This window comes from Aestuariivirga sp., assembly GCF_044239095.1.
Taxonomy (GTDB): Bacteria; Pseudomonadota; Alphaproteobacteria; order Rhizobiales; family Aestuariivirgaceae; genus Aestuariivirga.
The window spans coordinates 1-47204 of the sequence record NZ_JBIICB010000004.1; the positions used below are offsets into that span (position 1 = coordinate 1).

Below are 47204 nucleotides of genomic sequence, written 5' to 3' on the forward strand. Positions count from 1 at the left end.
ATGCATGGGGGTTCTCAATCGAGGTCTGACTGCTTTTCCTTCAGCACCTGGGCATAGACGTTGATGATGAGGGCCGCGAGCAGGATGAGGCCTCGGATCAGGATCTTGAGGAACGAGTCGATCTGGATGTGGTCGAGCCCGTTGTTGACGACACCCAGCACGAGGAGCCCAATGATGGTGTTGCCGATGCCGCCCCTGCCGCCGAACAGCGATGTGCCGCCGACCACCACTGCCGCGATGGCGTCGAGCAGGAATGCGTCAAACTGGTTCTGCTGGGCTGAACCGAAATAAGCCACACCCAGCATGCCGGCGATGCCGGAGCAAACCGCACAGATCACCATCACGGAGCCGATGATGAACTTGACGTTCACGCCGGAATACTCAGCCGCCTCGCGGTTGCCGCCCACCATGTAGATGTAGCGGCCATAGCGCGTGTATTTCAGCACCAGGTGGCCAACGAGTAGGAATACCATGCAGACGATGATGGTCCAGCCGATGGGGATGAACATGGCCTTGCCCGCCGCATCGATACCGAGCGGAATGGTGAAGGCCGTGCCGGAGCCTAGCGTGGTGATGAGATCGGGATACTGATAGGCGATCTGCCCGCGCACCAGCATGGCGGAGACGCCATTGGCGATCTGCATCATGGCGAGCGTCATGATGAAGGAGGGGATGCCGATGATGGTCATGCCGCCCGCGGTGACAAGCCCGAAGGCGAAGGCGGCCGCAAGCGCCAGGATGATGGCGATCCAGCCCTGCATGGGCAGGTTGGCGATATTCACATAATCGGGCTGGATGGTGAAATAGGCCACCGTGATGCCGACCGCATTGGCCACCGCCGCGACCGAGAGGTCGATCTCGGCGGTCAGGATCACATAGGTGAGGCCCACCGCGATGATGCCGGTGATGGAGAGCTGGCGGATGATGTTCAGCGCATTGTCGAGCGTGAAGAAAGTCTCGCTGGCGAAGCTGAAGAAGATGACGAGCGCCACCAGCGTGAAGACCGGCGCGATGTTCCTGAGCTGGTCGGCCAGGAAGCGCTTCAGGTTGAAGCTCTTCGGTGCGACTGTTTCTGCCGTCGACATTCCGTTCAATCTCCCACTTGGTCAGGCTGCCGACAGCAGGTCGGCCTTTTCGATGTGACCCGACGCGAATTCACGGGCCACGGTTCCTTTCTTGATCACCGTCACGCGGTCGGCGAGGGTCAGGATGGTCTCTGGCTCTGTCGAGAGCACCAGGATCGCAACACCCTTGTCACGCAGCGACTTGACGATGCGGATCACGTCTTCCTTCGCACCCACGTCCATGCCGCGGGTCGGCTCCGACAGGATCAGCACGCGCGGCAGGTGGGTGAGCCATTTCGCCAGCGCCACCTTCTGCTGATTGCCGCCGGAGAGCGAACCCAGCGGAATGGCGGTGCGCGGCGGCCTGATCTGCAGGTCCTTGATGTGGGCCTCGGTGATCCTCTTTTCCTGCTTGGGCTTCACCAGCAGGCGGTGGATGCGGCCGAGGATGGCGATCGAGACGTTCTTGTAAACCGGCTCCTGGCGGAACAGCATCATGCGCCGGTTTTCCGGCACGAAGGCGATGCCAGCGGCGCGCGCCGCGGCGGTGGACCGGAACTTCACGGTCTTGCCGTCCAGCTTCAGGCCGCCGCGCCGCAGCGGCACCTTGCCGAACAGCGCGCGGGCCAGTTCGATCTGGCCTGAGCCCATGAAGCCATAGACCCCGGTGATCTCGCCCGCGCGCAGCTCGATCGAGAAGTCACGCAGGTTGCGCCCGTCGCTGACGCCCTGGACCGACAGCACCACGGGCTTCTTGTCGTCGCCCTTCAGTTCTGCCTCCTCGCCCATGTGCATGCCCTTGGAGCCGCGGCCGATCATGTGGGAGATGACGAGATCCTTCGTCAGGTTCTTCGTGTCCTCGGTGATGACCTTCTGGCCGTTGCGGAACACGGTGACGCGGTCTGAGATATCAAGCACGTCGTCCAGGAAGTGCGAGATGAAGATGATGGAGCGGCCCTCTGCCCGCAGCCGGCGCAGCACCGCGAAGAGCTGCCTTACCTCGGGCGGCGACAGGGCGGAGGTCGGCTCGTCCAGAATGATGATCTGCGCGCCGGAAAAAAGCACGCGCGAGAGTTCGACCAGCTGCTGCAGTCCGACGGGGAGCGAGCCCATGTTGGTGGTAGGATCGATGTCGAGGCCCAGACTGGCGATCAGCTTCTTCGCCTCGCGGTTCATGTGGCCCCAGTTGACGGTGCCCAGCGCGGTCAGCGGCTGGTTGCCGAGGAACACGTTCTCGGCAACGCTCAGGTCCGGTACGACGGAGAGTTCCTGGTGCACCATGCCGATGGAGTTGGCGAGCGCGTCACCCGCCGAGCGCAGCCGCACCTCGCGGCCCTTGATCTTCATGGTGCCGTCGAATTCGGTGTGGACCCCGGCAATGATCTTCATGGTGGTGGACTTGCCAGCACCGTTCTCGCCCACCAGGCCATGGATCTCGCCCGCCCGGAGCGTGAAGTCAACGTTCTTCAGCGCCATGACGCCGCCGAAGTGCTTCGTCACATTATGCAGTTCGAGCAGGGGCTGTTCGCCCCCGCCCGCTTGATGTGTGTGATCCGGCATCACTGTTTGGATCAGATCAGGAAGTTCTTCTGCAGCCACAGGTGGCCGGCAGCGGTTTCCTTGGTGATGACCGGGCCGTCGGCCAGGATGAAGTCCGGAATGTCCTTGCCGGCCTGCTCGCCGCCCTGCACCGCGGCGACGCCAGCGGCAACCGACCAGCCGTGGATGCGGCAGGAGGGGTTGCGGACGGTGGCCACCATCACGCCTTCCAGCACCGCGTTCACGGCGGGCGGCATGGCGTCGACACCGGCGATCAGGATGTCGGTGCGGTTCTTGGCCTTCATGACGTTGTGCGCGGCAAGCGCCATGTCGTCATTGTGGAAGAAGGCACCCTTGATGTCCGGATACTGCGTCAGCAGCGAGTCCCAGATGCGGGCGACCTTGGTCACGTCCCAGTCGGCGGGCTGCTCGTCAAGGAGCTTGATGTTGCCGTTGCCGTCAACCACCTGATGGAAGCCCTTGGCGCGCCCTTGAGCGCCCGAGTGGCCGAGCGCACCCTGCGTCATCACCATATTGCCAGCGCCACCCATGGCGGCGACGAGGGCGGAGGTCACGACCGAGCCCATCATGATGTTGTCGGGCGCGATGAAGGTGTGGATCGGCACGGTGCCCGGAGGGGCAACCAGCGTGTCCATGGCGATGACGGGCGTGCCGCCATCGATCATCTTCTTGATGGGGTCCGTCAGCGTGCCGATGCCGAAGGTCTGGATCGCCACGAAGTCCCACTTCTGCGAGGCCATGTTGTCGATGGCCGAGCGCTGCTTGGTGGCCGAGAGTTCACCGTCGAACCAGGTGATCTCGACGTTCATGAGCTTGCCCCAGGCTTCAGCGGCCGTCTTGCCCTGGGCGCACCAGGTGGCCTGCAGGCCGGCGTTCGAGAAAGCCGCCTTCATGGGCTTGCCTGCGGGGGCGAGTGCCTGTGCCATGGCGGGGTCGAAGCCAGCATCTGCCAGCAGGGCCGCGCCGAGCGCCGTGGCGCCCAGCTTCTTGAAAACGTCACGGCGGTTCGCCGCTTCCTTGATGAGATCGTCAAGCATTGCTGTGGTCCTCCTCCAAGCTGTTGTTCGCGTCGAGCGTCCGGATGGCTCGTGCCGAACATGCGGCCGATGCTTCTGCGGGGACGCCGATCAGTAAAAACATCCATCAGAGCCGAAGCTTTGTCCAGAGCTATTGTCTGACAATTCGCGTTGCTGCGGGGCATCATTGCTGCTGCAGTTGCGAAGCCTTTCGATGATGCTGGATGCTGCTCTTGCATTTCACACGCGTTTCGGTGCTCATAGCGCCAACGGCCACAAACAAATTGTGTGACATGTCTGCACAGATCGAAACCCGCACCGGTTATTTGCCCCAGAAGCCTGAAACGCTTGCTGCCTATCTTTCAGGCGTCGAGCGTGTCCGCAACTTGCTGGGCGGCGCCCCCAGCCAATGGAACATCGCCGAAGTCGGCGATGGCAATCTCAACCTCGTCTTCATCGTGAAGGGCCCTCAGGGCGGCATTGCCGTAAAGCAGGCGCTGCCCTATGTGCGCCTTGTCGGCGAAAGCTGGCCCCTGCCATTGTCGCGCGCCCATTACGAACACATGGCGCTGTCCGAGCAGGCGCGGCTGACGGGGCGGCTGGTGCCGCAGATCCTGCATTACGACGAGACCCAGGCGCTGATCGTGATGGAGCTGCTCGAGCCGCACATCATCATGCGGCGCGGCATGATCGCCGGCACGCTCTATCCGAAGTTCGCGGGCGACATCTCGACATTCATGGCGCGCACGCTCTACTTCACCTCCGACCTGGCGCTGACGGCGGACAAGAAGAAGGCGATGATCGGCGCCTTCTCGGGCAACACCGCGCTGTGCAAGATCACCGAGGACCTGATCTTCACCGATCCCTACCGCGTGGCGGAACTGAACCGCTGGACCTCGCCGCAGCTTGATCCTTACGCGGCGCGCTGGCGCGAGGATGGGGATCTGAAGGTGGCCGTCTCGCGCCTCAAGCTCAAATTCCTGTCTTCCGCGGAAGCCATGCTGCATGGCGACCTGCACACCGGCTCCGTCATGCTGACGCCGGAAGATACACGCATCATTGACCCCGAATTCGCCTTCATGGGCCCCATGGGCTTCGACGTCGGTGCGGTCATCGCCAATTTCCTGCTGAATTATTTCTCGCAGGACGGGCATGAAAAGACGGCGGGTGAGCGCGAGGCCTATCGTGACTGGGTGCTCTTGACAGTCGAACAGATCTGGACCTCGTTCCGCGAGAAATTCCTGGCGCTGTGGCGCGAAAATCCCACGGGCGATGCCTATCCGCCCTCGCTCTTCCAGGGCGAGCAAGGCGAAGCGCTGCTCGAGGCCGAGCGGCAGGCCTACATGGACCGCTTGTGGACCGACACGGTGGGCTTCGCCGCCGCCAAGATGATCCGCCGCATCTTAGGCCTTGCCCACAACATCGACCTCGAATGGATCGAGGACAAGGACCGCCGCGCCTCTTGCGAGGCGCGCGCGCTCACGCTGGCAAGGGACATGATGGTGAATACCGGCAACTACGCATCGATCCGCGCCGTGACGGATGCCGCGCGCCGCGTGCGCGAGGAGATTGAACGCTATTAGGGTCCTCTCCCGCTGAAGGAGCGGGAGAAGACGTGAGTGGCTAGTTTGCCGCCCTTTCCGGGAAGGCCTTCGCAATCGCCTCACGGTTCGCCGCAATCACACCGCGCTCGGTGATGAGGCCCGTCACATAGCGCGCGGGCGTCACGTCGAAGCCGTAATTCGCCACTTTTGAACCGCGCGGCACGATCTCCACCGTCTCGATCCGCCCGTCTTCGGTGCGGCCCGTCATGTGGGAGACTTCGTGCCCGCCGCGCTGCTCGATGGGGATTTCCTTCACACCATCCACCACTGCGAAATCGATGGTGGGCGAGGGGAGCGCCACATAGAAGGGCACGCCATTGTCATGCGCGGCCAGCGCCTTCAGATAGGTGCCGATCTTGTTGCAGACGTCCCCTTGCGCCGTTGTGCGGTCGGTGCCGACAATCGCCATGTCCACCATGCCATGCTGCATCAGGTGCCCGCCCGTATTGTCGGGGATCACCGTGTGCGGCACGCCGTGGTGCAACAGTTCCCAGGCGGTGAGCGAGGCGCCCTGATTTCTGGGCCGCGTTTCGTCCACCCAGACATGGATGGGAAGTCCCGCATCATGCGCGGTATAGATCGGTGCTGTCGCCGTACCCCAGTCCACCGTGGCGAGCCACCCGGCATTGCAATGGGTGAGGATGTTGATGGTCTCGCCCGGCTTCTTTTTCGCCGCGATGGCCTTGATGATGTCGAAGCCGTTCCGCCCGATGGCCTGGTTGATGCCTACGTCCTCATCCGCGATTTCTGCGGCGCGGGCATAGGCCACCTCCTTGCGTCCGCTGGCCGGAAGCGGCTGCAGCACACGCATCATCTCGTCCAGCGCCCATTTGAGGTTGATCGCCGTGGGCCTGGTTCTGACGAGCAATTCATAGGCGCCAGCCAGCGCCGTGTCGGAAGAATCCTGCCGCATGGCGAGCGCCATGCCATAGGCGGCAGTGACGCCGATCAGAGGCGCGCCGCGCACCAGCATATCCTTGATGGCGATGGCCGCCTCTTCCGGAGTCCGCAGCGTCACCGTCTCGAACACATGGGGAAACTTCGTCTGGTCGATGATGTCCACCGCCCATCCGTCCGCATTGAGCCAGATGGTGCGGTAGTGCCGTCCATTCACATTCATGACAATCCTCCGGTCGGCCCGAATGTGGAGGAGAAGGCGGAGACAATCAATCGCGCGATATGTCCGGGCTGATCAGGCGCCCGATCAGCCGTCATGCCTCTCCCCGCGCGCCACGATCTTCAGCGCGCCGCCGGGCAGGGGGCGCTGCAACTGCAGCGCATCTTTCGTGGGCGCGGTCAGCCATGTCTCGATCTCGTCTGCCTGCGTGAGGATCACCGGCATGGCCTTGGGGTGAATGGCGCCCACCTCGGCATTGGCCTCGCAGGTGAGAAAGGCAAAGAGATCATTGGTGGTCTCGCCTTCCTTCACCTTGCGCACCGATGTCCAGCGCGTCCAGATGCCGGCGAAAAAGGCAAGCGGCCTGTCATCGTCAAGCGCGAACCACACAGGGCGCTTCTCGCCGCCGGGCAGCGTCTCGTATTCGGAGAAGCTGGTGAAGGGCACCACGCAGCGCGATTCGAGGCCCAGCCAGCGCCGCCAATGCGGCGAGGCGACATTGCGCACATTGGTGACGCCGGGGTCGGTCTTGCGGCCCTTCAGCGCGAAGACGGGAGACGGCATGCCCCAGCGCGCCAGGCTGAGTTCGCGCCCCTCCGCGCCATTGCGCACGATGGGTGCGGGATAATCCGGAAAGATGCCGGCAAGCGGCGGCAGGTTGCCCGTGTGGTCCACCATGGCCCGCGCCATCTCGCGGATGGCGGCCTGGCCCTTGGTGAGGCTGTAGAGATTGCACATCGGGCGTGTATCATTCTCAGCCCGGGGTCCAGACGCGTGTCGCCTCCGGGTCACCCGCTTCGAAGGGGAGTGCCATGAGTTCGTTCCAGGCCGCCTGCGGAATGGGGTACTCAGCCCACGCGATGGTCTGCGCAATGCGCTCCGGCTTGCTGATGCCGACGACGGTGGAGGCCACGCGCGGGTCGTGCATGGAGAACTGCAGGGCAGCCGCCCCCGGAGGAATGCCATGCCGTGCGCAGACCTCTTCCACACGGGTAACGGGTGCCAGCACTTCGGGCGTTGCCTCCTGGTAGACATAGCGGGCGTGGTTCGCCGTGCCCTTGGCCAGCACGCCTGCGGCATAGGGGGCGGCATTGAGCACCGCCATGCCGCGCGCCACGGCCAGGTCCATCATCTCTGCCGCATTGCGGTTCACCAGGGTGTAGCGGTTGTGGGTGATGATGGCATCGAAATCCCAGTCGCGCATCAGCGGCATCATCACGTCGACAACGCCCGCGGCAAGGCCCACGGCATCGACCAGGCCCTCTTCCTTCATCTTGAACAGTTCGGTCAACGCGCCGCCGGGCTTGGTGATGTCGGCTAAGTCGAGCGCATGTTCCGGGTCATGCAGATGAAGCAGCTGGATACGGTCGACGTTCAGCGCCTTGAGGCTTTCCTCCAATGACTGGCGCGCGCGGGCTCCGTCGAACTTCCGCGTTTCGAAATCACGGTCGATCTTGCTAGAGATGACGAAGCCCTTGGGGATGCCGCCGCGCTCCTTGATCACCTCGCCGATGCGGGCCTCGCTGCGGCCCAGCCCATAGTTGCGCGAGGTGTCGATGAAGTTCACCTCGCTGTCGAAGATGGCGCGCACCGTGGCGTGGGCCTGCTCCGTGCTCACACCATAGCCATAGGTGTCTGGCATGTCGCCCAAGGGCGCCAGGCCAAAGCACAGCCTGCTGATGCTCAATCCCGTATGTCCCAGTGCCACCTTGCCGATGTCTGAAGTGGTCATGCGCTTGTCTCCTTCTCCGCTCACCGGGGGTTAGAGCATGGAGAAACGACCGGCCGCAACCGCATATCGTCTTCTTCCGCTCATCATGCAGGCGAAGACATCGGCGGGCTGATCGATCAAAGTCTATGGCGTGAGAAGCTGTTCCAGCTCCTGCGGCAGTTGCAGGCCGGGGGCGATCTTGCGGGCACGCTCCGCGGCCTGCCGCGCCGCATCGGTCTGCCCCAGAACGGCATGCGCCATGGCGGTGACGACGATGGCCTGCGGGTCCTGCGGATTGAGCCCTTCTGCCTTGGCGGCATAGTCCAGGGCTAGCTCCGGCTTCTGGCCATAGAGGGCTGCGATGCTCATGCCCAGCCAGACATCCGCGCGGGCGTCATCGAGAGCCAATGCCCTCTTGTACCAGGCGAGCGCGTCGTCGGTGCGCTGGCGGCGCGCCTCGAAGTCGGCGCGCGCCAGCAGGAGGTCGATGTTGCCGGGTGATGCCGCGATGGCCTTGGTGAGGAGGGCCTCCGTGCCCGCCGCATCGCCGCGCGCCTGGCGGATGTCGGAGAGCACGAGCCACGCCTGGACAAGCTGCGGGTCCATCTCGGTGGCGGTGCGGAAGGCAGCCTCGGCCTCATCCCATTTGCGGCGGCTCAGCGCCATGCCGCCGATCGCCATGTGGCCTTCCGGCGTATCGGCATTGGCCATGCGCGAATCGAGATATTCCTGAAGTGCGGCGCGGTACGCCTGGTCATCGGCGGATGGAAGGGCGGCGACGCCCGCCCCCGCGATCTCGATGGCCGCCGTCTGCCGGACGCTGCGCACCGGGTCGGTGAGGAGCGGTGTCAGCAACGCGGCGCGCTCTGCCGCGGGAAGATGGCGTAAGGCGCCGGCCGCCGCCGCCCGCACCAGCGCATCATCGTCCTTCAGCAGCAGTGCTGCATCCTCAGGTAACGTCAGGCCGCCCGCCGCCACGGCGCGGAGCGCTGTGGCGCGCACAATCGCCGGCGTCTCCCGATTGCGGATGAAGGCTTCGAGCGCTGCGATCGTGCTCTGCTGGCGGTCCCCGGCGTTGAAGGCGATGAGCGCGCTGCGGTCCTGCCAGGAGCGGTCGGAGGCGGGGAACCATTGCGCGATGTGCTCAGCCGCCCAGGCTGGCGTCTCGTCCGTGTGGCACGCCGTGCAGACGTCGGGTGCGCCCGCTGCCTGCGACTGGAGCGGGTCCGGCTTGCGGAAGAAATGGTCGCGGCGCGGGTCGATCAGCATGTAGCTGCGCTCGGGCATGTGGCAGGTCACGCATTGCGCCGCCTCGCTGCCCGCCGGGTGATGGTGGTGCGCGGGCGTGTCATATTCCGCCTTGCGCAACGTGGGGAATTCACTGCGGCCTGCCTCATTGTGGCACTGGGTGCAGACGGCATTGCCCTCGGCCACCAGCGCGTTCGAATGCGGCTCATGGCAATTGGAGCAGGTCACACCCTTGGCCTTCATCTTCGACTGCAGGAAGGAGCCGAGGATGAACACCTCGGCATTCTGCTGGCCGTCACCGAAATAGAGGTCTGGTGTGAGCAGCGAGAGCGCGTAGTGCTCGTTGAACGGTGAACCGGCGGGCGGCTGCACCTGCGAGAAGGCGTCACGCCGCGCATGGCAGGGGCCGCAGGCGTTGATCTCGTTGTCCTGCTGGCCGGCGCCGAGCTTCGGCATCAGGCTCTGATGCGGATTGCCCTGCCGCGCGGCGTTCACATGGTCCTTGCCCGGTCCATGGCAGGTCTCGCAGCCGACGGTGAGTTCGGTCCAGTGGCTCTTGTAGGTGCGCGAGGGGAAATCATAGCCCTTGTCGAAGCCGGTCTGGTGGCATGTGGCGCAGCGGGCTTGCCAGTTCTTGTAGGCGCCCGTCCAGTGCATGCCGTCACCCGGCGGAAGCTTCTGGTCGGGATAGAGGTGGAACCACTTGCGGCCGTTCACATCCCAGGCGATGTCCAGAACCTGCAGGTGCCCCGCGGTGGTCTCGACCAGATACTGCTGCAGCGGCCTGTGGCCCACGGCGTAGCGGATCTGGAATGTCTCGGGCTTGCCGCTGGCCCCCTCGGTTTCAACGAAATAGCCGCCCTCCTTGCGGAAGAAGCGCGAGGTGACGCCATCATGGGTGAAGGCGGCATTCTCGAAGTCGCCGAGCATGCTGGCAGGGTCTGGCTCCTTCAGCGCCCAGGCGTGGTCCGATGTTTTCCAGGCTTCGGTTTCATCCGCGTGGCATTCCGCGCAGACGGCGGTTCCGGCATAGCCGTCGAGATGGGCCCTTTCAGCAAGGGCAGGCGCTGTCAGCAGCCCACATATCACTGCCGCCAGGAACAGTCGCAAACGCAGTGTGGGCATTGTTTCGTCCAGTTTGTTAAGCAGGCAACAAAAAGGGCACCGGAGGGCTCTGTCAAGCCACTCCGGTGCCCCCGCTTCGGTCAGTTTAATTCTGTGCTGGCTGCGATACGGCTTCCATCACGCGGTCGAGGTTGAAGCTGCCGGGCTTCTGGCGCGGCGGGAAGTCGCGGAAGCTCTGCAGCCACTGGGCGACATAGGCGCCCGCCGGGGCGATGAGGAACATGCGGTCCATGTACCAGCGCTGGAAGCCCATCGCGTTTTCGTGCTCGGCACGCTCGAAGGGGTCCATGAGCAGGTTGGTGACCAGCGGCGCGCGGAGTTCGGTGAAGGGTTCCTGCCACACGCGCAGGCCCTCAGCCTTCTGCTCGAGGAAGGTGATCTTCCAGGGGCCATAGCGAAGGGCGGCGACGCTGCCGTCGTCGGTCCAGTAGATGAACTCCTTGCGGGGCCACGCGGCCTCACCCTTGAGGGCGGGGCCAAGGTCATAGCCATCGAGGTGCACTTTGTAATCGCGGGCGCCGATCTTTTTGCCCTTGAGCAGCTCTTCCTTGGCATTGGGGTTGCCCGCAGCCGCGACCAGCGTCGTCAGCATGTCCTCATGCGCGCCGATATCGTTGATCACCGAACCGGGCTTGATCGTGCCCGGCCACTTGATGAAGGTCGGCACACGGTAGCCACCTTCCCAGTTGGTGTTCTTCTCGCCGCGGAACATGGTGGTGCCGCCGTCTGGCCAGGTGAAGGTCTCGGCCCCGTTGTCGGTTGAGTACATCACGATGGTGTTGTCCTCGACGCCCAGCTCCTTCACCTTGGCCAGCACCTGGCCAACATGGCCGTCATGCTCCACCATGCCGTCGGCATAGATGCCAAGGCCGGTCTTGCCGTCTGACTCGGGCTTCAGATGCGTGAAGACATGCATGCGGGTGGAGTTCCACCACAGGAAGAACGGCTTGCCGCCCTTCACCGCATTTTCCATGAAGACGAGCGCCTTGGCGGTCACTTCCTCGTCGATCGTTTCCATGCGCTTGCGCGTGAGGGGCCCTGTGTCTTCGATCTTCTGGGTGCCGTCGGCCTGCGCGAAGGAATGGATCACGCCGCGCGGTCCGAACTTCTTCTTGAATTCCGGGTCCTTCGGGTAATCGGGGTTCTCGGGCTCTTCCTCGGCATTGAGGTGGTAGAGGTTGCCGAAGAACTCGTCGAAGCCGTGGTTGGTCGGCAGCATCTCGTCGCGGTCGCCCAGGTGGTTCTTGCCGAACTGGCCCGTGACGTAGCCCTGCTCGCGGAGCAGCGTGGCAATCGTCGGGTCCTCGGTCTTCATGCCTTCGGGCGTACCCGGCAGGCCGACCTTGGTGAGGCCGGTGCGGATCGGGGACTGGCCGGTCACGAAGGCCGCTCTACCGGCTGTGCAGCTCTGCTGGCCATACCAGTCGGTGAACAGCGCGCCCTGTTCGGCGATCGAGTCGATGTTGGGCGTCCGGTAGCCCATCATGCCCCTGTTATAGGCGCTGATGTTGAAGCCGCCGATGTCGTCACCCCAGATCACCAGGATGTTGGGTTTCTTCTCCTGCGCGCCGGCATCCGCCGGCAGCGCCACGCCTAGCGCCAGCATGCATGCCGCCATCAGCGTCATGCGCCGCGCCATTCCGCGGGTCTTGTCCGTCATGGTGGTGTCCCCTTGTTCGATGGTGGAATTCACGGCCACACAAGCCATGCCGATGATACCGCTTCGCTGTTTTGAAGTCGACCCCGGCATTGTCTTCATGCAGCAAGCGCAGTCCGTCGTCTGGCACCACGCGGAGCCAGCGGGTTGACATAAGCGGATCACAGGCCGATCAATTGTATTGCAATGAGAAATCTGACGTTGAGGCCACAAAAAAATGCAAATGGATGAGGCGGTCGCCGTCGCGCGTGCCAGCCCCTGGCTGTCCCGGCAGGAGCCCCGCATCCAGGATGCGATCTGCGCGCGCATGCGGATCGTGAGCCTGCCAAAGGGGAGAACGCTGTTCGACATCGAGGACAAGGCCAGCGATCTCTACTGCATCGTCTCGGGGTGTGCGATGATCTCGCTGGCGCACCCGGTTCAGGGTGTCGTGAACGCGCAGGTCATGTTTCCGGGGCGGTGGTTCGGCGAGCCTGCCGCCCTCGGCCGCCGGCCCCGCATCATGTCCGTTGCAGCCCGCAGGCCAACGGAACTCCTCGCCATCTCGCAGGCCCAGATCGCTGACCTGCTGCAGGCCGAGCACTCGTTCTGCTGGACCTTCTTCAATCTGATGGCGTCCAATGTCGAGGAATACGCCCTGCACGCCGTCGACCTGCTGATCGTCGATCCGCGCCTCAGGCTGTGCTCGCGGCTCCTCACCTTCGCGGGGAGGCTGATGACTTACCTGCCACCCTCGCCCGTGAGCATTCCGATGACGCAGGAGGAATTGGCAGTTGCCAGCAACATGTCGCGCTCCACGGTCTACAACCTGCTGGGCGAACTGGTTGATCAGGGCATCTGCGGGCTGGGCTACCGCGAGGTGAAAATCCTCGACATGGAGCGGTTGAACCGCATCGTCGAGGATGCCCACGCGCGATAGAGTGCTGTCCGGCCGGATGGACTCACCTGGCCGGACATAACGCGCGCAATATCAAGAGCTTGAGCGTGATCTCGTCACAAATCGTGGTTACCACTCTTGCGGATCACGCTCTCAGCAACGCCGCGCCTGCGGCGCAGGCTTTAGCGCGCGTTCCGACCAGGTGGAATCACCTGGTCGAAAAGAACTCGCGCAAGTTCAATGGCTTGAGCATGATCTTTTCGCAAAAGTGGTTTCCACTTTTGCGGATCATGCTCTAGAAGTTGTTGGGATTGCCCGTCACGATCGTGCCCGTGCCGTCATCCTTGCCGTCCTTGACCCACGTCACCTGGCTGCCGTCGATCTTCACGGCCCAGCATGCCTCGGGGTCCGTGCCATACTGGAAGCACATGGTGTCGCCATTGACGCGCCACTTGCCGGAATAGTCCTTGCCCTTGATGACGCCGTCCGCGCCATAAAACTCCGTGTAGGCGCCAGCGGCAACCATGCTGCCCTGTACGGTGTTGCCGGAGATCGCCGCGGTGATCTGCTCGCCGGTCGCAACGCCGGAAGCCTGGGCCATCGAGCTGGCCGCCAGCGTGATGGCAATGGCTGCGAAAAGTCTCTTCATGTTCGTCCCCCTTTTTTTAAAGAAACGATTACGGAGCGGCCGCTCCGGCAGATCATGTGCACCAGCAGCGCTTGAGCGCTGCCCGCCACGTGAGACTGCTTGACGACGCCCCTGCATCTGGTGGATTGCCCGCAACCCGCCATCCGTGCACAACTGTACGCATGAACAAACTCGCCGCCGTTTTCAACCACCGCTTTACCGCTCCGTTGTCCGCCGCGGGCCTCGTCCTGGGGGCGCTGTTCTGGCTGGCAGCCTTGACCCCCAGCCTGATCCCGCGCGAGGGCCCGATCCAGGGCGCCATCGCCGGGCTGGCCTTCGCGGCGGGCTATGGGCTGGCTGCCGGTCTTGTCATGCTCTGGGGCTGGCTGGGGCTTCCTGTGGCGCAGAAGGGCCTGCTCCGCCGCGGGAGGTGGCTTTCGGCCATGTTCGCCGTCATCGTTGTGGTGGCTGGCGCCTTTCTGGCGCGCGGCTGGCAGAATGAGATTTACCAGGCGCTGGGGCTTCCACCGGTTGAAACCGTGAGGCCCATCACGCTTCTGGGCGCTGGGCTTGCCGTCGCCCTGGTGCTGATTGCCGCCGGGCGCCTCTTCAGGGCCCTGAAGGATCTTTTCGATGCGCCGCTGCGGCACGTGCTGCCGCCCCGGGCGGCCTTGCTGGCGGCCTCACTTCTCGCCGCCTGGACCTTCTGGGCGGTCGGCAACGGCTTCCTGCTCGACGCCATTCTGCGCGGCCTCGATTCCGCCTATCGAACTGTCGATTCTTTCATCCCCGCGGAGGAAGAGCGGCCGCTCGCGCCGCTGAAGACAGGAAGTGCGGCATCCCTCCTCGCCTGGGAGGGCCTCGGACACGAGGGGCGCCGCCACGTCTCGGAAACGCCTGCCGCCTCAGACATTTCAGCCATCACCGGGCGCGCCGCGCTTGAGCCGCTGCGGGTCTATGTCGGCGCCAATTCAGCCGAAACGGTGGAGGAACGCGCCGCCCTGGCCCTTGCGGAAATGCTGCGCACCGGCGCCTTCGAAAGGTCGCTGCTGGTTATTGCCACGCCCACCGGCACCGGCTGGGTCGACCCCGCGGCGATGCTGCCACTCGAGATCATGCATGGCGGCGATGTGGCCTCCGTCTCGGTGCAGTATTCCTACCTTCCGAGCTGGCTGTCCCTGCTGGTCCAGCCGGAATACGGGGAAGAGACGGCGGACGCGGTGTTCCGCGCCGTCTACGGACACTGGCGCTCACTGCCCAAGGCGTCGCGGCCGCGGCTCTTCCTGTTCGGGTTGAGCCTGGGCTCGATCAATTCCGATCTCGCCAGCAATGCCTTTGCCGTGCTGGGCGATCCCTTCGAGGGGGCCTTCTGGGTGGGCCCGCCCTTCGCCAGCCGCACCTGGACGGAGGTCACCACCACCCGCGAAGCAGGCACGCCCCAGTGGCTGCCCACGGCGCGCAACGCGCAGGTCTTCCGCTTCGTCACGGCCAATGACAAAACCCAGCTCGCCGCGGAAGGGTGGGGCCCCGTCCGCGTGCTCTATCTTCAGTATCCCTCCGATCCGATCGTCTTCTTCGAAGAGGATATGTGGCACCGCAAGCCCGACTGGATGGGGCCGCCCCGCGCCGCAGATGTCTCGCCGGGGCTGACCTGGATGCCTGCCATCAGCTTCATTCAGCTGATCTTCGACATGATGACGGCGACCACGGTGCCGAAGGGCCGTGGCCACGTCTATGCCGCCGCCGATTACGCCCGCGGCTGGCAGGCCCTGACGGGCCCACAGGGCATCGGCGATGACGAGATGAAGAAACTCGAAGCCTGGCTTGACGCGAAAGGGCTCTAGCACGCTAAAGCGCCGGTCAGTCAGCTGATCTCGATTGGCGGACCGCCGCTCTCACACGCGGGACGGCCGGGTGGAATGGCTTGCACCGCTTGCCTTGCTGTTCAGTGCCCGGCCTTGCGCTGCGGGGAAAGCACCTTTACGGCGACGACAGCGGGGGCGCTTTGCACGAGGTCTTGCATCGGATGCGATGTCTTCTGCGGCGCAATGCCGATGTCGTCGAGAAGCCGCGGGTCCATCTGCTCGAGCATGTCGGCTGTGGCCCGGGTCCGCTGGCGCGCACGGCGCTCCTCGGCCATGGCCGAGATCTTCCGCATGAATTGTTGCACCACATATTGGAGTGTTCCATGTGCAGCGGGAAGCGTGGGGGACTGGGTCTTCATGGTGCGTTCTCCTCTGTGGCCGGGCGCACCCGAAAGGTGAGCGGGGCCCGTGAGAGGCACACTAGGCCGCCGGTGGCGGACCCGGCTGTGAGGATTGCCACAGGCGGGCCGGAAAACTATCCCTCCCAGCCGTCTTCCATCAGGCTGCGGAACTTGCCGAGGCTGGGGATCAGAAGGCTGCGGCCCTGCTTCAGGATGAAGCCGCCGTCGCCGAGCCAGGCCAGCTCGCGTGACACCGCCTCCCGGTGGGTGCTGATGCGGCTTGCCAGTTCCGCATGTGTCGGCAGGCTGGCGATCGCCGCCGTATCGGCGCCTGCCGCGGGTTTTGCCAGCCGCAGCAGTTCCGCCCGCAGCCGCTGCCGCACCGCCATGGTGCTGAACTCGAACACCCTTGTTGTCAGCCGCCGCACATGCCCGGCCAGCTGCCGCGCCACGGCGATGGCGAATGCCGGGTTTTCCTCCATCAGGGCCAGGAACCGCCTTTGCGGCAGCCTGGCGATGATCGAGGCTTCGCTGGCCTCGACGCTCGCCGAACGCTGAACTCCGCTGCAATGGCCGCGAGAACGCCATCACCCAGCGTCTTGAACGGGGCGAATGTCTTCAGGAGTTCAGGCGTGAGTTTCAACGCGTCTTGTCCCGGGCGCCAGGCGTGGCTGCGCATTGACACTATGCCCGAAGTGTTGCTTCGGACACCATGTTTTATCATGCCGGGGAAGGCGCTGGTCCTCGTATGGCCTGCTGCGGGGCTTTCAGCCCCCGGTTTTCAGCGTCTAGTCGTTGTCGGTGATCGTCACCGTCGCGGTGGCATTTCTGCCGATGGTCCAGCCTGGCGAAGGCTGTGACAATGTCACAGTGAACGCCTCGTCACCTTCCTTGACCCGGTCGTTCACCAGCGTGATCGTGATCGCCGCCGTCGTTTGCCCATGCCGGAAACTCACGGTCCCTGTCCGTGCCCTGAAGTCGGACCTGGGCAGCGCCGTGCCGCCTGCCGTGGCGAAGCGTACGCTGGCTGTGTCGACAGGGGATTGGCGTGTAAGCGTCAGCGTCACCCGCCTTTCGCCTTCGCCCACGGTTTGCGTTGCCGATGCGAATTCGATGGCGGGCGGTGTTGACGAGAGAGCGTTCTCGATGAAGGGTTTGATGCCGCTGTCCGCCACGTTGGAATAGACGCCTGGATAACCTTCCCAGCCGCAACCCGTGCCGAAGCTCACGATGCCCACAAGCTCTGTATAGCCTGCACCGCGGTTGATCGTCAGGGGCCCGCCGGAATCGCCCCCGCAGGTGTCCTTGCCGGTCTCGCCAGCGCAGATCATGCGTGGCGTGATGTCAGAATAATTGCTGCATGAGCCTTCAACCGTCGGCACGAAAGGCAAGTCTACCTGCAAGAGCCGCACGGATTTAGGGCCTCCGTAAGCCGTACGTCCCCAGCCTGATGACCGCAGCAGCGTTCCCGCCGAAGTGGGCTCGGTGGCGGCGAGGCTTGCGAAGGGGGTGCCGGTCACCGGCGTTGTCAGCCTCAAGACAGCAACATCGTAGTCCGCCGTCCAGTAGTCATAAAGGGGATGCATCAGCGCCTCGGCGACCCCGATGCGCCGCCCGCCGCGGTTCAGCCTTTGTGTGCCAACGAGGACCTGTATGTCATCGAAAGCATTGACAACGTCCTCCACGCAATGCGCCGCGGTGACGACATAGCGGTCCGCCACCAGCGTGCCGCCGCAGAAATGCGCCCTTGTATTATTGCGGATCCATTTGGCGACGATACCCACCTGGAATGGATGGATGCCGGGCACCGCTTCGGTTCCGCCGACGACCTTCGGCGTTGCCACCATTGTGGAAGGTGATGCCGGGCGATCCCCAGCCATGCGCGCTGCCGCGGCGGCCGCGCGCATCTGCACGAGGTCGCGCATCCAGTTGAACTGATCCTCCGGGACGGCCCGTACGAGGCCGGGGAGGGTCACGAGGCGGGCAAGACCGGCGGAGTTGATATCCATGATGACATAGGGCTTGTCGTCGACGGCCTCGAAGGACCGTGCCATGGGCAGCGCAAGGCGAACGGCCTTTGCCGCGGCGGCGATTTCCCGGCGCTGCTGCAGCCGCTCCGGTTCGGTCAGCCTTGCTTCGGGGGCGTAGGCCACCGCGGTCTTGACGGCAACCCGCACGCTGCCACGGGCCGCTGCTTCTGCCGTGAGCGTATCCAGCACAGACCGGAGACCTGCGTCATCCTTGGCGATCTGCTGCAGTGACGCGCCAGACGGCGCGGACTCCGCGAGGCGGGGGGAGGCGGGCCTTGCGTCACCCTGTGCCAACGCCGGCACGTCCGAGACGGCCAGGCATATCAGGGCGGCGGCGAGGAAGCGGGCTGTCAGCTGCATGTTCAAACTCCGGACTGTTGTCGATGCGTCGGCCGCCTTGCCGCAGCGGACCGGCTTATCTTTCACAAAAAGAAATAAAAGCAATTTTAAGATGCATAAGAGAATGATTGCCGCTATACAAGTTTGATATGGATTGCAGTCATCCGGAGTCGGCACCGGGCATGCTGGTTTCCAGAACAAAGCACGCACAGTGCAACGTGCTCTGCAAAGCATTGCAATTGCCGAAATTACGACAGGATTTGTCGCAACCCCACAATGCCCAATGGCGCCAACGGCTTGCCACGTGGCGGCGCCTTGCCTGCTCTTCTGAATGGCAGACAGCGTGCCTGAAAACGTTTGCAAGAAATCCGGAACAGAAAATGAACCTGCTGCAAATTCTTCCATTAGGTAAACTCGCTTGCAGGTTTCCGCCATGAGAGTTGCATGCAATTCCATTCCCGGCATACTCGCACCGCGCCAGGCGGCGCGCTGGTGTGGAGCAGATCAGGCAGCATGGAAGGCATCGTCCCTGAAACCGGCGCGAAACAGTGCGGCAGGGTCAGTCCCTGGGCCAGACGCCCATGAACCAGGGTTATGACTATATCCTCGTCGGCGGCGGCTCTGCCGCCTGTGTTGCCGCATGGCGGCTGGTGAAGGACAAGGGTGCCCGGGTGTTGATGCTGGAGCGGGGGCCGGCCAGGGCCTCCGGCCTGTCGGCAGTCTATCTCCCCATGCCCGCGGCCTGGATGAAGGGCATCCGCGGCAGCCCCATCGTGGAAATGCACCAGCCGGTGCCGCAGACGCACCTCAACGGGCGCGCGCCCGCCGTCGGGCAGGCAGCGATCCTCGGTGGCGGCTCGGCGGTCAACGCCATGGTCTACACCCGCGGCCAGCATGAGGATTACGATCACTGGGACCGTTTCCTCGGTGGCAACAGCGGCTGGTCCTTCGCGGAGATGCTGCCGCATTTCAGGGGCCTCGAGCGCAATCACCAGTTCCATGACCGCTGGCACGGCGTCGACGGGCCGCTGCATGTTTCGCCCACGGGTGCTGTCTGCCAGCTCACCGAGGACTATATCCTCGCCGTGCAGGGGCTCGGCGTTCCCTACAATCCGGATTTCAACGGCGCCCGCCAGATGGGCGTCGGCACCATGCAATACACCACGCACCGCAACCGGCGCTGCAACGCGGTCGAGGCTTTCCTGTCGCAGGTGACGGGCGATCCGAAGCTGACGGTCGAGACGGAGGCCACCGTCTCCCGGCTGATCGTTGAGAACGGCCGCTGCACCGGCGTCGCCTATGTGAAGAATGGCGTCGAGAAGACCGCCCATTGCGAGGCGGAGGTGCTGATGGCGGCGGGAAGCTACAACACGCCCAAAATCCTGATGCTGTCCGGCATCGGGCCTGCCGCGCATCTCTCCGCGATGGGCGTGAAGGTCATCCATGACCTGCCCGGCGTGGGCGAGAACCTGCAGGACCACCACGAGGTACCGGTGGTGGCCGCCACCAATGGGCATTTCGGCTACTACGGCGAAGACAAGGGCTGGCGCGCGTTGTGGAACGGGCTGCAATACATGCTGTTCCGCTCCGGCCCCGTGGCCAGCGTCGGCGTCGAGGCCTGCGCCTATGTGGACCCCGAGGGCGGCGACCGTCCGGTATTGAAGATGTATTGCATCCCGACGGTCTATCTCGATCGCGACGTGAAGGGCATTGCCCCGCAGGACGGCGTGACGGTCAATGCCTGCCTGCTCCGCCCCAGGTCGCGCGGCAGCGTGCGCTTGCGCTCCGGCGATCTATTCGACAAGCCCGTCGTCGACAACAACTACCTCGCCGATCCTGACGACTTGAGGCTTGAGATCCTCGGCCTGCGCTTTGCCCGCGAGATCATGGCGCAGCGCCCCCTCTCGTCGCGCATCACGCATGAGATGCTGCCAGGCAGCAAGGTGACGGGCGATGCCGAACTGGCCGAGCACTGCCGCCGCACGGTGAAGACCAACTGGCATCCGGTCGGCACCTGCCGCATGGGCGTGGATGGCGACGCGATGGCGGTGCTCGACACGCGGCTCCGCCTGCGCGGCATTGAGGGCTTACGCGTCATCGATGCCTCGGCGATGCCTTTCGTGCCATCGGGCAACACCAACGCGCCGACCATGGCGCTGGCCGACCGCGCCATCACCTTCCTCTGAACTCAGGCCTCATTGGCATAGAAGAAGGCGATGGCCTGCGAGCGGTTCCGCAGGTTAAGCTTCTCGTAGAGATTCCGCAGGTGGAACTTCACGGTGTTGATGGAGATGCCGAGTTCGGCGGCGAGCTCATTGTTGGTGCGGCCCTTGGCAAGCGCCGTGAGCATGGCCTTCTCACGCTCCGTCAGCGTTTCGCGCGGGTCGCGCTTCAAGCTCCTCACATCCATGTAGGGAAACACCATGCGGCCCGTCGCAACCGACAGGGCGACATCGAGGAGCTGCTGTTCCGGCGCATCCCGCGTGCAGAAGGCGGCGGCACCTGCGGCCAGCGCGCGGCGCGGCACGTCCGGATCGCCGCCCGAGGCATAGACGATGATGCGCGGCGCGTTGGGCCTGTCGCGCAGGATGCCGAGCAGACGCTCCGCGCCAAGCTGCGGGATCGACCAGTCGACGATGCCGATGTCCACCGGCACGCGCAGGCAGCTTTCGAGGAAGCCTTCCGCCGTCTTGGTGGTGGCAACCAGGCTGAAGCGCTTGTCCCGCTCGAACAGGTCCGACAGGGCCTGGAGCATGATGGTGTTGGGATCGGCGATGATCAGGCTGCGGGAATCACTCATTCCCTATCCTAACGGGCAGGTCGCTGCGTGACAATCGAAATTTACAGTATAGAAGGATGGGCAGTTTCCCACCCATATAGATGCCAATAGGCTGGTTCTTGGAGTGTTTTCAAGTTCTCCCCACCCCTTCATAAAGTGGTCACACAACAAAACAGATGGGAGAAAGCAGATGCCAGGAGTTCGTGGACTTTTCATTCCGGGGCCGACCAATGTGCCGCAGGCCGTGCGCCTGGCCATGGACATTTCCATGGAAGACCAGCGCGCCCCTGACCTGCCGGCCTTCACGCTGCCCCTCTTCGAGGACGTGAAGAAGGTCTTCAAGACCCGCACCGGCCAGATCTTCCTGTTCCCCGCCTCCGGCACCGGCGGCTGGGAAGCCGCGATGCTCAACACGCTGTCCCCGGGTGACCGGGTTCTGATCTCCCGCTTCGGCCAGTTCTCGCTGCTCTGGGCTGACATGTGCACGCGCATGGGCCTTGAGGTGGACGTGGTGGACGTTCCCTGGGGCGAGGGCGTGCCCGTTGAAATCTTCGCCGAAAAGCTCAAGGCGGATACCACCCACAGCTACAAGGCCGTGCTGGTCACCCACAACGAAACCGCAACCGGCGTGACGAGCGACGTTGCCGGCGTGCGCAAGGCGATGGATGCCGCCAACCACCCCGCGCTGCTCTTCGTTGATGCCGTGTCGTCGCTTGCCTCCATCGACTTCCGCATGGATGAATGGGGCGTGGACATCTGCGTGTCGGGTTCGCAGAAAGGCTTCATGATGCCCGCGGGCCTCGCCATCCTCTGCGTGTCGGAGAAGGCGCTTGCTGCCCGCAAGGCCGCCACCATGCGCCGCTGCTACTTCGACTTTGACGACATGATGCGCACCAACAAGGACGGCTTCTTCCCCTATACCCCGCCGCTCCACATGCTCCGTGCGCTGCGCGCCGCGACCGACCTGCTGCTGGAAGAAGGCCTCGAGAATGTCTTCGCCCGCCACTACCGGCTGGCCGAGGGCGTGCGCCAGGCCGTGTCCGCCTGGGGCCTGTCACTCTGCGCCAAGGACCCGAAGTGGCATTCCGATACGGTGAGCGCCATCCTCATCCCAGAGGGCTTCGACAGCGCCGCCCTCGTGAAGCATGCCTACACCAAGTATAACATGTCCCTCGGCATGGGCCTCAACAAGGTGGCGGGCAAGGTGTTCCGCATCGGCCACTTGGGTGACCTCAACGAGATCATGTGCCTGCAGGCCATCGCGGGTTCCGAAATGGCCATGCGCGACCTCGGCATTCCCGTTCAGGCGGGCTCGGGCGTTGCGGCGGCCATTGAATATTACCGTGGCGCCACTGGCGCCGCCGCGCTCAAGAACGCGGCCTGAGGAGCAAGATCCATGGACATTCATGAATACCAGGCCAAGGAAATCCTGAGCCGCTTTGGCGTGCCTGTGCCCAAGGGCGCGCTTGCCTACAGCCCCGAGCAGGCTGCCTATCGCGCGCGTGAAATCGGCGGCAAGCTGTGGGTCGTGAAGGCCCAGGTCCACACCGGCGGACGCGGCAAGGTCGGCGGCGTCAAGCTGTGCCGCAGCGAGGACGAGGTTCTCGAAGCAGCCGACGACCTTCTCGGCAAGAAGCTCGTCACCCACCAGTCCGGCCCGGCCGGCAAGATCGTCTACCGCCTCTATGTCGAGGGTGGCGTTGCCATCACGAAGGAGCTCTACCTCGGTTTCGTTCTGGACCGGAAGTCGGAGCGCGTGATGGTCGTCGCGTCTTCCCAGGGTGGCATGGAGATCGAGGACATCGCGGCCGAGAAGCCCGAGTCCATCGTCAAGGTCAGCGTTGAGCCGGCGGTGGGCATGCAGGCCTTCCAGGCGCGCGAGGTGGCCTTCGCGCTTGGCCTCCAGCCCGCGCAGATCCAGTCGGCGGTCAACGCCATCATGGGCTGCTACCGGGCGTTTGAGGAGCTCGATGCCACGATGGTGGAGATCAATCCGCTGATCGTCACCGAGGATGATCATGTGATTGCGCTCGACGCCAAGATGACCTTCGACGACAACGCGCTGTTCCGCCACCCCGCCGTGGCCGAACTCCGTGACAAGAGCCAGGAAGACCCGCGTGAAACCCATGCGGCAGACCGTGGCCTGTCCTATGTCGGCCTCACCGGCAAGATCGGCTGCATCGTGAATGGCGCTGGCCTCGCGATGGCGACGATGGACATGATCAAGCTCGCAGGCGGTGAGCCCGCGAACTTCCTCGACATCGGCGGCGGCGCCACGCCGGAGCGCGTGGCCAAGGCCTTCAAGCTCGTCACCATGGACAAGAATGTCGAGGCGATCCTCGTCAACATCTTCGCCGGCATCAACCGCTGCGACTGGGTTGCCGAAGGCGTCGTCCAGGCGCTGGAGAAAAATCCGCTCGGCGTGCCCGTCATCGTGCGCCTTGCCGGAACCCATGTGGAAGAGGGACGCCGCATCCTGGCGCGCTCGGGGCTTCCCATCATCCGCGCCAACACACTGGCGGAGGCTGCCGAACGCGCAGTCGCCGCGTGGAAGAACAACGCCAACACGATCGGCCTCAAGGTGGTGAACGCATGAGCATCCTTCTCGACTCCACGACGCCGGTCCTGGTGCAGGGCATCACCGGCAAGATCGGCTCCTTCCATACCAAGGAGATGATGGAATACGGCACCAACATCGTGGGCGGCGTCACCCCCGGCAAGGGTGGCACCAGCCTTGATGGCGTGCCCGTCTTCGACACCATGAAGGAAGCGGTGGAAAAGACCGGCGCAACCTCGTCCATCGTCTTCGTGCCGCCGCCCTTCGCGGCTGACTCCATCATGGAGGCGGCAGATGCCGGCGTGCGGCTGTGCGTTGCCATCACCGATGGAATCCCTGCGCAGGACATGATCCGCGTGAAGCGCTACATGCGCCGCTACAGGGCGGAAAACCGCATGCGCCTCATCGGCCCCAACTGCGCCGGCGTGATCTCGCCGGGCAAGGCGCTGCTCGGCATCATGCCGGGCAACATCTATCTTCCCGGCAATGTCGGCATCGTCGGCCGCTCCGGCACGCTGGGCTATGAAGCGGCTGCCCAGATGATGGAACTCGGCATTGGTGTCTCGACCTCGGTCGGCATCGGCGGCGACCCGATCAACGGCTCGTCCTTCAAGGACATTCTCGAACTCTTCGAGAATGATCCCGAGACCCACGCGGTCGTCCTGATCGGCGAGATCGGCGGCCCGCAGGAGGCGGAAGCCGCGGAGTACATCCGCGACAACATGACGAAGCCCGTCATCGCCTATGTGGCAGGTCTCTCCGCGCCCAAGGGCCGCAAGATGGGCCATGCCGGGGCCATCATCTCCGCCTTTGGCGAAGGAGCGTCGGAGAAGGTGGAACTGCTGCGCGACGTCGGTGTTGCCATTGCGCCGACCCCTGCCGAAATCGGCAGCACGGCGCAGAAGGTGCTCAAGGCAGCGTGAGGTGAGACCATGATCCTTCCGCTCGAATCCCCCCTTCGGCCGGGGCGCAAGCAGGCGTCCGGCAACAAGATGACCATCGTGCCGGACCTCAGGAGCTTCCGCTATGAGCCCCGGCCCGCCCGCCTCTCGCCCATGCAGATGCTGGTCGTTCAGCTCGTCTGCTGCGGCCTGGCCGACAAGGAAATTGCCTTCATCCTCGGCGTGAGCAGCGCCACGGTGAAGGCGCACATGTCCCGCGCCATCAAGGACATGGGGCTGTTCCGCCGCCACCAGCTGGTGCGCTATGTCTTCGAGAACGGGTTGTTCGACCCCGAAACGGCGCAGGCCGACATCCTGCGCCGGCGCGCCGCCTGCTGATTTTCAAGGAAAACATACATGAGCTTCTTTACAATCGAACAGGCGCCCGCGCGCCTGAACCGCAGCGAACTGGCCGTGCCGGGAAGCCAGCCGCAGATGTTCGAGAAGGCGGCCAAATCCGCCGCCGACGTCGTGTTCCTCGACCTCGAGGACGCGGTCGCCCCTGATGACAAGGCACAGGCGCGCAAGAACATCATCCAGGCCATCGGCGACATTGACTGGGGCAAGAAGCAGCTCTCGGTCAGGATCAACGGCCTCGATACGCACTACATGTATCGTGACGTGGTGGACGTGCTGGAACAGGCCGGTGACAGGCTGGACCTGATCATGATCCCCAAGGTCGGAACAGCCTCAGACGTCTACGCTCTCGACATGCTGGTAACGCAGGTCGAGACGGCGAAGGGCCGGAAGAAGCGCATCGGCTTCGAGCTCATCATCGAGACCGCCCTGGGCATGCAGAATGTGAGCGAGATCGCCGCGGCCTCGAAGCGCAACGAATCGCTGCACTTCGGTGTTGCCGACTATGCAGCGTCCACGCGCGCGCGCACCACCTCCATCGGGGGCGCAAACGCGGACTACGCGGTGCTGACGGAGCCACTCGACGACGGCTCGCGCCAGACCCATTGGGGCGACATGTGGCACTATGCCATCGCCCGCATGGTGGTGGCCGCGCGCGCCAACGGCCTGCGGCCGGTGGATGGTCCCTTCGGCAATTTCTCGGATGCCGATGCCTTCCGGGCCGCTGCGCGCCGTGCCGCGGTGCTGGGCTGCGAGGGCAAATGGGCGATCCATCCGTCACAGATCGCGCTGGCGAATGAGGTGATGAGCCCGTCTGAGGCAGAAGTGACGCGCGCCCATCGCATTCTCGAAGCGATGAAGGAGGCAGAGGCACAGGGCAAGGGTGCCGTCTCGCTCGATGGCCGCCTCATCGACTACGCCTCGATCCGCCAGGCCCAGGTGCTGGTGGAGAAGGCCGCGCAGATCGCGGCGAACTGACATAAGTTACCGTCATCCCGGCGAAGGCCGGGATCCAGCTACTTCTCTCCGCGCATGTTGACACAAAGCTGGATCCCGGCCTTCGCCGGGATGACGTCACAAAAAAATGTGGCGCGCCTTATCGGTCGATCGACTTCATCGATGACGCCTGATAGCGCTCACCCGCCGCCACACCCTTCGGGAAGGCTGCGGACAGCCGCCGCAGGTCGCTGACCGTCAGCGCCACCGTCTCGGCGGCGGCATTCTCTTCCAGATACTGGCGGCGCTTGGTGCCGGGGATCGGCACGATGTCGTCGCCCTGCGCCATGACCCACGCGAGTGCGATCTGGCCGGGTGTCGCGTGCTTTTCGGCGGCCAACGCCTCCACTTCCTTCAGCAGCGCCAGGTTGCGCTCGAAATTCTCGCCCTGGAAGCGCGGGGTGTTGAGGCGATAGTCGGCGGTATCGAGTGACTGCTGTGACTTGAAGCGGCCGGTGAGGAAGCCACGGCCAAGCGGGCTGTAGGGCACAAAGCCTATCCCCAAACGCCGCACGGTGGGCAGGATCTCGTCTTCGACGTCACGCGTCCACAGCGAATACTCTGTCTGCAGGGCCGCGATGGGGTGCACCGTGTGGGCGCGCTCGATGGTGCGCGGCGATGCTTCCGACAGGCCGAGGTATCGCACCTTGCCCTGCTTCACGAGGTCGGCCATGGCCCCCACCGTATCCTCGATCGGCGTGTTGGGATCGACGCGGTGCTGATAGTAAAGATCGATCACCTCGATGCCGAGACGCTTCAGGCTCTCCTCGCAGCATTTGCGCACATAGTCCGGCCGGCCGTTCACGCCCAGGAAGGCGCCATCGGGTGCGCGCATGTTGCCGAACTTGGTGGCGATGACGAATTTTTCCCGCTTGCCCTTGATGGCGCGGCCCACGAGCTCCTCGTTCGAGCCCATGCCATACATGTCAGCGGTGTCGAGGAAGGTGATGCCGAGGTCCAGCGCGCCGTGGATGGTCGCGAGTGATTCCGCATCGTCACGCCCGGCATAGAAGTCCGACATGCCCATGCAGCCCAGCCCCATGGCGGAAACACTGAGCGGTCCGAGATTCCGGTGATGCATGTTTGCCTCCTTGGATGAAGACAGAAGATAGGCCGCTCACGCCACCAATGCACGCAGAGACTGGACAGCCCTTTCGAGATCACGGCGCATGGCCTCTGGTTGCGGCGGAACCGGTGCCTCTCCGAACCACGCCAGCCGCTTCTCAGCGATGAGCCTGTGGAACAGGCGGCGCCTGTCCGCCGTGGCCTCGATGATGCCTGTGTCGAACAGCACCTTCACCGGTGCGAAGAGTGCCGAGGGCTGCTCGACGGCGTGGCGGAACAGGAACTCGCCCGCCTGCCACGTGAGGTTTTCATTGCGCGGCAGCGGATAGACAGAGACCGGCCTGCCGGAGGCCAGCGCATCCGACACCATAGAGACCGAATCGCTCGTCACCACGATCTCGGAGGCCTCGGCGAGCAGCGCCTTGTAGCGGTTCTCGCCCTTGTGGAAGACGTCCAGCCGGTGCGGCGGGGTGATGGCGCGCGCCAGCGCTGCAACGGCGTCTTGCGGCGTGCGCGGGCTCGTCTGCACGCTGAGCAGCCTGTTGCGGCGCGTGGCATGGGCGATGGTGTCAACGGCAAGCTGCGTGGCTGCGGCGGCGTCGAGCCGGTCCGGGAAGGCGGGGCCGCCGACGAGCAGCGCCAGGGGTCCATCTGGCGTTTCCCCTGCTGCAGTCTCGGTGGTGGCGGCGATGGGCATGGAGAGTTCGACCACCTGCGGGGCGGGCGGGATGCGGTATTGCGCGGTGGTGATCACGAGATCGAAATCGCGCACCGCACCCGCAGGCCTGCCGATGCAGACGGCGCGCGTGCGCCCCTGTGACTTGCGCTTGATGGCGAGCGCGATGACGCTGGCGGATGCCTCCGCGCAGAAAACGAGGTCCGGCCAGCTGCCGGAGAACACGCTCTCGCCGTTCGTGAGCAGCAGCGAGGAGAGCACGGGGATTTCAGGTCCCCTGAATTGAAGCCGCTTCACCTCGAAGGGCCAGCCCGTGGCTTCGGCAAGATTGGTCATCTGGTCGAGGTCGCCCTTGCGGCCGCGCGACAAGATCCAGATCAGCGGCTCAGCGGCCATGCGGCTCAGCGCGCGCTTCGCCGAGCACGTCCATGTAGCTGGCGAGAAGGCCGGAGAGGATGTGATCCCAGCTGTAGTCCAGCGCGCGGGTGCGGGCGGCCTCGCCCATGCGCTGGCGCAGCACGGGGTCTTCAGCAAGTGCTGCGAGCCGGGCGGCCAAAGCCTGCTCGTCACGCGCGCTCACCAGGTGGCCCGTCACACCTTCGGCGACGAGAGAGTTGCTGCCGCTCGAGATCGCATTCACAGCGGGCAAGCCACTCGCCATGGCTTCGAGTGTCACATTGCCGAAGGTTTCGCTCTCGCTCGGAAAGAAGAAGATGTCGGAGGAGGCATAGGCGCGCGCCAGCTCCGCGCCATGCAGGAAGCCCACGAAGATGCCGTCCTTGAGGCCCGCCTTCATCGCCGCCATCTCCGGCCCGTTGCCGATGACGAGCGGTTTCACCTTCAGGCCCTTCGCGGTCAATGCGTTGAGCACGCGCATATAGATCGCGGTGTTCTTCTCCTTGACGAGGCGGCCAGCGAAGCTGATCGCCACCTCGTCATCAGCGATGCCAAGCGAGCGGCGCCAGGCCATATCGCGCTTTGCTGGCGAGAAGAGATCGCTCTCCACCCCGCGCGCCCAGATCTCCACATGCTGTGACTGGCCTTCGCTGCGAAGAATCTCCGCCATTGATTGCGATGGCGCATAGACCCGGCGCATGCGGTTGTAGAAATGCCGCATATAGCGTTGGCCGAGCTTCTCGAAAATGCCGAGGCCATAGAAGCGCAGATAGGTGTCATAGCGCGTGTGGTAGGACGCGACGACCGGAACGCCCCAGCTCTCGGCAAGCTTCATCGCCTTGTAGCCCGCGATGTCGGGGACAGCGATGTGGAGGAGCGTGGGCCGGAAGGCTTCGAGCCGCTCGCGCGCCCTCTTTGAAAGCCCAAGAGCAATGCGGTATTCCGGCCGCGTCGGAATCGCCATGGACGGCACGGGAACGAGTTCGCCCACGGATGCGAAAGCAGGCTTGTCAGCAACAGGCGAGAACACCAGCACCGGCACGCCGCGGCTTTCGAGAAACGCCACGAGCCGGTTCAGCGTGAGGGCCACGCCGTCCTTGATGTAATTGTAGTTGCCGGTGAACAGGGCCACCCGCAATTCGGGATCGGGCGGCCCTGCCATGTGGTTCATGAGGGAGCTCAGGCGGCGATCTTGAGCGTGTTCAGCGGCGGCACGCTCTTCATCACCTCATAGGAATCATGGCGGATGAAGTTCCTGGCCATCGCTTCCTTGATCTGTGCGTCCGTGATGAGGCCCTTCTCATAGGCTTCCTTGAGGAGGCCGAAGAAGAAATATTCCTGGTTCCGGTCCGGATGGCGGGCATAGCGGCCGAGCAGAGCATGCTCGCCAAAGAACTTGCGGCGCATGCGCATGATCCAGCCGATGACGGGCACGAATTCGGTGGGCGTGTAATCGACCTTGAGGCCCGTCTTCCACGGCTGGGTGCGCCGCCTCGTATTGTGGATCATCTTGGTCTTCGGCGTCAGCTTGTCGAAGTCGTTCCACTCATCCTCGAAGGTACCGATGGTGTTGCGGTCCTCCATGAGGAGCGAGATCCAGTTGTGATAGTCGCGATTGCCCTCGAACAGCTCGTTGAAGCTCTTCTCCACATCCCAGTGCTTGAGCTTGGCGCAGTCGAGCAGCATCACGGAGGAGGCAAAGGCCCCGTTCTTGAACTTGGAGCCGCGGCACATGATGGCCTTGCCCTGCATGTCACGCGAGAGGAGCTCCCACACGTCCTGCACCGCGAAGACGTCCGGATCGACGACGAGGGCGCGGCCCTGATAGCCCATCAGCTGCGGCGGCAGGAATCGGGTGAGCGTGAAGGACTGCAGGTCATTCTCAAGCCAGGTGCGCTTGACGCCATGGCGCATGTAAGTCTGCCCGTCGCGCTTGGAAAAGAAGGGGTAGTCCTCCTGCTGCATGACGGTGACGTCGAACTTGTCGGCGTGCTTCGAATTGCGCTTCATGGAATAGGCGGAGACGATCGCGCCGATCGACTGCTTGGAATTGGTCTGGATGAAGATGTGAGGCCGGGTGGCCCCTTCATTCCCGGTCGAAGCCATGAGAATCCTCGAAACGATTGTTTACGAGCACGCCCTCTATCATGTACTGACCCGGGGTTCAAACGCCGCCTTCGCGCGGCTCTCTGTCACAAGGGCACAAACTGTTGCAATCTCAGGGGAATCCGGTTCTGCAGGAGGCCACGCCGCGGGTGTGGATTTTGCGCAGTCCGCATTCTGGCGACAACACCCAGCTGCGTGCCGTGGCCGCGGCGCTCGGCTGGCCCGTCGAGGTCAAGCAACTGACCTACCGCTGGCATGAAGGGGCTCTCCGCCTCCTGAGCCTGCCGACGCGCGCGGGCGTCGATCCGGCCCGCTCCAGCCCGCTTTCACCACCCTGGCCCGATCTCGTCATCTGTTCCGGCCGTGGGGCGGAGGCCGTGTGCTTCTGGCTCAGGCGGCAGAACCCGAAGCTTCGCATCGTCTTTATCGGCTCGCCATGGTCACGCCTTGACGCCTTCGACCTGGTGATCACCACGCCGCAATACCGGCTTGCCCGCGCGCCCAATGTCCTGCACGTGGCGCTGCCCCTCCATGACGTGACACAAGCCAGGATTGCCGCAGAGGCTGCGCGCTGGGCGCCGCGTCTGGCGCACCTCCCGCGGCCCTTCACGGCCGTTCTGGTTGGCGGCAGCAGCGGGCCTTACGTCTTCACGCCGCAGGCCGCGGCAAGGCTCGGCCATGCCGTCACCGGGCTGGCGCGGGCGAATGGCGGCTCGCTGCTTCTCACCACCAGCGCGCGCACGGGCGAAGCCGCGGCGGCGGCGCTCTCCGGGGCGCTGGGCGCGCCGCATCTTCTCCACCGCTGGCAGGGTGGTTCAGTGGAAAATCCCTTCCACGCCTTCCTTGGCCTTTCAGATCGCATCGTGGTCACCGCCGATTCGATCTCGATGCTGGCGGAGGCGCTTGCAGCGGGAAAGCCGGTCTCGCTGTTCGACATCGAGGACGGGCGCTTCGCGATGCGGGCCGAGGCGGAAGGTGCCATCGGCTGGCGGGGCCGCACGCCGGATGCGACACTGTTCCGGCTGCTGATCAACCATGCGCCCGCCCGCTTTTCCCGCGATCTCCGCATCGTGCACCGGCAGCTTTTGGCCAGTGGCCGGGCGTCGTGGCTGGGTGAGGAGCCGATGGCGCCAGCCACGCCCACACCTGAGGATGGGCTGGAGCTTGCCGTCACTCGCATCCGGGGGCTTTTTGGCCTATGAGCGGCGGACTTACGCCTGACCGGGATTTCTGATCCGATGTCCGTTTCCTCCTCCACCGGGGACAGCCGCAGCCTGCGTGACCGCGTCGTCTCGCTGAAGGGCGCTGCCTGGAAGGCGCTGCTCATCCATGCCGAGGCCTTCGCCTATCTCGTGGCGGGGCTTCCCATGGCGCTGGCGCGGGTGTTCCGCGGCAGGCCTTCAGCCCATCTGCCACCGGCCGAGTACCTCCACCAGCACTATGCCTGGAGCTACTGGAAGCTGCCTTTCGGACCGCTGAAGGCGCTCGTTGCGGCGGTGGTCTGGCCCGTGGCGCTTGCTGCCGCCATCATCGTCTTCACCCGGCGCAACGGCAGGGCCATTGCGCAGCGCTCAGGCATCGGCGTCACCCGGCAGGTCATCGGTCAGGTGGAGATGGCGGCGCGCCATGCTATCGCACCCTTCTGGTACTACATGTTCGAACTCTACCTGCCCGAGCGCAGGACGCAGGCAGCCCTCTACCTCACGGCGCATGAGACGATCGGCCCCGCCTATTGCCGGCTGCAGCCGCCTGACGGTGCCGACGGCATGGACGACAAGATCTGGTTTGCCGAGCATTGTCATGAGACGGGCGTCAAGGCCGTGCCGGTGCTCATGCATTTCTCGAAGGGCGAACGCCAGCCGCTGAAGGGCGGCACGGAGCAGTTGCCCGAGAGCGACATCTTCGTGAAGCCGCGCTCCGGCAGCGGCGGGCACCGCATGGAACGCTGGGATTTCATCGGCGGCGGCCGCTACCGCAATGCCCTGGGCCAGGTGCTCGACCGCAGCCAGTTGATGGAAAAGCTCAAGCGTCAGTCCTTGAAGGATGACTTCCTCGTCCAGCCGCGGCTTGCCAATCACCCGGCTCTTGACGACATCGCAAACGGGGCACTCGCCACCGTGCGGCTTCTCACCTGCCGCAATGAGCTGGGGCGTGCTGAGGCCGCCGCCGCCGCCTTCCGCATGGCTATCGGCAATTCGGTGGTCGACAATTTCCACCAGGGAGGCCTTGCCACCGAGGTGAACCTCGAGACCGGCGTGATCGGCATCGCCTCCGATATCGGCATCAGGCCGAATGTCGGCTGGCGCGATACGCACCCCATTTCCGGCGCCCGCTTCGCGGGGCGCACCCTGCCGCACTGGCCGGGCGTGGTGGCGCTTGCCGTCCAGGCGCACGAAGCGTTTCCGGAGCGCATCGTCGTGGGCTGGGACGTGGCCATGCTGGCCGATGGCGCCATGATCATCGAGGGCAACGGCAAGCCCGACCTCGACATCCACCAGCGCGCAGGCCGCGGCCCTGCGGGCAATGCGCGGATCGCGCATCTGCTGGCCTTCAATCTCGGGAAGGCCAAGGCCAATTGAACCGCTGCGGGTGAGGTGCTAACCCGGCGCCAATCGTTTCAGAAAGTCCGCTTCAACATGCCATTGCCCATTGTCCACCATGTCCGCACGGGACTTCGCCAGGCTGTGTCCATGGCGGGAGAAGCCCTCCTGCCGCGCGAGACCGGGATCCGGCTGGAACGTCGCATGCGCGGATGGGAGGAGGCCGGCAAGCTGGCGGCTTCGGATGGCGTGGTGGTTTCCTTCGGCAAGAGCGGCCGGACCTGGTTCCGTGTGCTCGTGTCGCGCTACTATGCGCATAAATACGGCCTCCCGGACGGGCAGATGATGGAGTTTGACGAATTCCACCGCGCCAATCCCAGCATCCCCGCCCTGTTCTTCACGCATGGCAACTATCTGAAGGATTATGTTGGCCATGACCGCAAGAGCGAGCTTTACGGCCGCGCGCCGGTGATCCTGCTCGTGCGCGACCCGCGCGATACGGCGGTCTCCCAGTATTTCCAGTGGAAGCACCGCATGCTGCCCCGCAAGAAGGTCATCAACGGCTACCCCGCGGGCGAAACCGGCATCGACACCTTCATCCTGGGCGCGGAAGCCGGCATTCCCAAGATCATCGACTTCATGAACGACTGGGCACGCGAACTGAAGCTTCTGCCAAACCTGCTGGTGGTGACATACGAAGACCTGAAGGCAGACACGGCGGGCCAGCTGGGCCGGGCCCTGCGCTTTCTCGGAGAGGACCCCACTGACGCGGCACTCGCAGACGCCGCTGAATTCGCCTCCATTGAGAACATGCGGAAGATGGAGCAGGAAAATGCCGGCAAGCTCGCCGCCAATACGAGGCTGAAGCCTGGCGACGCCAAGGATCCCTCGAGTTTCAAGGTGCGCCGCGCCAAGGTGGGCGGCTGGCGCGATTATGTGAGCGAGGAGCAGGCCGCGGCCATCGACAAGATGGTGCGTGAGCGGCTTGACCCGGTCTTCGGCTACGCCAGCTGATCCTCAGGCGGCGGCGCGCTCCACTTCGGTCACCCTGCCGCCGTGCACCTCGTAAAGGCGCTCTGCCACGCCCACCCAGGCTTCGCGGTGGGTGATGACGATGATGGTGAAGGATTTGGAGAGGCTCAGGATATTGCTGACGATCCCCGCCTCCGTCGCAGGGTCGAGCGCGCTCGTCACCTCGTCCAGAATGAGGATGTCGGGATGGGTCACCAGGGCGCGAGCGAGGGCGATGCGCTGGCGCTGGCCGCCCGAAAGCCTCGCGCCCATTTCACCCACGCTGGTATCAAGTCCGGCGGGAAGGCTCGCGATGAAGCCATCGAGACCCGCAAGCCGGATTGCCTCCGAGACCTGATCTTCCCCGAGCGAGGAATCCCCCAGGCAGATGTTCTCGCGGATCGTGGCGTGCAGCAGCGTCAGGTCCTGCGAGACATAGCCAATGCGCTTGCGCAGCGCCGTGATGTCCAGTTCCGCCAGCGGCTTGCCGCCGAGCGTGACCCTTCCCGACTGCGCGCGGTGGAGACCGACGAGCAGGTCGATCAGCGTGGTCTTGCCGCTGCCTGAGAGACCCTTGATGACCGTGATCTTCCGTGCCCCGATGGTCAGGCTGACCTCGCGCAGCACGGGTTCCTCTTCATAGGCGAAACTCACATTCTCGAAGCGGAAGTCGGCCGTGGTATCCGGCGGCACGGTGCCGTGAGCGGGCTCGCGGTTGGCCTCCGTCAGGCTGATCAACTGCGTCACGCGCTCATGGGCGCCCTCGGCATTGGCAAACTGCTGCTCGAGCTTTTGCAGCTTGGTGAAGTTCTGGACGACCTTCATGAACAAGAGCCCGCTCACCACCAGGGCGCCGAGTGAAACATGGAAGTTCGTGAAGGCAACATAAATCACCGCGATCAGCGCCAGCGCCGTGATCACGTCGCCGGTCTGCAGCAGGATCTGCCGGGCGATCTCGCGCCGTGCCAGCGAGCGCTGCAGCCGCCGCATCGCCTGGCCGATCGTCGTCTGGAAGGATTGATAGCGCTGCATGGTCTTCAGCGGCTTGATGTTGGCAAGAAGTTCGACAGTCTTCACCGTCAGATCTTTCGTCGCGTCCGATTGCTTGCGTCCGGCCTTGCGCGACATCGTGACGAAGAATTGCAGCGCGTAGGCCATCAAGCCGCCGATGGCCACTCCCAGCAAGGCAAGGCGCCAGTCGATGAGGATCGTGACGAGAACATAGATGAGCGACTGTATGGCCATGGCGGTATACTGCGCCGAGAGAAGATAGGCCTCCCCCGCCCGGTTCGAATCCCCGCTGATCGCCGTGGCGAACTTCCCGCTGGCCTGGCTCGAATAGAACCGCCAGTTGGCGCGGAAGAGCGCATCGATGAGCCGTTGCCTGAGCGTCACGGATACTTTCGCGGCCGCGATGCCGGCATAGGTCAGCGTGAGGAAGCTGATCAACGCCTTCAGCACAAGCGCAACTGCGATGAGGACGAGCAACGACTCCAGCGTGGGCGCAAGGCCGACGGCCGCGAGCGCCTGCTCGACGCCCTGCCCGATCGGGGATGGTCCGGCGTTCTCCTGCGTTTCGGAGACGATCGAAATGGCAGGGAGGATGGCCGAAATCCCAACGGCTTCGCAAACCGCAGCCAACAGGAGGGCCAGCAGCACCAGCACGGGGCGCGTGCCGTCCGCGCCGAAAAACAATCTGAAGATCTTGAACATTCAGGAGGCCCCGAACCAATCCGAGCGCAAGGGTATCGCCCATGGCTGCTGTGCTTGCAATGCCGCGGAGGGACGCCTAAAACGCCCCGGAACGTGGTTTTCCGCGCATGCGAAGACCCAGAGGTCGTTAGACGAGTTTCCGTGGAATGCAAGCCCAATCTGGCCTGGCGGGCCGCGGCTGAGGCCCCTATCGGGCATCGCCATGCGCCTTGCCCAGCGGCGCGGTGGCCCTTGCGGAACCGGGAATGAAAGGATCGGCAGTGGAGCAGGAAAGGGGCATCGTCTACATTGCGGTCGGGGCATCATTCGTCAGGGATGCCGAAAGATCGGCCCGATCCGCCCGGCGCCAGCACCCTGAACTCCCCATCTGCCTGTTCAGCGATGTTCCCTCGCATGACCCCGTCTTTGACCTCAAGCGCGAGATCAGGACCCCGCACCGGCGATCGAAGCTTGACTGCATCATCGAGACGCCATTCCGCGACACGCTTTACCTCGACTCGGATACGCGTGTCGTCGGCAGCATCATCGAACCCTTTGGGCTGCTGGGCCGCTATGACCTCGCCGCCTGCCATGTGGAGAATCGCCATCCGGTGTCCTCCGCCACGTCTCGGCTGAAGGCGGAGAGCGTTGACCCGGGGTTCACCGGCTTCAACGGCGGTGTCTTCTACTATCGCATGAATGATGGCGTGCGCCGTTTCTTCGAGCGATGGGCAGAGGAGTACAAGCGCGAGAATGCAAAGTGGGATCAGCCCATCATGCGAAAGCTGCTCTGGGAGATGCCGGAGGTGAAGGTTATCGCCATTCCGCCCGAATACAATATACGAACCCTCAGAGGCCTGCTGTTCCGGTCTGCCAATGAGTCCGAGGCGCGGCTCTTCCACTTGCCGTGGTACAAGTCGAGCGGGTCTCTGGCGTGGCGCCTGTGGCGGACCATCAGGACATTGCGCGTCTATCCTTGCAATGCGGCCGCCATGATCCGCGCCTTTTTCCTTTGACGGGGTAATCCATCCGATGCGCAGGGTTTTCATCACAGGCACGGCAGGGTTCATCGGCTTTCACCTGTCGCAGCTTCTGCTGGAGGAAGGTTTCCTCGTTCAGGGCTATGATGCGCTGACGGACTATTACGACGTTGGCCTGAAGAAGGCCCGCCATGCCATTCTGGCGCGCAGCAATGCCTTCCAGGCGGAGATCGCGCTGCTCGAGGACATGGAGCGGCTCCGGAGTGCATACCGCGCGTTCCAGCCCGACATCGTGGTTCATCTCGCGGGCCAGGCTGGTGTGCGCTACAGCTTGGAAAATCCGCGCTCTTACATCGACGCCAATATCGTCGGCACCTTCAACCTGCTCGAATGCGTGCGCGAGTCCGGAGCGCAGCATCTGCTGCTCGCCTCCACATCATCCGTTTATGGCGGAAACACCGATATGCCCTTCCGTGAGACGCAGCGCGCCGACGCGCCGCTCACCATCTACGCCGCCACCAAGAAGGCAGGCGAGGCGATGGCGCATTCTTATGCCAGCCTGTGGAACATTCCCACCACGGCATTTCGCTTCTTCACTGTCTATGGGCCCTGGGGCAGGCCGGACATGGCGTTGTTCAAGTTCACCGAGGCGATCATCGCCGGCCGCACGATCGACGTCTACAATCATGGCGAACTCTACCGTGACTTTACCTATGTCACCGATCTTGTGAAAGCCATCCGGCTGTTGATCGATGTGCCGCCGGTCAAGGGCCAACCCCACCTTACGGAGGACAGCCTGTCACCCGCCGCGCCATTTCGCGTGGTGAACATCGGAAATTCGTCGATGGTCCGGCTCTTGGACATGGTCGAGGCGCTTGAGGAGGCGCTCGGCCGCAAGGCAATCCGGAACTATCTTCCCATGCAGCCGGGCGATGTTCCCGCAACTCTGGCGGACACGGCGCTCCTCCACACCCTCACCGGCTTCCGCCCGGACACCGACTACCGCGAGGGGGTGAGGCTATTCGTGGAGTGGTATAGATCCCAGCCTTCACAAGGCAACTGATTTTTGGCGAATAGGCGCTGGGCAATCTTCGGCGCGCTGAGCCCCGGTGGTCAGTGAATTCAGCAGAATGGCAACGCCGCCAGTGGGCCTTTTAGCCAGTTCGCCCGGGCGGGAGAATGGCCCGCCGAACCGGATCACTGCGGTCCGCCGCGTCCCCATGGAGCATTGCGCAGCGCTCTGATTCTCGAGGCTGCCGCCGTGCTCTCGGCGGCTCGTCTGCGGCCCTTTCCAAGCAGATTGTACTGGACCCAGAAAATCAAACATGAAACGGCCTGAACGGGCGCTGTAGCAAGCGCCGGTAGATCGCGAGTCGCCATGGAAAGCGGAATTCCGGTCCGGCGGAACCATGAACGATAGTAATTGAGCTTCGGCCCCCGCTCTCCCGATGGCAAGTCAAGTGCCGATGAATCGCGAACCCGGTACCAGCAATAGCATCCTTTCAGGCTGCCGCTTGGCATGGCCTGCTGCATGAATTCAAAGTCATTCGCCCTCAGCCCCTGCCTTGTGTCGATCAGCAGATTTCCAGGGGTGAAGTCGATCAACTCGAACCCCGCCCTCCTGAAGTGCAGGATGATCTCCCGGACGATGGCCATCTCGCGCCGGGTCAGAAATCTTTTGCCTGTGTCCAGATCGGCCAAATAGGGGAAAATAAGCCAGCGCTCTCCCTCTCCAATGATTGGAAGGATATAGGGCAGCGATCCCGCCAACTCTCGGGCCTTGCGCTCGCGGTGCATGAACCGCTCACGGCCAGGCCGGAAGACTTTGCAGACTGCGAGCTTTCCATTGTACCGGATGAGCCATGCGGCCGCTCTTCGCGCGTAACGGGACAACGGCATGATGACTTCGTGTCCGAAATCAACCTTCTGCTTCAATTCACCGATCTTGGCCTCAAGCGAAGCCTCCCGGCCAGGATCGTTCCACGCCACCTTCAGATAGTGCAATGCTTGGCTGGAATTGTCGGATGAATGTATGGCGTTGCAGCGATTGGTCGAAGGCAACGCATTGTTGATTATGTCGCGCGCGCGGCGTTTGGCCTTGTAAATTCTTTCGTTAGTCAGGCCAAAATGACTGGCCTGAAGTTTGGGATTTGGATTGACCGGAAAGACATCGAACGTGACGATTATATAAGCGGGATCGCCCCCGCTTTCGGGCCATGGCCCGCGATGCCAGTTTCCACCGCGGATTTGATATTTCGCCTGTTCGCGAAGTTCCGGCGGGATTGCCCCTTCGTCAAGCATATCGAAACCTTCGCGCCAGAGCGCGTCACGAATTTGCGGCAGGCTGGACAGTCCACGGTCGCGAACAACGAAAACGGCCAATCCGTCCCAGTCACTGTGAGAGAGGTCTTCCTGCGGGAAGAACGCCTCCCGGACCCATGCATTCCTTCTCGCAAGCTTCTCCAGTGTGTCCATGGGCGGCTGCCAGCCAACCTGGTCCAGCCATTTGCGAATGCCGTCCAGAGTGAGATTATCCATAACGACATTGGTGCTCCGGGCGCAGTCGCCTATCGCTGCAGCATAATCATGATCTGCTCTTGTAACCTTGGACTGGAGGCCCGGCCCTTCGGGAAGTCCGCAATCGAATCCCTTATGGAAAAGAGCATGGTAGCACATCGTTGAAAGGTGGTGCCACGTATCAGGTACGCGGACACCGTTAGACTGAAAACCGGCTGTGGCGAGAACCTCGCGCGCCAGAGGCGGGGGGAAATAGGGCACGCCTCGATAGTCCGTCCCGGGCAGTCCAGACACGGTGTAGAGGTCTACGGGTGTCCCGTTGCGGCGGCTGCCGTTCAGATGACGCTCGATTCGTTCCAGATCTTCGTCCGCAACGAGCAGGTCGATATCCTCGCCTTGCGCCAATGTAGGCAAGGAGTCAAACCACCGGAGGACAACGTAATCAATACTCTCATCCTTGAGGGCCTTGAAAAATCTCTCCACGCCAAGCCGGCGAGGAATATAGCGGCGCTTCTTCTTCCGCCGCTTTGCCGTCAGACCTCTGAACATAAGACTGCATAAACCCTAGTTTAAGCTATTTTGAGCCGAACACCCTACCGGAAACGGGCCAGCTGTTCACGAACTGGCTCGTCGTACCTGCATTGACGTGATTGGCGGGCGTCGTGCGGCTGACATGCCCGTCACAGGTCAAAGCGGCTTGGCGAACACGAACACCTTTTCCCCGCGCAGCAGTCCGTAGCGGATCACATCCCCGCCTTCGGCGGTGATCTCCATGATCAGTTTCAGTCCGCTCCGCTCGATCCGCTGCCGGAAGTCACGTCCAAAATACCGCACGTGATCGCCTTGTCCGAAATGCAGCCAGCGGTCATCCTCCGATGTGATGTCTGGATTCTCGTAGGTCGTTTTCCAGCCTTCGACGATCGGCACCATGCAGATCAGGACGCCACCGGGAACGAGGATTCTGTAAAGCTCCTTGCCTGCCTTTCGGTCATCCACATGCTCAAGAACATGGCTGGCGATCACCAGCTTCATGCTGGCGTCCGGCAGGTCGATTGCTTCCATGTTCAGCGTGAGATCGGCCTTCCTGAAGAGATCGGCCGTGGTGTAGTTAGGCCAGATTTGACGGAACATCCGTTCAAGGATCGGCTCGGGCGCGAAATGGAGAACCTTGTCATTGCCGGAGACGTCAATAGGAATCTGCCCGCCGTCGATGGCGAGCTTCAGAAGGCGGTGTCTTTCGAGGCTCAGGCATCCGGGGCACCGAGCATCCAGCCGCGGCGGACGCCCGGTATGCCCGAACCAGCCGTGATAGCCGCAGATGTTGCAGGTCCGCTGCGCGATTGGCTTCAGATTCTTTTCGGTCTGCAGATACCGCAACAGAAATTTCTGTAATCCTGATCCCGGAGCAACGCGCCCGATCATGCGCGTCAGTTTCTTTCTGGCCATTCAGTTCTCCGTCCTTTCCGCCAGGTATCGCTGTCCGAAGTTCGGAGAATCAATTTTGTCTGGATTCATCGGATTTAGGATACGAGGAATTTTGCGCCTGTATGCGCCGCGCCGAGGAACGTGTCTACCCCGAAGAATCAGCTCGAGATCTTTGATTGTGTCTGTGGATTATTCCCATCGGCGATACGTTAATCACTCTAATCACTCTCTATCGCCGCCTGCCACAGCGCGTAGTCCGTCCCGAAGCTGCGGCGCACCAGCGCCTCCAGCGCGGCGTCGGCGAATTGTTTGCGGGGCGGGATGCCGAAGGTGCGGAAATCCGCCTCGCTGAAATCGGCCACGGGCTTCGCCCCCGGCGGAACCTCCCGGTTATAGGCGGTGCGCTTCACCACCCCGCTGTGCAGGTCCGGCGGCAGGTCCGGAAAGCCTAGGCCGGCGAGGAAGCGCAGTGTGACGTCCAGCCGTTCTATCGCGCCCAGATGGCTGAAGCTTCCGGCCGGAAATCCATTGAGGTAATGCGCCTGCGACCGCACATACCGGTCGCGCCGGTAATCGGGCTGGGCGCAGACGGTTTCGACGAAATGCTGGAAGCTGCCCAACTCGGCGATGCCCGATTGCGCGGCGAAGGACACGGGCCCGCCGCCGTGCAGCCCGATGGCGGGCTTCACCAGCTTGTCGACAAAGCAGCTCACCAGCCGTGAATAGGGGTTCCGAAGGACCGCGAATTTGATAACGTCATTCGCGCGCAAGCGGCTCCACGAATCCAGCTTGTATCGGTCCTGAGTGGATCTGAGATGGGCCAGAGCGGTTGTCTGCTGCGGATGAAAGGCAGGGCCGCCGCTCTTGTCATTGTACAGAACGAGTGACTTAAGGTAGGAGTTGGCATTCTTGGGTATGGGGAAGAAACACAGGCTTCTGGACGGCACGAAGAGAATATTCGAGTATTTCGGCGTCAGCCGAAGGAGTGCTTCTGACTTGAGTGTGGTACCGATGCGTCTGGGTTTCATGGGCGGTATTCGGCCTTGGCGAAAGTCAGAAAGAAAGCGATTGCAAGAAGCGGAAATGAGAAAGTTGATGTCTGCGGGACCATGTTCGGTCCCGGTTTTGGGGGATGCGTGGACGGCGTGCGTGGGCGCCGGACGGCGCATCATGCTCAATTGGCAACCCTGATGGCGGGTCAGCGGGGCGGCAAATTGCTGGTCGAGTTCGTTGGTCTGCCCGGGGCCGGCAAGACGACCGTGGCCGGACACTTTCCCAAGGACTGGTTGCAGCGCGGGCAGGTAATGGGTGCCCGTGTGCCGGTGTCATGGCGTTTGGGCCTTTGTCGGGCCTCTTGGCGTTTTTTCCTTTCGTTGCGGCCGCGTCATGGCAATGGCATGCGCAAGCTTTGGCGGCTTGCCGATCAACTCATCTACTACACGAATGATCTTGGTCGCCCCCTGGTTCTTGATCAGGGTGTCGTGCAGAAGATCTGGTCTATCCTGGTCTCGCGGCAGGACTTCGATCGCCGTGAGCTTGAACGCATCGTGTTATTTCTCGCACCCGTAGCCCCCCAGTTTATCGTCTGGATAAAGACGCCGGTCGAGGATGCCGTGCAGCGCATCGCTGCCCGCACCCACGGAAGAAGCCGCTTCGACGGGCGGCCGTCTGATGACATTCGCGATGAGCTATCGCGCGAGGCAAGGAATTTCGAACTGCTCACGGAGCTCTTCAGCCGCCTCGCACGCACCCAGGTGATCGAGATTTCCGGCAGCGACGCGCCGGAGGCAATGGCGGCCGAGGTACTGCAGCGGGTGGCCAGGGCGGTTGCGGGTTCCGAGAGCCTCAGGGAAAGCGCATGAGACTTTTCATCAGGACGCGCGCGGCGCTGGCATAGCGTCCGGCACGATACAGGCGCTTGGCGAACTGGCGCTGGAATATGCGGTAAAGATCGGGCCTTGCCCGGAAGTCCTCAGCGTATTTTTTGAGAAACATCTCAAATCCCGCGATCTTCTTTCCGGGATTCGTGCTGATCCGTTCGCCTGCATGAAGGTGCTTGACCGCGAGGGGCTCCGGCACCGATGCGAAGTGGAACTGACGGGCCAGCCGCAGGTAGAGGTCAATGTCCTGGCGGGAGGGCAGGTCCTTGTCGAACATGCCAACCGCAATCAATGCATCCCGCCGGCAGATCAGCGTCGACAGCTTGGGCGCCCGGCCATTGTGCTTGACCAGCAGGTCAGCAAATATTTCCCCCTGAAGCTTCGGCAGCACCGCGGTCTGTGTGCCTGAGGCCTCGTCAAGCTCGAAGAAGCCGGTGTCGATGCAGGCAACATTCTCCGCCACGCGCGCCGCCAGCTGCCATTGGCGTGATAGCTTGCCGGGGAGCCATGTATCGTCATCGTCAAGGAAGGCAATCCATTCACCCCGTGCTGCCAGAATTCCGCAGTTGCGGGCGCCGCCGCCACCGCGCGGCTGGTCATTTGCGATATGCCGAACCTGTGGAAAGTCACGCGCCAACATCGCCCGGTTCTGGGCGAAGATCTCCGAGTCCGGCGGGTTGTCGTCTACCACAATGATGTCGAGATCGCCCTCAAAGCTCTGGCTGATGGCTGACTGGACTGCGGACTTCAGTTGCGCGTGGCGCCGGTAGGTCGGGATGACGGCGGAGATTGAAGGCGGCATTGTCGGTTCGGCTGGTCCTTCCTCGTAAAGGCGCCAGACTAGCGAACAGGCTCTCTGGCGTCCAACGTAATTCCCGTTAACCGCGCCTGAAACGCCATCCCGGCCGGGCGTTATCGATCATCAACATCTCCGCGATGTTCTCCTGCGAGAGGATGCCCACAATGGCGCCCGTGGTGTCGAGCACAACTTCCGCCTTGGCGCCCGCTCTCCGGATCTGGTCGAAGGCCTCCACGAGGGGCTGGTCGATCAGCAGCGGCTCTGAGGCGCGCATGAGCGTGCCAACGGCAGCCATGGCGCCGTGGTCGCGCAGGCCGATGATCATGGCGTCGCGGTCGAGCATGCCTGCGACTTGGCCATTCTGGCTCACCACAGGAAACTCCTTCTGCGGCGAAGACAGCAGCGCATCGACCGCTGCCGACAACAGATCCTCCGCTGCGAGCACCACCGGCGATGGCTCCATCGCATCCCTCACCCGGAGCCGTGAGGCGAAGCCGGTGAAGGCTGCTGTCTGCTCCTCCGAGGCGGCGGCAAAATAGATGAAGACGCCCACGAAGATCAGGATCGGGTTGTAGAACAGCCCCACCAGTACGAAGAGGAAGGCGAAGCCCTGGCCGATGCGGGCGGCCAGCGCCGTGGCGCGGGGGGCGCCCATGTTCATGGCCAGCAGCGCGCGCAGCACGCGCCCGCCGTCCATCGGGAAGGCCGGCACCATGTTGAACAGCACCAGCATGACATTGACCAGCAACAGCCGCTCGGCAAGCGTCGCGTTGTCGAAATCTATGGCCGTCATCTGGCTGGTCCCCAGTCCGAAGCCCGCCATCAGCACCCCGGCGATCGCCACGTTGACGAGCGGACCTGCCAGCGCCACCAGCAGTTCCTGCACCGGCTTCTCCGGCATGCGCTCGAGGCTGGCGATGCCGCCGATGGGCGAGAGGATCACCTGCGGCGTGCGGATGCCGAAGCGCCGCGCCATGGCGATGTGGCCGAATTCATGCAGCGTCACGCACAGGAAGACGAGCAGGATGAAGACCACCGTGTCGAGGGCCGCGGCCGCGCCGCGCACCAGATAGTCCGTAACCCCGATCCAGACGAGGAACAGGAGGAAGGTGAAGTGAAGCCGGATGTCGGTTCCGGCAATGCGCCCGATGGTGAGTGACCAGCCCATGGCACGAACATAACGGCTTTCACCGAAATGTCAAGGAAAATATTCATGCGCTAGGCTTGGATGCGCGCTCCCCATGCCAGCTGCCTCACAGCTTGGGGCGCTTCTCCCGTCCCGTGTACCAGCCGCCGGCCGCCTTTTCATAGGCCAGCGCGGCCTTGAACACGCGTTGATCGTCGAAGCTGCGCCCCACGATCTGGATCGCCGTCGGAACGCCCGTCGCGGCATGGCCCGACGGCACGGACAGCACCGGGCAGTTGTGCAGCATGTTGAACTGGTGCGTCATCACCCAGCCATACTCGGGATCAACCTTCCGGCCCGCAACGGTGAAGTGCGGGTCGAAGGGATCATGGCTGGCCTTGACCGACGGGGCGTTGTTGGTCGGGCAGATGAAGACGTCATGGCTGGCGAGAACCGGTCCCAGCGTCTGGTACATGCGGTGCGCCTGCTCGAAGACCTTGTGCACATCGTCGATGCTGGTCGCCTTGCGCGCGGCATCGGCGAACTTCAGCGCGTAGCTGGTCATCAGGTCGGCGTTTTCCGTCCGCTGCCAGATGGTCTGGCGGCCGAAATGCATGGTGTTGTACCAGTGCAGGCCATTGGCCTCCACGTCCCCGGTCCAGCCGATGTCCACCTCCGCGACCGTGGCCCCCAGCTGCCGGAACACGTCCAGCGCGGTGAGCATGTTCTCCCGAACCTCCCGCTCCACCGGCACGTAGCCCAGGTCCACCGAATAGGCGATCTTCATGCCCTTGATGGAAGCAGCTTCGGCCGGAAGTTTCACCTTCTGGCGGAGCGAATCATGGTCGAGGGGGTGCGGGCCCGAGGTGATGTTCTGCATCAGCGCGGCATCCGCCACGCTCCGTGTCATCGGGCCGCAGTGATTGAAGCGGTCGAAGTTGGCGGGCGGGCCATCGGGATTGCGTCCGTGGGGCGGCTTGAAGCCGACAACCCCGCAGGCCGCCGCCGGAATGCGGATCGAGCCGCCGATGTCGGTGCCTGTCGCCAGGGTGGCAAGGCCCGCGGCAAGGGCCGCACCCGAACCGCCCGACGAGCCGCCCGGCGCCCAGTCCGTGTTCCACGGATTGCGGGTCACACCCCAGATCCGGGATTCGGTGATTCCGGTCAGGCAGAACTCCGGCGTCGTGGTGCGCGCGAGAATGATGGCGCCCGCCTTCTGCAGGCGCTCGATCATCGGGTCGGAATGATCGTCCACTGAATCCTTGAAGATGAGGGAGCCGTGCGTGGTGCGCCGGCCCGCCACCCGCTGCGCGTCCTTCACGGCCAGTGGAATGCCCTCCAGCGGGGCGGTCTTCGCGCCGCGCTTCATGTAGCGCGCCTCTGCGCGCCTCGCCTGCTCCAGCGCCTCGCCGAAATAGCGGTCGGCCAGGCAGTTGATTCGCTGATTGACCCGCTCAGTTCTCTCGACCAGCGCCTGGGTCAACTCCACCGGAGAGAGCTTCCGCGCCCTGAAAAGCGCCAGGGCAGCAGTGGCGGAGAGATAGCAGAGATCCTCGTTACTCATGGACAAGCCTCGTTGCGAAGCGGTAGGGAGAGCGCCAGTTGAACAGGAACAGGGGAGAGAAGTCCATGGCTGGAAGGCTTGCCGGAAAAACAGCGATCGTCACCTCCGCGGGGCAGGGCATTGGCCGCGCCTCCGCCATCTGCATGGCGGGGGAAGGCGCCAAGGTCTGGGCCACCGACATCAACAGCGAGGCGCTGGCCGCGCTTGCGGCCGAACACCCGGCAATCGAAACCTTCACGCTCAACGTGCTGAAGCAGGAAGAGGTGGATGCGGCGGTATCGCGCGTCGGCACCCCGGACATCCTGTTCAATTGCTCCGGATACGTTCACGCCGGCACCATCATGGAGACGGACGACAAGGCCTGGGACTTTTCCTTCGACCTCAACGTCAAGGCGCATTACCGGATGACAAAGGCCTTCATGCCGGGCTGGCTGCAGCGCGGGCATGGCGTTGTCATCAACATGGCCTCCGCGGCCTCCTCCATCAAGGGTGTCCCCAACCGCTTCGTCTATGGCGCCACCAAGGCCGCCGTCATCGGCATGACCAAGGCGCTGGCCGCCGATTTCACCTCGAAGGGCATCCGCGTCAATGCCATCTGCCCGGGCACGGTCGACAGCCCCTCGCTGATGGACAGGCTCAAGGCCACGGGTGATTTCGAAGCCGCCAGAAGCGCCTTCATCTCCCGCCAGCCGATGGGCCGCATGGCCCGTGCTGACGAAATCGGCATGCTGGTGGTCTATCTGGCAAGCGATGAGGCAGCCTTCGTCACCGGCCAGACATTCGTGATCGACGGCGGCTGGTCGATCTGAGGCACTCTTCCGGGCGAAGCCCGCATTTATCGGAAGCCATTGGCAAGGCCGCGTTTCTCGGCATAGGATGCCGGGAAACGGGCCCGCAGAATGGCCCGGGGAGGAGCAGAACTTGTCATCAGGCCAGGCCGCCATCCAGGCGAAGGGCGTCACCAAGCTATTCCAGGGAGCCGGGCAGGACGCCGTCAAGGCCCTCGATGACGTTTCGGTCGCAATCCGGGAGAATGAGTTCTTCACGCTGCTGGGGCCTTCCGGTTGCGGGAAGACGACGCTTCTGCGCCTGATCGCCGGTTTCGACTTCCCGACCGAAGGCGACATCCTGCTCCATGGCCAGAACATCGCGCCGCTGCCGCCCTACAAGCGGCCGGTCAACACCGTGTTCCAGAGCTATGCGCTGTTTCCCCACATGACGGTGGGCCAGAACATCGGTTTCGGCCTTGAGATGCTGGGCAAGCCGAGGGCTGAGATTGAGGCCCGCGTCAGCGAGATGCTGAAGCTCGTCCAGATGGAAGAACTCAGGAACCGCAAGACCAGCCAGATCTCGGGCGGGCAGCAGCAGCGCGTGGCGCTGGCCCGCGCGCTCGCCCCCGCGCCTAAGGTGCTGCTCCTCGACGAGCCGCTCTCGGCGCTTGACTACAAGCTCCGCAAGGACATGCAGATCGAACTGAAGCGGCTGCAGCATGAAACGGGCATCACCTTCATCTTCGTCACCCATGACCAGGAAGAAGCCCTCACCATGTCGGACCGGATCGCCGTCATGTCGAAGGGCAAGATCCTCCAGGTGGGCTCGCCGCGCGACATCTACG

Annotated in this window: 41 protein-coding genes; 17 read left to right on the forward strand and 24 right to left on the reverse strand. The window is 63.6% G+C overall.

The features are described 5' to 3' along the window. Window positions 1–14: 14 nt before the first annotated feature. The 3 genes from ACILRA_RS00735 to ACILRA_RS00745 are packed head-to-tail and all read right to left on the reverse strand — an operon-like array spanning window position 15 to window position 3661. Window positions 15–1085: an ABC transporter permease gene (locus ACILRA_RS00735; protein ID WP_395660170.1), complete on the reverse strand. Its 1071-nt coding sequence runs from the start codon at window positions 1083–1085 to the stop codon at window positions 15–17. Window positions 1086–1106: 21 nt separating this feature from the next. After that, entirely contained in the window at window positions 1107–2624 is a 1518-nt protein-coding gene (locus ACILRA_RS00740; RefSeq protein ID WP_395660171.1) for a sugar ABC transporter ATP-binding protein, read from the reverse strand. 11 nt (window positions 2625–2635) lie between these two features. Further along, on the reverse strand, window positions 2636–3661 hold the full coding sequence (locus ACILRA_RS00745) for a sugar ABC transporter substrate-binding protein (protein ID WP_395660172.1): 1026 nt from the start codon (window positions 3659–3661) through the stop codon (window positions 2636–2638). Window positions 3662–3933: 272 nt separating this feature from the next. On the opposite strand from ACILRA_RS00745, the gene mtnK reads away from it, so the two are divergent. Next, window positions 3934–5223, forward strand: coding sequence for an S-methyl-5-thioribose kinase (gene mtnK / locus ACILRA_RS00750; RefSeq protein WP_395660173.1), 1290 nt, complete (start codon window positions 3934–3936; stop codon window positions 5221–5223). Window positions 5224–5263: 40 nt separating this feature from the next. Here mtnK and mtnA read toward each other — a convergent pair whose 3' ends face one another. From mtnA to ACILRA_RS00775, 5 genes are all read right to left on the reverse strand, one after another. Further along, entirely contained in the window at window positions 5264–6364 is a 1101-nt protein-coding gene (gene mtnA, locus ACILRA_RS00755) for an S-methyl-5-thioribose-1-phosphate isomerase (protein ID WP_395660174.1), read from the reverse strand. A gap of 84 nt (window positions 6365–6448) precedes the next feature. After that, complete coding sequence (locus ACILRA_RS00760) at window positions 6449–7099, reverse strand: SOS response-associated peptidase (protein WP_395660175.1); 651 nt, start codon at window positions 7097–7099, stop codon at window positions 6449–6451. A 16-nt stretch (window positions 7100–7115) separates the two neighbouring features. After that, on the reverse strand, window positions 7116–8093 hold the full coding sequence (locus ACILRA_RS00765) for an aldo/keto reductase (protein ID WP_395660176.1): 978 nt from the start codon (window positions 8091–8093) through the stop codon (window positions 7116–7118). Window positions 8094–8216: 123 nt separating this feature from the next. Further along, window positions 8217–10445 carry a cytochrome c3 family protein gene (locus ACILRA_RS00770; protein WP_395660177.1) on the reverse strand — a complete coding sequence of 743 codons (2229 nt, stop codon included), beginning with the start codon at window positions 10443–10445 and terminating at the stop codon, window positions 8217–8219. Between the two features lie 85 nt (window positions 10446–10530). Next, entirely contained in the window at window positions 10531–12105 is a 1575-nt protein-coding gene (locus ACILRA_RS00775; protein ID WP_395660178.1) for an arylsulfatase, read from the reverse strand. A 220-nt stretch (window positions 12106–12325) separates the two neighbouring features. Between ACILRA_RS00775 and ACILRA_RS00780 the strand changes: the two genes are divergently transcribed. Next, the gene (locus tag ACILRA_RS00780) at window positions 12326–13021 is read left to right on the forward strand and encodes a Crp/Fnr family transcriptional regulator (protein WP_395660179.1); all 696 of its coding nucleotides are present in this window, start codon (window positions 12326–12328) and stop codon (window positions 13019–13021) included. A 253-nt stretch (window positions 13022–13274) separates the two neighbouring features. Here the strand turns inward: ACILRA_RS00780 and ACILRA_RS00785 are convergent, their stop codons facing one another. Further along, on the reverse strand, window positions 13275–13628 hold the full coding sequence (locus tag ACILRA_RS00785) for a hypothetical protein (RefSeq protein WP_395660180.1): 354 nt from the start codon (window positions 13626–13628) through the stop codon (window positions 13275–13277). Between the two features lie 161 nt (window positions 13629–13789). On the opposite strand from ACILRA_RS00785, the gene ACILRA_RS00790 reads away from it, so the two are divergent. Then, window positions 13790–15451 (forward strand): alpha/beta hydrolase, encoded by a 1662-nt coding sequence (locus ACILRA_RS00790; protein ID WP_395660181.1) that lies wholly within the window; start codon window positions 13790–13792, stop codon window positions 15449–15451. Between the two features lie 101 nt (window positions 15452–15552). On the opposite strand, the gene ACILRA_RS00795 is transcribed toward ACILRA_RS00790, so the two are convergent. From ACILRA_RS00795 to ACILRA_RS00805, 3 genes are all read right to left on the reverse strand, one after another. Further along, complete coding sequence (locus ACILRA_RS00795) at window positions 15553–15831, reverse strand: DUF1127 domain-containing protein (protein ID WP_395660182.1); 279 nt, start codon at window positions 15829–15831, stop codon at window positions 15553–15555. A gap of 116 nt (window positions 15832–15947) precedes the next feature. After that, the gene (locus ACILRA_RS00800) at window positions 15948–16295 is read right to left on the reverse strand and encodes a Crp/Fnr family transcriptional regulator (protein WP_395660183.1); all 348 of its coding nucleotides are present in this window, start codon (window positions 16293–16295) and stop codon (window positions 15948–15950) included. A 306-nt stretch (window positions 16296–16601) separates the two neighbouring features. Then, the gene (locus ACILRA_RS00805) at window positions 16602–18203 is read right to left on the reverse strand and encodes a trypsin-like serine protease (protein WP_395660184.1); all 1602 of its coding nucleotides are present in this window, start codon (window positions 18201–18203) and stop codon (window positions 16602–16604) included. Between the two features lie 560 nt (window positions 18204–18763). On the opposite strand from ACILRA_RS00805, the gene ACILRA_RS00810 reads away from it, so the two are divergent. After that, entirely contained in the window at window positions 18764–20368 is a 1605-nt protein-coding gene (locus ACILRA_RS00810) for a GMC family oxidoreductase (RefSeq protein ID WP_395660185.1), read from the forward strand. Window positions 20369–20370: 2 nt separating this feature from the next. Here the strand turns inward: ACILRA_RS00810 and ACILRA_RS00815 are convergent, their stop codons facing one another. After that, on the reverse strand, window positions 20371–20982 hold the full coding sequence (locus tag ACILRA_RS00815; RefSeq protein WP_395660186.1) for a response regulator transcription factor: 612 nt from the start codon (window positions 20980–20982) through the stop codon (window positions 20371–20373). A 169-nt stretch (window positions 20983–21151) separates the two neighbouring features. On the opposite strand from ACILRA_RS00815, the gene ACILRA_RS00820 reads away from it, so the two are divergent. Genes ACILRA_RS00820 through ACILRA_RS00840 form a run of 5 tightly spaced genes read left to right on the forward strand, consistent with a single transcriptional unit; the run spans window position 21152 to window position 25794 of the window. Next, complete coding sequence (locus ACILRA_RS00820; RefSeq protein WP_395660187.1) at window positions 21152–22345, forward strand: aminotransferase class V-fold PLP-dependent enzyme; 1194 nt, start codon at window positions 21152–21154, stop codon at window positions 22343–22345. Window positions 22346–22357: 12 nt separating this feature from the next. Next, window positions 22358–23557, forward strand: coding sequence for a malate--CoA ligase subunit beta (locus ACILRA_RS00825; RefSeq protein WP_395660188.1), 1200 nt, complete (start codon window positions 22358–22360; stop codon window positions 23555–23557). Next, window positions 23554–24441 (forward strand): succinate--CoA ligase subunit alpha, encoded by an 888-nt coding sequence (sucD, locus tag ACILRA_RS00830; RefSeq protein WP_395660189.1) that lies wholly within the window; start codon window positions 23554–23556, stop codon window positions 24439–24441. Before ACILRA_RS00825 ends, sucD begins: the two co-directional genes overlap by 4 nt. A gap of 9 nt (window positions 24442–24450) precedes the next feature. After that, on the forward strand, window positions 24451–24798 hold the full coding sequence (locus ACILRA_RS00835) for a helix-turn-helix transcriptional regulator (protein ID WP_395660190.1): 348 nt from the start codon (window positions 24451–24453) through the stop codon (window positions 24796–24798). An 18-nt stretch (window positions 24799–24816) separates the two neighbouring features. After that, entirely contained in the window at window positions 24817–25794 is a 978-nt protein-coding gene (locus ACILRA_RS00840) for an HpcH/HpaI aldolase/citrate lyase family protein (RefSeq protein WP_395660191.1), read from the forward strand. Between the two features lie 118 nt (window positions 25795–25912). On the opposite strand, the gene ACILRA_RS00845 is transcribed toward ACILRA_RS00840, so the two are convergent. From ACILRA_RS00845 to ACILRA_RS00860, 4 genes are read right to left on the reverse strand one after another with little or no spacing between them, the layout of a single operon-like run. Next, window positions 25913–26893 (reverse strand): aldo/keto reductase, encoded by a 981-nt coding sequence (locus ACILRA_RS00845; RefSeq protein ID WP_395660192.1) that lies wholly within the window; start codon window positions 26891–26893, stop codon window positions 25913–25915. Window positions 26894–26929: 36 nt separating this feature from the next. Further along, window positions 26930–27949 (reverse strand): ELM1/GtrOC1 family putative glycosyltransferase, encoded by a 1020-nt coding sequence (locus ACILRA_RS00850; protein WP_395660193.1) that lies wholly within the window; start codon window positions 27947–27949, stop codon window positions 26930–26932. Next, the gene (locus tag ACILRA_RS00855; protein ID WP_395660194.1) at window positions 27939–29120 is read right to left on the reverse strand and encodes a glycosyltransferase family 4 protein; all 1182 of its coding nucleotides are present in this window, start codon (window positions 29118–29120) and stop codon (window positions 27939–27941) included. Before ACILRA_RS00855 ends, ACILRA_RS00850 begins: the two co-directional genes overlap by 11 nt. Window positions 29121–29128: 8 nt before the next feature. After that, window positions 29129–30055, reverse strand: a complete 927-nt coding sequence (locus tag ACILRA_RS00860) for a hypothetical protein (RefSeq protein WP_395660195.1) — start codon at window positions 30053–30055, stop codon at window positions 29129–29131. 149 nt (window positions 30056–30204) lie between these two features. Here ACILRA_RS00860 and ACILRA_RS00865 point away from each other — a divergent pair, with 149 nt between their 5' ends. From ACILRA_RS00865 to ACILRA_RS00875, 3 genes are read left to right on the forward strand one after another with little or no spacing between them, the layout of a single operon-like run. Then, window positions 30205–31257 carry a mitochondrial fission ELM1 family protein gene (locus ACILRA_RS00865; protein ID WP_395660196.1) on the forward strand — a complete coding sequence of 351 codons (1053 nt, stop codon included), beginning with the start codon at window positions 30205–30207 and terminating at the stop codon, window positions 31255–31257. Window positions 31258–31293: 36 nt separating this feature from the next. Further along, on the forward strand, window positions 31294–32634 hold the full coding sequence (locus ACILRA_RS00870; RefSeq protein ID WP_395660197.1) for a sugar-transfer associated ATP-grasp domain-containing protein: 1341 nt from the start codon (window positions 31294–31296) through the stop codon (window positions 32632–32634). 57 nt (window positions 32635–32691) lie between these two features. After that, a complete protein-coding gene (locus ACILRA_RS00875; protein ID WP_395660198.1) occupies window positions 32692–33609 on the forward strand; it encodes a sulfotransferase domain-containing protein in 918 nt (305 codons plus the stop codon). A 3-nt stretch (window positions 33610–33612) separates the two neighbouring features. On the opposite strand, the gene ACILRA_RS00880 is transcribed toward ACILRA_RS00875, so the two are convergent. Next, window positions 33613–35319, reverse strand: coding sequence for an ABC transporter ATP-binding protein (locus tag ACILRA_RS00880; RefSeq protein ID WP_395660199.1), 1707 nt, complete (start codon window positions 35317–35319; stop codon window positions 33613–33615). A gap of 245 nt (window positions 35320–35564) precedes the next feature. On the opposite strand from ACILRA_RS00880, the gene ACILRA_RS00885 reads away from it, so the two are divergent. Together ACILRA_RS00885 and ACILRA_RS00890 are read left to right on the forward strand one after the other, a co-directional pair. Next, a complete protein-coding gene (locus ACILRA_RS00885; RefSeq protein WP_395660200.1) occupies window positions 35565–36314 on the forward strand; it encodes a putative nucleotide-diphospho-sugar transferase in 750 nt (249 codons plus the stop codon). A 16-nt stretch (window positions 36315–36330) separates the two neighbouring features. Further along, a complete protein-coding gene (locus tag ACILRA_RS00890) occupies window positions 36331–37341 on the forward strand; it encodes an NAD-dependent epimerase/dehydratase family protein (protein WP_395660201.1) in 1011 nt (336 codons plus the stop codon). A gap of 134 nt (window positions 37342–37475) precedes the next feature. Here ACILRA_RS00890 and ACILRA_RS00895 read toward each other — a convergent pair whose 3' ends face one another. The 3 genes from ACILRA_RS00895 to ACILRA_RS00905 form a co-directional block, all read right to left on the reverse strand. Beyond that, the gene (locus tag ACILRA_RS00895) at window positions 37476–39344 is read right to left on the reverse strand and encodes a hypothetical protein (protein WP_395660202.1); all 1869 of its coding nucleotides are present in this window, start codon (window positions 39342–39344) and stop codon (window positions 37476–37478) included. A 138-nt stretch (window positions 39345–39482) separates the two neighbouring features. After that, window positions 39483–40217, reverse strand: a complete 735-nt coding sequence (locus tag ACILRA_RS00900) for a methyltransferase domain-containing protein (protein WP_395660203.1) — start codon at window positions 40215–40217, stop codon at window positions 39483–39485. A 221-nt stretch (window positions 40218–40438) separates the two neighbouring features. Continuing rightward, entirely contained in the window at window positions 40439–41248 is an 810-nt protein-coding gene (locus tag ACILRA_RS00905) for a sulfotransferase family 2 domain-containing protein (RefSeq protein WP_395660204.1), read from the reverse strand. Window positions 41249–41263: 15 nt separating this feature from the next. Here ACILRA_RS00905 and ACILRA_RS00910 point away from each other — a divergent pair, with 15 nt between their 5' ends. Beyond that, window positions 41264–42082, forward strand: coding sequence for a hypothetical protein (locus ACILRA_RS00910; protein ID WP_395660205.1), 819 nt, complete (start codon window positions 41264–41266; stop codon window positions 42080–42082). On the opposite strand, the gene ACILRA_RS00915 is transcribed toward ACILRA_RS00910, so the two are convergent. The 3 genes from ACILRA_RS00915 to ACILRA_RS00925 form a co-directional block, all read right to left on the reverse strand. Then, window positions 42066–42902, reverse strand: a complete 837-nt coding sequence (locus ACILRA_RS00915) for a glycosyltransferase family 2 protein (RefSeq protein WP_395660206.1) — start codon at window positions 42900–42902, stop codon at window positions 42066–42068. The two genes, ACILRA_RS00910 and ACILRA_RS00915, sit on opposite strands and share 17 nt — an antisense overlap. Window positions 42903–42978: 76 nt before the next feature. After that, window positions 42979–44067: a site-2 protease family protein gene (locus ACILRA_RS00920; RefSeq protein ID WP_395660207.1), complete on the reverse strand. Its 1089-nt coding sequence runs from the start codon at window positions 44065–44067 to the stop codon at window positions 42979–42981. Window positions 44068–44152: 85 nt separating this feature from the next. Then, window positions 44153–45589, reverse strand: coding sequence for an amidase (locus tag ACILRA_RS00925; RefSeq protein ID WP_395660208.1), 1437 nt, complete (start codon window positions 45587–45589; stop codon window positions 44153–44155). A 65-nt stretch (window positions 45590–45654) separates the two neighbouring features. On the opposite strand from ACILRA_RS00925, the gene ACILRA_RS00930 reads away from it, so the two are divergent. Together ACILRA_RS00930 and ACILRA_RS00935 are read left to right on the forward strand one after the other, a co-directional pair. Further along, window positions 45655–46398: an SDR family oxidoreductase gene (locus ACILRA_RS00930; protein WP_395660209.1), complete on the forward strand. Its 744-nt coding sequence runs from the start codon at window positions 45655–45657 to the stop codon at window positions 46396–46398. Between the two features lie 67 nt (window positions 46399–46465). After that, on the forward strand, window positions 46466–47204 hold a 739-nt coding region (locus ACILRA_RS00935), incomplete at its 3' end, for an ABC transporter ATP-binding protein (RefSeq protein WP_395660210.1).

Bases quoted from the DNA above. Each gene is read 5' to 3' on its own strand.
- ACILRA_RS00870 (WP_395660197.1), top strand. From the start codon at position 31,294: ATGTCCGTTTCCTCCTCCACCGGGGACAGCCGCAGCCTGCGTGACCGC.
- ACILRA_RS00900 (WP_395660203.1), bottom strand. From the start codon at position 40,217: ATGATCGGGCGCGTTGCTCCGGGATCAGGATTACAGAAATTTCTGTTG.
- ACILRA_RS00735 (WP_395660170.1), bottom strand. From the start codon at position 1,085: ATGTCGACGGCAGAAACAGTCGCACCGAAGAGCTTCAACCTGAAGCGC.
- ACILRA_RS00885 (WP_395660200.1), top strand. From the start codon at position 35,565: ATGAAAGGATCGGCAGTGGAGCAGGAAAGGGGCATCGTCTACATTGCG.
- ACILRA_RS00880 (WP_395660199.1), bottom strand. From the start codon at position 35,319: ATGTTCAAGATCTTCAGATTGTTTTTCGGCGCGGACGGCACGCGCCCC.
- ACILRA_RS00895 (WP_395660202.1), bottom strand. From the start codon at position 39,344: ATGTTCAGAGGTCTGACGGCAAAGCGGCGGAAGAAGAAGCGCCGCTAT.
- ACILRA_RS00740 (WP_395660171.1), bottom strand. From the start codon at position 2,624: ATGCCGGATCACACACATCAAGCGGGCGGGGGCGAACAGCCCCTGCTC.
- ACILRA_RS00890 (WP_395660201.1), top strand. From the start codon at position 36,331: ATGCGCAGGGTTTTCATCACAGGCACGGCAGGGTTCATCGGCTTTCAC.
- ACILRA_RS00770 (WP_395660177.1), bottom strand. From the start codon at position 10,445: ATGCCCACACTGCGTTTGCGACTGTTCCTGGCGGCAGTGATATGTGGG.
- ACILRA_RS00850 (WP_395660193.1), bottom strand. From the start codon at position 27,949: ATGGCCGCTGAGCCGCTGATCTGGATCTTGTCGCGCGGCCGCAAGGGC.
- ACILRA_RS00795 (WP_395660182.1), bottom strand. From the start codon at position 15,831: ATGAAGACCCAGTCCCCCACGCTTCCCGCTGCACATGGAACACTCCAA.
- ACILRA_RS00930 (WP_395660209.1), top strand. From the start codon at position 45,655: ATGGCTGGAAGGCTTGCCGGAAAAACAGCGATCGTCACCTCCGCGGGG.
- ACILRA_RS00780 (WP_395660179.1), top strand. From the start codon at position 12,326: ATGGATGAGGCGGTCGCCGTCGCGCGTGCCAGCCCCTGGCTGTCCCGG.
- ACILRA_RS00805 (WP_395660184.1), bottom strand. From the start codon at position 18,203: ATGCAGCTGACAGCCCGCTTCCTCGCCGCCGCCCTGATATGCCTGGCC.
- ACILRA_RS00875 (WP_395660198.1), top strand. From the start codon at position 32,692: ATGCCATTGCCCATTGTCCACCATGTCCGCACGGGACTTCGCCAGGCT.
- mtnK (WP_395660173.1), top strand. From the start codon at position 3,934: ATGTCTGCACAGATCGAAACCCGCACCGGTTATTTGCCCCAGAAGCCT.
- mtnA (WP_395660174.1), bottom strand. From the start codon at position 6,364: ATGAATGTGAATGGACGGCACTACCGCACCATCTGGCTCAATGCGGAC.
- ACILRA_RS00820 (WP_395660187.1), top strand. From the start codon at position 21,152: ATGCCAGGAGTTCGTGGACTTTTCATTCCGGGGCCGACCAATGTGCCG.
- ACILRA_RS00825 (WP_395660188.1), top strand. From the start codon at position 22,358: ATGGACATTCATGAATACCAGGCCAAGGAAATCCTGAGCCGCTTTGGC.
- ACILRA_RS00745 (WP_395660172.1), bottom strand. From the start codon at position 3,661: ATGCTTGACGATCTCATCAAGGAAGCGGCGAACCGCCGTGACGTTTTC.
- ACILRA_RS00915 (WP_395660206.1), bottom strand. From the start codon at position 42,902: ATGCCGCCTTCAATCTCCGCCGTCATCCCGACCTACCGGCGCCACGCG.
- ACILRA_RS00790 (WP_395660181.1), top strand. From the start codon at position 13,790: ATGAACAAACTCGCCGCCGTTTTCAACCACCGCTTTACCGCTCCGTTG.
- ACILRA_RS00920 (WP_395660207.1), bottom strand. From the start codon at position 44,067: ATGGGCTGGTCACTCACCATCGGGCGCATTGCCGGAACCGACATCCGG.
- ACILRA_RS00785 (WP_395660180.1), bottom strand. From the start codon at position 13,628: ATGAAGAGACTTTTCGCAGCCATTGCCATCACGCTGGCGGCCAGCTCG.
- ACILRA_RS00835 (WP_395660190.1), top strand. From the start codon at position 24,451: ATGATCCTTCCGCTCGAATCCCCCCTTCGGCCGGGGCGCAAGCAGGCG.
- ACILRA_RS00775 (WP_395660178.1), bottom strand. From the start codon at position 12,105: ATGACGGACAAGACCCGCGGAATGGCGCGGCGCATGACGCTGATGGCG.
- ACILRA_RS00815 (WP_395660186.1), bottom strand. From the start codon at position 20,982: ATGAGTGATTCCCGCAGCCTGATCATCGCCGATCCCAACACCATCATG.
- ACILRA_RS00860 (WP_395660195.1), bottom strand. From the start codon at position 30,055: ATGGCTTCGACCGGGAATGAAGGGGCCACCCGGCCTCACATCTTCATC.
- ACILRA_RS00855 (WP_395660194.1), bottom strand. From the start codon at position 29,120: ATGAACCACATGGCAGGGCCGCCCGATCCCGAATTGCGGGTGGCCCTG.
- ACILRA_RS00810 (WP_395660185.1), top strand. From the start codon at position 18,764: ATGAACCAGGGTTATGACTATATCCTCGTCGGCGGCGGCTCTGCCGCC.
- ACILRA_RS00800 (WP_395660183.1), bottom strand. From the start codon at position 16,295: ATGGAGGAAAACCCGGCATTCGCCATCGCCGTGGCGCGGCAGCTGGCC.
- sucD (WP_395660189.1), top strand. From the start codon at position 23,554: ATGAGCATCCTTCTCGACTCCACGACGCCGGTCCTGGTGCAGGGCATC.
- ACILRA_RS00840 (WP_395660191.1), top strand. From the start codon at position 24,817: ATGAGCTTCTTTACAATCGAACAGGCGCCCGCGCGCCTGAACCGCAGC.
- ACILRA_RS00760 (WP_395660175.1), bottom strand. From the start codon at position 7,099: ATGTGCAATCTCTACAGCCTCACCAAGGGCCAGGCCGCCATCCGCGAG.
- ACILRA_RS00905 (WP_395660204.1), bottom strand. From the start codon at position 41,248: ATGAAACCCAGACGCATCGGTACCACACTCAAGTCAGAAGCACTCCTT.
- ACILRA_RS00925 (WP_395660208.1), bottom strand. From the start codon at position 45,589: ATGAGTAACGAGGATCTCTGCTATCTCTCCGCCACTGCTGCCCTGGCG.
- ACILRA_RS00765 (WP_395660176.1), bottom strand. From the start codon at position 8,093: ATGACCACTTCAGACATCGGCAAGGTGGCACTGGGACATACGGGATTG.
- ACILRA_RS00845 (WP_395660192.1), bottom strand. From the start codon at position 26,893: ATGCATCACCGGAATCTCGGACCGCTCAGTGTTTCCGCCATGGGGCTG.